Genomic DNA, 57,199 nt, shown 5'->3' on the forward strand with positions numbered 1-57,199 from the left:
GCGTTTCATGCGGCGCGTTTGCATCACCACGAGTGCCTGATAGGCGGCCGGCAGCGTGCGCGCCAGCCAGTCGGCGGCTCGCGCGTCGCGTCCGATCAGCACGCGCCGCCTGTTTCTGCGCACGCCGTCGAGAATCACGCGCGCGGCTTCGTCGGCGCTGGTGATGAAAAACTTTTCGAAGTCGTCCTTGCCTTGCTGTTCGGTTTCCAGCATGAAGCCGACCATGTTCGTTGCGATGCGGCTCGATTGCGCGATGCTCGTGCGGATGCCGCCCGGATGCACGCAGGTCGCCGAGACACCGCACTTCATCAGGTCGAGTTCCTGACGCAGCGCTTCGGTAAAGCCGCGCACGGCGAATTTGGTCGCGTTGTACCCGCTCATGCCGGGCTGCGAAAACAACCCGAACACGCTCGACGTATTGACAATATGGCCGTCACCGGAGGCCTTGATGTACGGCAGAAATGCTTTCGTGCCGTGCACCACGCCCCAGAAGTTGATACCGACGATCCACTCCAGATCCGCGTAATCCATCCCTTCGATCGTGCTCGACAGCGCGACGCCCGCGTTGTTGAACACGAGATTGACGCCCTGATGCTGCGCGGCCGTTTCGGCGGCCCAGTCGAACATCGCGGCGCGCTCGGCAACATCGAGCACGTGGGTGGTGATGCGCAACGGCGAACCGACGATCCGCGGTGCCGCGGCTTGCGCAAGCTGTGCGGTTTCGGCGAGGCTCGCCGCATTGCGGTCGGCGAGCGCGAGGTGGCAGCCTTCGCGCGCCAGTTGAATCGCGAGCGAGCGGCCCATGCCCGAGCCTGCGCCGGTGATCGCGGCGACTTTGTCGGTAAAGTTTTTCATTGGTTTATCTCCGGTTCTCCCTGAACGGTGCCTTTTTCGTTGTCGTTGTCTTTTATGTGCGGTCAGGCTGCTTCCACAGGTGCGGAAGCAGCGCCGCCATGAGCATGCGTGCCGTGCGCTGACCCCGGTGGCACGCTCGCCACATGCGGCGCGGGCGAATACGCGAGGTAATCGGCCATGCTGAAGGTGCTGGTGGCCTGGCGGAATTTGTAGGCAAATCCCGGCCACAGCGTCGTGTTCTTGCCGGTCGACGGATCGAGATACCAGCTCTTGCAGCCACCCGTGGACCAGATCGCGCGGCCGAGCTTCTGCTGGATCTGCTCGTTGTACGCGCGCTCCACTTGCGGACGCACTTCGATGGCGTCGGCGCGTTCAGCATGCATCGTCTTCAGCGCGCGCAGGATGTACTCGACCTGCGACTCGATCATGAACACCATCGAGTTGTGGCCGAGACCTGTGTTCGGTCCAACCACCATGAAGAAGTTTGGATAACCAGGCAATGTCGTACCAAGGTAAGCATGCGCGCCGTCGCGCCACGTATCGACAATATCGACGCCGCCGCGCCCGCGCACCACGCCGCGCGGAAACGGGTCGGCCACCTGGAAGCCGGTGCCGAAGATCAGGCAGTCGGCGCGATGACGCGCGCCGTCGCTGGTGACGACCGCGTCTTCCTCGATGCGCGCGATGCCGGCGGTCGTCACCGAAACGTTCTGGCGTGACAGCGCGGGGAAGTAATCGTTCGAAATCAGCACGCGCTTGCAGCCCATTGTGTAATTCGGCGTGAGCGCGGCGCGCAATTGCGGATCGCGCACCTGGCGGCGCAGATGCCGCTCGGCGGCTTTCTGCGCGGTCTTCATCAGCGACGGATGAGTCGCGAAACCCAGGGCGCGGGATTCGAGCATGCAGTAGAGTGCCGAGCGCATGATCTTCTGCGTGAACGGCAGGTGTTTGAACAGCCATCGCTCCAGCGGTCTGACGGCGCGGTCGGCCTTCGGCATGATCCACGGCGGCGTGCGCTGGAACAGGTCGAGATGCGCGACGCGCGGCGCGATCTGCGGAACGAACTGGATCGCGCTCGCCCCCGTGCCGATCACGGCGACGCGTTTGCCTTCGAGCGAATAGCTGTGATCCCACTGCTGCGAGTGGAAGGTCTTGCCCCTGAATTTTTCGAGGCCGAGAATATTCGGCACGGCCGCACGCGACAGGCCGCCCATAGCCGAAATCAGCACGCGTGCCGACCATTGCCGGCCGTTCGCAAAGGTCAGTTGCCAGCGGTGGCGCGCTTCGTCGTAGATCGCGCTGGCCAGCTCATGGCCGAAACGCAGATGCCGCTCGACGCCGAAGCGCTGCGTGCAGTCTTCGAGGTAAGCGCGGATTTCCGGCTGGCGCGCGAACATGCGGGTCCAGCGCGGATTCGGGGCAAAGGAGAACGAGTAGACGTGGGATTGGACGTCGCATGCGCAACCGGGGTAATGGTTGTCGCGCCACGTGCCGCCGACCGAATCGGCCTTTTCGGCAACCATGAAGTCCGTGACGCCGGACTGGCGCAGGCGGATCGCCATGCCGAGGCCCGCGAATCCGGTCCCGATGATGGCGATGTCGGTTTCGATAGGCGCTAACGCTTCGGGCGCCGCGGCGTCGTGGAGCATCGTGCGTGCGTTCATCCGATCCGTCTCCTTTTACCTTATAAACTGTTACATTGGTTGATGTAACAATAGAGGCTGGTAACGGATGACGCAAGTTGACGGTTAGACGCCCGCCTCTAGGCGCGGAGGCCCGCCGCCGGGCTACTTTGCGGCCAGTGCCGACGTGATTTCGCGGTTTTGCCAGACGCTGTCTTTGACGATGATCTTCGCCGGGATCAGATTGGCGCCGTAGAACGCATCGGCGACGTTCTGCTGCGAACGCACGATCTCGTCCGTGACGGCGGTCGTGCCATACGGATAGCGGCGCACCCATATTTCGACCAGCTTCTGATCGAGGCCGACCTTCGGCGCGATGAGCGCGGCGGTTTCCACCGGGTGCGCGTTGACCCACAGCCCGGCAGTGCGCAACTGTCCGAGAATCGCGCCGATCACGTCGGGATGCTGCTGCGCGAAGTCGCGCGTCGCTTCATAGAAGTTGTACGGGGCGTTGAGTTCGGTGTAGTCGGCCAGCGTGCGCGCTTTCAACGCCTGCTGCGCGGACGCGTAGTACGGATCCCAGATCACCCATGCATCGACGCTGCCGCTCTCGAAGGCGGCGCGCGCGTCGGCGGGCGGCAGGTACACCGGGCGAATATCCTCGTAGCGCAGGCCCGCTTTCTTGAGCGCTTCGAGTATCAGATAGTTGGAGCTGGAGCCTTTTTGCAGCGCGACGCGTTTGCCTTTCAGATCGGCCACGCTACGCAGCGGCGAGTCGCCTTTGACGAGGATCGCTTCGGCGTGGCGTCCCGAAGGCTCGGCGCCGACGTACACGAAGCGCACGCCGCCGGCTTGAGCAAACACCGGCGGCGGCGCGCCCGTGTAGCCGAAGTCGATGCTGTTCGCGTTCAACGCTTCGAGCAGTTGCGGTCCGGCGGGGAATTCGAACCACTTGATGCTGTAGCCGAGCGGTTTGAGTTTTTCGTCGAGCGAGCCTTGCGCCTTGAGAATCGCGAGCAGCCCCGATTTCTGATAGCCGATGCGCAGTACCTTGGCCGGCTCGCTGCCGTTGCCGCCGGTCTGCGCGGTGGCGTTCAAGGTGGTGAAGGCCGCGAGCAAGGCGGCGGCGAGTTGAAGCGAATAACGGGCGTGACGGACCATCCTGCGAATCTCCATAGCGTTCGATTGGTGTGGCCGCCGCGGGTTGTCTGCGGGCATCGTTCGGTCCGCTAAAAGCATGGCGCGGACTCGCGGATGCGGCAAAAAACGCGTTGCGGCGACGTTCGGGGATCGTCGCATGGAGCTCGCGCGGTTCAAACGAAGCAATGCAGATTTGAATATGACGCGGGCCGGAACATGCGCGGTCTCGGCGCGTCCAGCGAGCCCGCGCAAGCGGGCGTGCGTATAAGCACGAGTGAAGGCGAAGGGTAGTACGCGGGCGCAGGCGGACGCGAAGGCGAGAGCGAGACCGCGCGTGCAGACTACTTCTTTGTTTTGAGCTTCTTTGTCGTGCCCGCAGCGCTCGCAGCGCCTTCCGCAGGATGCCCCAGTTTCTTTTCCATGATGGCCGCGACACGGTCGCCGAGGTAGTCGCCCGAGGCTTCTTCCAGCGCCCGGTTCATTTCGCTTTCCACCAGCACCATCGCGAGCGGCCGCAGGCGCCAGATCGCGTCGACGAGAGCCGGCACGTCGGCGGGCGGCGGCAGCGCGTCGGCGTCGTAGCGGTCCAGTTGGCGGACCACCAGATCGACGAGCGCTTTAGCGACCGCGTTGAAATGCGGCCGCGCGATGCCTACCGCGTCGAGCAGATCGGCAAGCGGAATGCCTTCCTTCGCCATGGTCGCGCCGGCGGCCAGCGCCGTCGGGCTGCCCGACACGAACGAGAGGCCGTCGCGCTCCAGCAGACCGAGGTCGACCGCCTTGCCGAGCGCGCTCGGCGAAGCCTTGTCGCCGAACATGTGTAGCAGTTCGAGCAGCGAGTATTTTTTCGGCCGCTCGCGCGACCAGCGCCCGCCGATCGCCGTTTCCAGGCCGAGGATGGAGCGCAGATCGTGGCCTTCGTCGACGGCCATGATCAGGTCCTGGATGTTCGCGAGCGTATAGCCGCGCGCGAGCAGATGGTTGATCAGCCTCAGACGCGAAGCGTGCGTGTCGTCGTACACGCCGACGCGGCCGCGTTTTTCCGGCGGCGCGAGCAGGCCCCGATCCTGATAGGCGCGCACATTGCGCACGGTGGTGTCGGTGACGCGCGCGAGTTCGTCGACGGTGTATTCGTTGCGCGGCGTGGCGCCGGCCGCTTCGTGCGCGTCGGCGGACAACGGTGGGACAGGAGGCGGGGTGTTGGGCATGAGAGGGATTTTAGCGCGGCGCTTCAGTCGCGTCCTGCCGACACGTCGTCCGGCACGCTCGAATCACCCTTGCCCAGTGCGCGCTGCATCAGCGTCGTGTCGAGCCAGCGGCCGTGTTTGAAGCCCACCGCCTTCAGCGTGCCTGTCAATTCGAAACCCAACTGCGTATGCAGCGACAGCGAACCGCCGCTGCCGCCGTCCGCGATCACGGCGACCATCTGACGCCATGGTCCGGTTTCGCAGCGTTCGATCAGCGCCTGGAGCAGCATGCGCCCCAGACCGCGGCCTCGATAGGCGTCGTTCAGATAGATGGAATCTTCGATGGTGTTGCGATACGCGGCGCGCGGTCGATAAGGCGTCGCGTAGCAATAGCCGGCGACCTCGCCGTCGATCTCCGCCACCATGTACGGCAGCCCGTGGCTGCGTACCGACGCGAGCCGCGTGCGCAGGTCGTCGACGGAGGGCGGGGTTTCTTCGAACGAGGCGACGCCGGTCAGCACGTGGTGGGCGTAGATCGCCTGGATCGCCGGAAGATCGGCTTCGGTGGCGTCGCGGATCAGCGGGGCGGTTGCGGACGCTGATCCCGAAGTGGCGGGCGTGGTGCGGGTGATGCTCATACGTGGTCCTGTCGTGGCGATCAATCGGCGGATACGCTTGACTATGCCCGCCGCGCGCGCGAATTTGAAGCGAGTCAAAAATCGCCGCGACATATGGCGAAGGTGACACACACCCACGCCCACGCGCCTGGCACCGCTTAGCTATGCGAGTACGTATCGGGCTGCGTCACGTACCCACGATGATGCCGTTTATGCCTGACCTTATGTTTCGGTTTGGCCTCGGTTGTCGGCGCACGCTGTTCGGCGGATTGCTGCGGAGCCGGCGTCTGCTGGGCCTGTGCATGACCGGACGGCAGCGAGCTTTGGCCCTCGCCGAAGCGGAAGGTTTGCGTGGTCTGGGCATACGCGCCGACAGAAACCGTCAGGGCGGCAACCGCCAGGCAAATTGAAAACTTCATGGATCCTCCTTCTGAACGAGCCGGTGAGGATACCTGTTTTCCTGGCGATCGATCGTCACATCAGGCGAAGCGGCCCGCTCGCGCTGTTGTCGATCAGCGGCAATGCGCGAGAACCGGGCAACTCGTAATGCCACCATTCACTCTTGATGTGCGTGAAGCCCGCGCCATGCATCACACCCAGCAACAGCATGCGATTGCGCTGCACCTCTTCCGGCAAGCCGGGATGAAAGTGCTCCGATTCGATCGTCATGGCGTCGAAGCCGGTGCCCATGTCGAGTTCTTCGCCGTGCGCGTCGAGCAATGTCAGGTCGAGCGCCGTCCCGCGGCTATGGTTCGAGCCGCGCGTCAGGTCCGCCACGTAGGTCGGATCGGGCAGAAAATCCCACAGCACCTGCTGCGCTTGCGGCGGCCGGTATGCATCGAAAATGCGTAATGTCGTGCCGATCTGGCGGGCGAGTTCGACCGCACGGCGCAGTGCCGCTTCCGCTGGTTCGAGCAGAAGACAATGCGCCGCCCGGTAGATCGGTTTCCCGGTGAGGTTGCGCGCGGTGGCGTAGACGAGGTCGAGATCCACGCCATGCGTGGCGGGCGTGATTTCGATGAGTCGATGGTCGGTCATGAGGCGAAGGACGTGGCGTGCATCAGAGGTCGTCGAATTGATCGAATTCGCTTTGCAGTTCGCGGTTGCGCGCGACACGTTCGTCGATACGCGGCCCGAGTCTTTCGACGACCGCCGAGATCAGCAGATTGAAAAGGCAGGTGAGCGGCGCGAGTGAATCCCAGAACTGGCCGACGTCGGTTTTCACCTGCAGCAGGTCGCCGTTGAATTCGCGCGCCCACGGACAGTAAATGTCGGTAACGAGCGCGAAGGGCAAGCCGCGGCGCGTGGCGGCTTCGCAATAGCGTCGCGCGACCTTCGAGTAGGCGCGTGTGTCGGTGACGATCAGATACGGCGATTCGAAGCCGGCGTTCAGCGAATCGACGTACGAGCCCGACATGCCGTCTGAATAGAACACGCGCGGACGGATGTATTCGAGGTAGCTGTAGAACGCGTTGCTGATGCCGCGCGTGGACTGAATGCCGAGAATGTAGACGGCATCCGCGTTCGAGATGCGCTCGACCACTTGCGCGAACACTGGCGATTGCGCGAGCTGGTAAACGTGCTGGATCGCGCCGATTTCGAGTTCGAGCGAATGGGCGAGCGCGGGGTTGGGCTCGGCAGGCGAACTAGCGGCCGGCGTGGTGCCGTCGTGCTGACCGGCGGCGCGGCGGAACGCATCGAGCCGGTCCGTGATCAGCCACGGACGCTCCTGAGCGCCGCGCAGTTCGCGCTTCAGGTCGTCGAGATTCTGATAGCCGACGCTGCGCAGGAAACGGCCGACCGATATGCCGCTCGTGCCGGCTTGCTGGGCGATCTGGTCGGCGGTTTCGAGGCCGAGCCGGTCGAGATTGGCCAGCATGTAGCTGGCAACGCGCTTGGAAGTGGGCGTGAGTTCGGCAAAGCGGGCTTCGACGGTTTGAGCAAAAGCGGTCGGCATCGTGGTCGCGGCGCTGGGTGGTGGTTAGTCGAACGTGGAATGATGACATACTCGCCCGCCCGCCCGCCCGCCCGCGCCGCGCGGGTTCTCGAAAGTCGATGCCGGGCACGCATCAGACAGCCGGCCGCGCCGGCGCCGCCCGCGAGAAGTGCCGCGCGCCCGCCACGCAGCCCACCACGACGACGGTAACCAGAATCATCGCGGGCGGCACCTGCTCGTGCAGCAGCAGTCCCGCGAGCAGCAAGCCGAAGAACGGCTGCAGCAACTGCAACTGCCCGACGCCCGCGATGCCGCCGAGCGCGAGGCCGCGATACCAGAACACGAAGCCGATCAGCATGCTGAAGAGCGACACATAGGCGAGACCCCAGAGCGACGCCTGACTGACGCCGTCGAGCGAGGCGGGCCGTGTCCACACCGCGAGCGGCAGCATGAGGGGCAACGACAGCACGAGCGCCCACGAGATCACCTGCCAGCCGCCGAGGTGGCGCGACAGGCGCGCGCCTTCGGCATAGCCGAGCCCGCATGCGACGATGGCGGCCAGCATCAGCGCGTCGCCGAGTGGCGATGCGTCAAGGCCGTGACGCAGGGCAAACGCCACCACCGCGCCGCTGCCGAGCGCCGAGAAGAGCCAGAACGCCGGCTGTGGACGCTCGCCACCGCGCAGCACGCCGAAGATCGCCGTGGCGAGCGGCAGGAGGCCGACGAACACGACGGCATGCGCCGCGCTCACGTGGCGCAGCGCCAGCGCCGTCAGTAACGGAAATCCGATTACCACGCCGAGCGCGACGATCACCAGCGGAATCAGGTCAGGGCGGGACGGCCGCGCCTGCCGGAATACGAGCAGGAGCAGCAGACCAAGGGTGCCGGCGATCGTCGCGCGGGCGACCGTCAGGAATAGCGGGTCGAGGCCTTGCACGGCGACGCGCGTGGCCGGCAGCGAGCCGCTGAAGATCAACACCCCTATGAAGCCGCTCAGCCAGCCATTCGTCGTTTTGTCCATCGGGAGAGTCCGTGCGCGGGAAAGAGGATTGATAGCATCCGCTATCCGGCTATGGACAGTAAGGTACGGATCGGTGCAAATCGTCCAAACTGTACCGAGGAATGGGGCGGTACAGCGGTGGGGCCGGCGTCACGCCGAACGCGGACGTTGGGGGGCGCGGCTGAACATTCGCTCGCCAATGGGCCCACCTCACTTGCACAGCAAAAGCAAGCGCTCCTGATCCGTACACGTCGGACGCGGTTTCGGTGTGCCCTGCTGGGCCGCCGTGGCGTTCATCGCGGCGTTCTTGTTCGTGAGGCACGCGCGCAGATGTTTCTCAACCGGCGAGTAGTATTTCCACCCGCGCACGAGCGGCGGCAACTCCAGCTTCACCTGCTTCCATTTCGGATGCCCGTGCTCCTGGAGATTGTCGAAGTTGGCGCAGAGCGAGTCGGCAAAGTGGTTGAGATTGCCGACGGTGTCGCGCAGGCCATAATCGTAGGTGACGAGAAACGCCTTGACGGTCAGCGCGGGGACATCTTCCTTGAGCCAGGTCGGATAGCTGGTCGCGCGGATCGTCGTGGGGAAATAGGTTTGTTTGGCGCGGCTGGTTTCGGGTGCGGCCGGATCGGCCTTCAGAAGACGGATCTGCTGCAACAGGTCGGGATTCATATCGTTGAACAGTTTGGCCGGCTGTCCGACCACGATGATCGCGACATCCACTTTCTTCACGATCAACGCGGCCAGCGCATCTTCATTGCTGAGATGCTGGATGTTCTGCTCGGGTATCGCCTGACCGAACATCAGGTGATACAGCGTCGTGGCCGATTGCGCGGTTCCGCTGCCAATCAGGCCGACGCTAATGCTTTTGTCCTTGATATCGGCGAGAGTTTTCAGGGGCGAGTCCGCGCGCACCACGACGTTAATTTCCTCGTCGTAAAGCGGCATGATGAGCCGCAGCGGCCGGATCGCCGTGCCGGCGTCGGCGTTGCCGGCATTGGCCATGTCGATGTAAGCCTGGTACACATCGGATTGCACGAGCGCCAGTTTCACGCCCGGCTCAAAGCGCATGCGTTGCACGTTTTCAGCTGAGCCCTTCGACGCCATCACTTCCAGGTCGATGCCCGCCGGCTGCGCAACCCATTTCGACAGATCCTGGCCGATCTGGATATACGTGCCCCGTTCCGGTCCGGTGACGATCTTGTAATGCGCCGGCTCCGCGCAGGCCAGCGAAGACACGACCATCAACGCCAGCCCCAGCCATCCCGTGAGAAGTCTCTTCAGCATGGTCTCTCTACCTATCGGTCAGGTTCGTATGACTTCGCGCGTCGACGCGCACGAAGCACCAGTGAGCCGGATTGCCATGTCATGTTCTATGTGCCGCGCCTGCCACGTCCGTCTGTTACCTCTCAAACCAAAGGCGCCGATACGTGCCATTCCCGGGCAGACTAGTTATACGATTCGGTATCCAAACTATATATCACTGGCCAGGTGAGCCACCCGCGGAGGGCTTCGCCGCATTCGTCGCCGGACGTTTCCAGCCGGAGTCCTTGATGGCGCGTTCCCGCGCCTCGACGCTATTGCCGTCGGGCGTCGCGGTGGTGGAGCGCGGGGCGGCCACTATCACTTCGCTTTTCGGCGGCAGACCTTTGGACAGCGGAGTTTGCGATTGAACTACCTGCTGTGACAACAGAGCGGCTTGCGCCGACGGCTTGCCTTGCGACGGCGCGCCGGCCGCGCCACGCGGATTGAGCGGCGCCCAGCCGGTCTCGCGAATCACGCGTTCAAGTATGGACTTCGCCGTGTCGCTGCCGGTGTCGATCGTGAGCGCCTCGTTGGCGTACTGGCGTGCGCAGGGCCACGACTGCTGCGCGGCGCAAGTTTGCGCGGCTTGCAAGGCGGCGTCGCGGCGGGCGGTCAGCGGCTTCAATTCTGTCGCGAGGTCTTCGGCGTCGGAATTGCCCGGTTGCATCGTTTGTGCGACGCCGAGTGCGGCTTGCGCCGAAGAGAGATCGTTGGCGCGGGAGGCGAGACGCGCCGCCTGCACAGCTTGCGCTGCATCGCGGAACTGCGGCGCGGGCTTCGCGGGCACAGCGGCCACCGTCGGTGCGACGGGCGTTGCCGGCATCGCCTGTATCGCTTGCACCGGCTTCGCGGGATTGACGGACGTGGCGGGTTTGCCCGCGGCGGCAGACGGGTTGGCCGACTGGGTCGGCGAATACAGTGCGATCGTGCCGGTCGTCGTTCTGGCATCCTGAGCAGTTTCGCTCTCGGCAGGCTGCTCGTTATTCCCGCTCGACCCATCGCGCCCACTGAATAGCGCATATCCGACATACGCCAGGCCAATTACGCCAACTGCCCCGATCGCGTAAAGCATCTTACGCAGCGAGATTGAACCGCGACCCTCCGCATAAGGCATGGCGGGAAGAGGCGCGATCGGCCTATCCGTTGAAACGAGTGCTGACGCAGGCATCACGGCTTCGGCACGGACCGGGTCGTCCATGAACGCGACGCGGGTCGTGGGGTCGGTTTCATCGGCTGCCGCCGGGTCGAGGCTGTTTTTTTGCGCTGCTTTGTTCATGGCGCTGGCGCGGCTGCCGGGAATTACGGTGCGCTTGTGCGGACCCGCATCGAGTGGATGCACCTCGCCGCAATAGGGGCAATAGTCGACTTGCCGGTACAGCGCGCCGCCACACCGCTTGCAAGGCGTCGGAAAACTGTGGCCGAGTAGTGTCTGGGTGGACATGCTGTGGACCCACCTTTGGAAAACGATGCCATTACGGCATGTTCCGGATCATGTTGAAGCGGCAGCCAGGTCCGCGGGAATCACGATCCACATGCGCCGGAGAGTCTTGGGCGGCCAGCCCACGCTTGCGCTGCCGCTGGTTGCAATATGTGGGGTTTCAATCGGAACGTCAATCGCCGTTGCTACCTATCTTATGTGCGCCAGCGAACATTGGTAGGTAGGACGAAATAGCCGCTATATCGGCAGGACGAACGGACGCGGGGGTTTTTTCACACGAATCGACGGAGCGCGAAAACAGAACGAGGCCGGCGCGCATGGCGTCCGGCCTCGTCATTAAGCGCACGCATCAAGCGCCCGAAGCAAGCGGGAAAACAGTCAATGTTTGCGCAGTGGATGATCCTTCAGCAGCCATGCGAGCGCAAAGGCCAGCAGCACCACGCACGCAGCCGAAAGGTACACCGTGTGCAACGCGCCCGCGAATGCGTGCAGATAATCGTCGCGCAACGCTTGTGGCAATGAATGGATCGCGGCGGGGCCGAGCGCATGCGGCAGCTCGGTGTCGGGTGGGATCAGCTTTTCGAGGCGCGCGGCGAGGCCGTTGGAAAACACCGCGCCGAAGCCGGCGACCCCGATCGATCCACCGATCGAGCGGAACAGTGTCGCGCCGGAAGTCGCCACGCCCATATGCTTGAACTCGACGGTATTCTGCACCGCGAGAATCAGCACCTGCATCACCATGCCGAGCCCGCAGCCGAGAATGCCCATGTCGATATACATCACATGAATCGGCGTGCTGATCTGCAGGCGGGCGAGCAGCAACATCGCGACCGCCACGAGCAACGTGCCGGTGATCGGGAACATGCGGTACTTGCCGATCTTGCTGATCACCCGGCCGGTCACCATCGACATCAGGAACAGGCCGCCCATCATCGGCAGCATCTGCATGCCGGCTTCCGTTGGCGTCGAGCCTTTGACCACCTGCAAATACAACGGCAGGAACGTCACCGAGCCGAACAGCGATACGCCGATGATGAAACCAATCAGGCTGCTCAGCAAAAACGTGCGTTGCCTGAAGAGTTCGAGCGGCATGATCGGTTCGACCGCGCTGCGTTCTTCGTGGATGAAACCCCAGATCGCTACCAGCCCCATGCCCAGCGTGAACCAGAGTTGCGGCGACGACCACGGCAGGATCGTGCCGCCCTGGCTCGTGAACAGGATGATGCAGGTGAGGGCGCCGGCGAGAAACGCGGCGCCCATGTAGTCGATGGTGTGCTTCACATGGCGGACGTGCGGCCTGAAGACCGCGCCGATCACGACGAGCGAGATGATGCCGAGCGGCAAATTGATGTAGAAGATCCAGCGCCACGAGAGATGCTCGACAAGAAAGCCGCCGAGCAGCGGTCCGATCACGGTTGCAAGGCCGAACACGCCGCCGAACACGCCCTGATAGCGGCCGCGTTCGGCCGGCGGAATCACGTCGGCGATGGCGGCCATCGTTACCACTAGCAAGCCGCCGCCGCCGAGACCTTGCAGCGCGCGGAGCACGATGAGCTGCGTCATGTCCTGCGCGACGCCGCACAACGCGGAGCCGACCAGGAACACGACGATCGCCGTCTGCAAGACGATCTTGCGGCCGAACAGATCGCCGAATTTGCCATACAGCGGCACGACGATGGTCGAGCTGAGCAGGTAGGCAGTCACCACCCATGCGAGATTGTTGAGGCCGCCCAGGTCGCCGACGATAGTAGGCAGCGCCGTCGAAACGATTGTCTGATCGAGCGCGGCGAGCAGCATGACCAGCAGCAGCGCCGGAAAAAGCAGGCGAATCGGCGGATGATCAGCTGCGGGCGCGGTTGCCTGCGCATAGGGCTGCGTCAATTCAGCGGGTTGTGTCGTGGTGGATTGGTCCATGGCATCGCGGGTTGAAATTAATTAACTCAGAGATTAATATATGCGACATCGCGTCGCCAGTCAAATTGAAAGCAATGGCAAGGATTCCGTCCGACGATCGAAGCGTGAAAAGCGCGCCGCCTGATACGGCCGCCGTGAAGGTTCGCAAGGGGCGTTCCGCGCCCGGTCGGGGTGTCGAAACCCGGGCGAGCGGTTCGTCGGTGCAAGCAGAGGCGGCGGTCGCGCCGGCACGGCGGCCGGGCAGGCCTCCCGGCGCGGCGCGCGGACCGGAGCAGCGCAGCCGCCTGCTCGACGCCGCGCTCGTGCTGTTCGCGCGGCAGGGCATCGTCGACACCACGCTTGGGGAAATTGCCCGCGAGGCCGGTTTCACGCCGGCCATGATGCATTACTACTTCAAGACGCGCGAGCAGCTGCTCGACGTGTTGATCGACGAACGTTTCGCGCCGCTGCGCGCGGGGCTCGGCGTGCCGTTCCAGGAAAACCCCGACGATCCGGTCGCGGCCATCACGCAACTCGCGCAGCGGCTGGTACAGGTGGCGGACGAGCATCCGTGGTTTCCATCGCTGTGGGTGCGCGAGGTAATCAGCGACGGCGGCCTGTTGCGCCAGCGCATGCACGAGCGCTTCGGCAACGCGCACCAGAAGGCGTCGCTGTCGGCTATTGCCCGGTGGCAGAAGGAAGGGCGGCTGAACGCGGGGCTGGAACCCGCGCTCGTCTTTGTCACGTTATTGGGACTGACGATTTTGCCGCTTGCCACGTCGAAGCTATGGTGCAACGACCCGCTGCGCCGCAATATCGGTGGAGCGGAAATCGCGCGGCATGCGGTGGCTTTGCTGGTGCAAGGTATCGGTCCGGCGAAGGCCGGTTGACGTCCGGCGACGCTTTCTGAACCCTGCCTGCGCGATAGACCATCCACCATCACCCATCACCCATCGCCGCGCCACGTCGTCTCATGCTTGCCGTTTCCGCTTCCACGCTTCATAAGCGGCTTTGGTCGCTTCGTTCGGCGGGTAAGTGCCGGGCAACGCGGCGCCGTCACGAATCCGCTCGGTTAGAAACGCTTCAAGTTGCTCCTGTTCGGCGGCGGCTTGCGCGACCTCTGCCGCCATCTTCAGCGGGATCACCACCACACCATCCGCATCGCCGACGATCACGTCGCCCGGAAACACCGCAACACCGCCGCAGCCGATCGGCACATTGATATCCACCGCGTGATGGCGAATCAGGTTGGGCGGCGCGCTCGCCCCCGCGCAGAACACCGGTATGCCGAGCGCCGCGATCGTCGTGCTGTCCCGTACCGGGCCGTCGGACACCATGCCCGCCACGCCGCGAACCTGCAAGCGTTGCGTCAGGATTGAACCGAACGACGCACTGCCGCGTTCGCCGCGACAATCCTGCACCAACACATGGCCGGCCGGAATCGTTTCGACACACTTGCGCTGCGCGTACTCGGGATCGGCAAACAGCTCGAGCACGTCGATGTCTTCACGCGACGGAATGTTGCGCAGCGTGAACGCCGGCCCGACCAGATTCGCGCCGCCATGCGCGGCGAGCGGCGCGACGCCGCGCATGAATGTATTGCGCAGGCCGCGTTTGAATAATTGAGTCGTCAGCGTGGCAGTGCTGACCTGGCGGAGTGCTTCGAGCGTGGCGGAGTCGAGATCGGACATGGTGTCGGGCGGCCTCAAGGTTGGAAGCGCAAACGGGGTATGGCGACCGGATGCCGCGCGGCGCCGTGGCGGCGCAAAGTTCGGCGCGGTCTCGTCGACACGATGATAGCGCCCCAGACAGCCGGCAAGCCAATCTGCGCGTCGTGAGACTTTCGTCGGCCGCCGGGGCCGGCGAGGCACGCAACGTGCTGTAGCTGGTGTGGATGTGCATGCAGGCGGCATCAACCAGGTTGCCGGCATCGCACAAGAAAAGGAAAGGGAAAAGAAACGTCGGGCGGGAGAGGCCGTGCGAATGGGGTTTGCGCGGGCCGCCACGGCAAATCGGGTCGGCATCGGAGAGCCGTGACTGTGGCACCTAGGGCCGGTTTTTCATCGGCGTGCAATTTTGGCGCGTTACTGTGCGCGCGCGTTGGCGCCCCGGCCATGCTTTACAATCTTCGGCCTGGTTGCAACTCCGCGCATGAAATCGAGTCGGAACCATGAATAGCAATAGCGCAGCCGCGCACATCGGCGGCAAGCAGCAGGGCGAAACGTTGGCCAAGTCGGACGGCCTAACCGGTTTTTTTGAGCAACAACGGAAAATGAACGGAGCATTGAGACTCGATCAGGCCACGATCGTGCTCGTAGAAGACGACCCGGACAGCCGGGAATCGTTGACCTTATTACTCGAAGCAGAAGGCGCGCATGTCGTCGCTGTGGCGGATGCGGAAGAGGGCGTGGAGGCGGCGCTGCGATTGTTGCCCGACGCCGTGGTATGCGATCTGGAACTGCCCGCCATGGACGGTTTCTATCTGATCCAGCGCTTGCGCGACCACGAGATACGCGGCGACCATCCGCCTTCGGTTGCGGTGGCGCTTACCGGCCACACCGACGACGCTTACCGCTTGCGCAGCATTGGCGAAGGCTTCCAGCATTTCATGACCAAGCCGGCTTTGCCCGAAGATCTCGTGACGCTGCTGCACGATGCAATTGACGCTCGCGCAGCGGGCTGAATCAGGCTTCGATCGAGCGAATGAATTCGCGGCGCGGCTCAACAGCCGTGTCGCGAGACGTCGTATCTTCAGATTCTTCAGACGACTGGCTTGACGGCAAAGCGGGGCGAAGTGCGGCTCGCGAACGTCGCCAGACGTTGACGCCGTTACTTGACGGCCACAGGCGTTGCCGAATCCTTGCTCGACGCCGCGGCTTCCAACGCCTGGCACGCAGAACACAACCCCTTCAATTCGATTTCATCGCTCGCGAGACGGTAGCCCGAGTCTTCGATTTGCGCGACTAGCGCCTGGCGCAGTTTCGGCTGATGCAATTCGGTGACGTTACCGCACTGCTGGCACACCACCAGGATGCCGTGCTGGCATTGCGTCAGATCGTGGCAGACGGTGAAGGCATTGATCGATTCGATTCGATGCACGAGCCCTGCCGAGAGCAGAAAGTCCAACGCCCGGTACACCGTGGGCGGAGCCGAGCCCGGATGGATCTGGCGCATCTCGTCGAGCAGCGAATACGCCTTGGTGGCGCGCCCGGAATTCAGCAGCAATTCGAGCACTTTACGGCGGATCGGCGTGAGTTTTTCGCCGCGTTCGCGGCAATATTCTTCCGCGAGTGTCAGCGCGGCTTCCTGCGAAACACCCTGTGTGTGCCCCGGCTCATCCGAGTGAGCGGAGGCGGTTTTGTCGGCGGTCGCGGCGGGCTTGGCGGTCTTCATGCGTCGATTATAAAGGCCATCGCGTCTCGCTGTAGCGGCGCGCTATTCGACCGGCCGCCCGTCCTGGCCATGCGCGGCATGATCGGACAGTCGGGCGCGTGGCCAGAGCACGGACCACGCGCGACCTGATGGTTCAGGTCAAAGCGAAGTCGACGTACTTCTTGAACCCCGTACGCGTCGCAATACGCGAATACCAGCGTTCCAGATTCGGCCGCGGCGGACGCGCCACGCCGTCGAGTCCGAACCAGCGCTTGGCGTAGGCGCCGATCACAATGTCGGCCAGCGTGAACTTCTCCCCTTCGAGAAAGAAGCGCCCTTGCAGATGCGTGTCCAGCATGCGCCATAGCACGGTGACGGCGTCGAAATCGGTGGCAAGTTTGGCGGCGTCGCGCGCGGCGGCGGGCGTGCGCACGAGCGCCCAGAACACCGGGCGTTCGGCGGGCTGCAGCGTGGACAACGACCAGTCCAGCCAGCGGTCGATGCTGGCGCGCGCTTTCGGCTCCGACGGATACAGCAGGCTGCCTTCGCCATATTGCAGCACCAGATAGCGCAGGATCGAGTTCGATTCCCACAGCACGAAGTCGTCGTCGACCAGCGTCGGGATCTTGCCGGTCGGGTTCATCGCGAGATAGTCGGCTTCGTTGTTACGGCCGAATTGCAGGCCGGCGTCGATACGGTTGTACGGCAGCACCAGTTCATCGCAGCACCACAACACTTTCTGGACGTTGACCGAATTGGCGCGTCCCCAGATCGTAATCATCCGGTAAATCCTTATTTTTACGTTGGCAAGCCGCGCCCATCGCGCGGCGTTCAACCGGTAACGATACACGATGAGCGCGATCCTGCTCGCCGCGGCGCCGCAAAGGGGCGCATAAACACGGCGGCAGGCACGTCCGAAAACGACGCCCCGGCGGCCATTCGGGAATGCATGCGCGTTGCGTACAATGAGCCCACCCGAATCCGACGAGGCACGCATGGCCCGCATTGTTCCCGACGACTGGAAGAGCCTCGCCGCGACCGGCGCGGCGGCTCGCGAACGCGAAACGCTGGCCTTGCTGGAAGAGGCGCTGCCCGATGGCTACACCGTCTATCACGGCGTGCACTGGACGCGCCTGAACCAGAACTTCTCGGTGTTCGGCGAAGCCGACTTCGTGATCGTCAGTCCGGCCGGACGCGTGATGATCGTCGAACAGAAAACCGGCTTTCTGCGCGAAACGCCGAAAGGGCTCGTCAAGGTCTATCTGCAAACCGAGCGCAACGTGGCGATCGCGCTCGCGCACACCATCGAAAGTCTGCATCGGCGCTTTACCGCCGCGTTTGGCGCGGGCACGTATTTCGTCGAGGAACTGCTGTACTGTCCGGACCACATCGTCAAGGACGCGGCGATCGCCGGCGTGAACCCCGCGCGGATCGTCGATGCAACGCGTAAAGACCGGCTCGCGGCGATCATCCGTGAAGCCTTGCCGGCGGATGAGCCGCGTCTTGCCTGCGCGCCGAAAATCCATCACTTCCTCGCCGACGAACTGGCGCTCAGCCCCGACGCCAGTGCGCTGGTCGGCCAGGCGGGCACGCTCGTCACGCGGCTCGCGGGCGGTCTGGCGACCTGGGCGCGGCGGCTCGAGTTCTCGCCGTTCCGGCTGCGCGTAATCGGCACGGCCGGCTCGGGCAAGACGCAACTTGCGGTGCAGGTCATGAAGGACGCGGTGGCGCGCGGCCAGACGCCGCTATACGTGTGCTTCAACCGGCCGCTGGCGGATCACATCGCGCGAGTCGCGCCGTCCGAAGCGAAGGTGGCGAACTATCACCAGCTCTGCGACTGGATCGCGCGCGACGCGGGCCGCGCACCGGATTTTCAGGCGGGCGACGTATTCGATCAGCTCGAAACCACGTTCGCCGAAACGCCGATCGATCCGCGCTGGCAATTCGACGTGCTGATCGTCGACGAGGGGCAGGACTTCCAGCAGCCGTGGGTGGCGGCACTCGAGCGTCTATTGCGCCCCAACGCGGCGTGGTGGTGGCTCGAAGACCCGCTGCAGAATCTGTATATGCGCGAGCCCGTCGCGCTGCCCGGCTGGACCACGCTGAAGGAAACCACCAACTATCGCAGTCCGCGCGACATTCTCGATTACGTGCGCGACGTGGTCGGTGCTTCGGTTCCGGTCGCCGCGGCGCTCGCGTCCGGCAGTCCGTTTGACGGCTCGGACATTTCGCTTTCCGTCTACGACGAAGCGAATGCCGCCGAGGGCAGCATCGAGGCCACCAAACGCGCGATCACGCAGGCGCTTTCCCTCGGCTTTCGCAAGCAGGACATCGTGGTGCTGTCGTTTCGCGGACGCGAGGGCTCGGCAATGAGCGCGCTCGATCAACTCGGGCCGCATCGGCTGCGCAGTTTCACCGGCACGTACGATCTGTTCGGCAACCCGGAGTACCGTGAAGGCGACGTGCTGTTCGAGTCGATCTACCGCTTCAAGGGGCAGGCGGCGCCATGCGTGATTTTTACGGAGGTCGACTTCGAGGCTTTCGACGAACGCATCGCGCGCAAGCTGTTCGTCGGCGCCACGCGCGCCACGATGAAGCTGATCGTGGTTGCGTCGCAGCGCGCCGCGCGGCATCTGCATGTGCGTGACGGCAAGGACAGCCGCGAAGTGAAGGAAGCGAAAGAGGTCTAGCGCCCGGACGCTCGGGTCATGTCCACGCACGCGCGCCGACCAGCATGCCGGTTTGCGTGTGGGCGTCCCACCAGATCACCCGCAAGAGCGGCGCCTGCTGCGCGATCAGCAGCGCCTGCACCGGATCGCTCTCGATGAAATGCGTGACGCCGCCGCGCAATGCGGCGGCGGCTTTGTGCGCGGCGCTGCCGGCGGGGCTTTCATCGTGCGTGTCGGGCGTGCGCATCACCAGTTGCAGATGACCGAAGCCGTGCCGCGTCAACCATGCTTCGGTGCGCGCGCGATCCGCCTCGGGCCGGCCGGTGATGATCGTGCGAACCTGCTGCAAGTCGATCTCCGGCAGCTCCTCGAACGGCAGCAGCGCGTCGCGCTCGGCGAGCGCGGCGGCGAGATCTTCGTCGTAACGCGCGAGGGGCACGTCGGGTAGCAGAATGCCGTCGAGGTCGATCGCGTAGGTGGCGTATTCGTGATCGTCGGCCATCGCGGGCGCGGCGCCTGATTCGACGCGCGCCCAGTCGTCGCGATATCGCTCGGTGTACGCCTGGCGCTCCCACGGAAACAACGCGAAGTAGCCGCGCGCGTCGATCGCATAGTCGGGTTGCGTGCGGCTCAACTCGTCGACGGCGCCGGTCAACGTCCTGACCACGAGACCCTGCTGCTGAAGAAACGCAATGCAATCGGTCAGCGTAAAACCGCGCCCGGCGATGTCCTCGCATAGCAGCACTGTCGAGCCCGCGGGCGGGATCGGCAGCGTCGAATCCCAGGCGACTGTGCGCGTCAGGCGGTCGTAGCGCAGAAAGGCGACCGGCGTGCCGACGGCGTGCGAAACCATCAGCGCGAGCGGCGCGCCGCCGCGCAGAATGCCGATCGCCATCGCGAAGCGCTCGGCCAGCAAGGCAGGCTGCAGCGACTCGATCCAATGATCGAGTTGTTCGTACGTCAGGGGCAAAACCGGCTTGTTCATGACTCGTAGGGCGTGGCGCGTGTAGGGCGAGCGTCTCTGGCACGGGAGCGGCCGGTGGTGCTCAAGCGGCCGGGAGCCCTCGTTTTTGAGACAAAGAATTTTGGCGATATTATGCATGCGGTTCAAAGATCGCGCGTCGGGGTGACGCGCGGTAACCCGACGCGCGACGCGAAACCGCGGCCGGCGCAAGGGACAAGAAACAAGGCCAAAGGGGCGGCGGGCCGGCGACTTTCAAGCCGCCCGCTAGAAGAATAGATAACGGAAAAAATCACATGACCAAGTCGACCGCCAGCGTATATGACCGACAACGCGCCGTTACGGGCGTGCACTGGGCCGCGGGCCTCGTGCTCGCACTGGCCGCCTGGAGCGCGCAGGCGCAGCCGGAGCCCACGCCTTTATCGCTCGACGTGCAAGGCAAGATCGGCAAGACTACCGACGCCGCGCACAAAACTTACCAGTTCACCGAGGCGCAACTGCTCGCGCTGCCGGTCCACTCGATCACGACCTCGACCACGTGGACGCCGCGTGCCACCTTCACAGGACCGTTGCTGGCGGATATTCTGAAGACAGTCGGCGCCAATGGCACCCAGGTCGAGATCCATACGCTCGACGACTATACCTACACCATTCCGGTGTCGGACTGCGATCGCTATGGCGTGGTCGTTGCGTACAGCATGAACGGCCGGCGCCTGAAGATCAGCGACTTCGGGCCGCTGTTCCTTATCTATCCGCGCGATGCGTTCCCGGATGAACTCACGGGCGCCTCGGGCGATTCGAAATTCGTATGGCAGATCAAGGCCCTCATCGTCAAATAATGCGCCATCCGTGGCGCCGTGCGTTCTACGTCCTGATCTGGCTGACCGCGCTCGCGGCGCCGGTCGGCGCGATCGGCTATCTGCTGTACGCGAATCTGCTCAACCCGCGCGCCACCGAGCAGTTGACCGGTTCGTACGACGGCTTCTACTGGGACGCCGCACAACTGCAAATCGCCTACGCGCGCTTCGAGAATCAGCTACTGCTGTATCAGTCGGGCGTCGACGACGACTATCAGCGGCTGATGCTGCGTTATCAGTTGCTGCAATCCAAGCTGCACGTGATGGCGGGTTCCACGCGCCGGCTCACCACCCAGCTCTCGCTGCTGCAAAGGCAACTGGATGAAATCCATTCGCTCGATCAGTTGCTGGGCGGTATCGGACCCGAAGTCGACGCGCTGCCGAAAGACCGCAGCCAGGCCAACCGGATCGTCGCGCAACTGCGTCAGCATTGGAACGAGGTCAACGATCTCGCGCTGAGCCGCCGCTTTGCCGATGTCACCGATCGCGAGGCGATGAACCGCGACTTCATCAACAAGCGCCGTATGCTGTTCGCCGGCGGCCTGTTGCTGCTGTTGCTGTCGGCGGCGGCGACGCTGTTGCTCGTGCTGAACGGACGGCGTCGTACACGGCTGATGCATCAGCAGCACGCGGCGCTCGAGGCCGAGCACCAGGCGAGCCGCGCCGCGCGCGAGGCGAGTCACGCCAAGGACGCGTTTCTCGGCATGATCAGCCACGAACTGCGCACGCCATTGCATGCGATCGTGTCGTCGATCGAATTGCTGGGCTTCAACTATCACTCCGAGGCGGACCGCAAGGTGATCCAGCGGCTCGAAACCGCGGGCCGGCATCTGGAGGCGCAGATGAAGGATCTGACCGACTACGCGCGGCTCGGTGCCGGCAAGCTCGAGTTGCGTCACGAGCATTTCGAGCCGCGCGAACTGCTGGCGTCGATCGTCGACGAACACGCGATGTCGGCGGCCGCGCGCGGTTTGCAACTGGAGAGCGAGGCGGGCGGCATGAGCGGTCTGGTCGATTCCGATCCGCACCGCATTCGCCAGATCGTCAACAACCTCGTCACCAACGCGATCCGCTACACCGAAACCGGCACCGTGCGCGTGCAGTTGCGGCAACGGCCGGCGCTGCTGGTCTTCGTTGTCAGCGATACGGGGCCGGGCGTGCCGCATGCGCAGATTCCACTCATCTTTCAGGAGTTCACCCAGCTGGACGCGTCGCGCACGCGCCGTTTCGAGGGCGCGGGCATGGGACTGACCATCGTGCAGGGGCTGGTCAAGCTGTTCGGCGGCACCGTCGAGGTGGCGAGCAAGGTCGGCGAGGGCACCACCTTCACCGTGACGATTCCGGTCACGCCGGTCGCCGCCGCGCAACCGCAAGATGTGGCGACGCGCGCCGAGCCTGGCGGCGCGCGTCCGTGCGTATTGATCGTCGACGACAACAGCCTGATCCGCGAGTCGCTCAGCGAAATGGTCGCGCACATGAATTTCGACGCGCACGCCGTCGCCAATGCCGACGATGCGCTCGCCTGGCTCGACACTCGCCGTTGCGACGTGGTGTTGCTGGATCTGCATATGCCCGAGCGCGACGGCTATACGTTTCTCGCGGACTTTGCCAAGCGGGGCGGACCGTCCGCGGGCGTGCCGGTGATCGTGGTCAGCGCGTATGCGCCGGAGGCAGAAGTGACTGGGAAGGCGGAAGAGGAAGGCGGCTCGCAGCCGTTCTTCGATGCGTTATTAAAGCCGGTACATTACGAGGAACTCCGCAGCGCGTTGCAGCGGGCGCTGACTTCGCGGCATACGGCGTGAGGCGAAGCGCGGGCGGCCGGGCGAAGGTGGGCATCAACCTGAGCACACGCCTTCAGCCGTTTGTCGGCGCGGGTGGATCCGCTAAGGCCGGTTCAGCCGCTTCGACAGATCGGCAACCAGGATCGCCATGCGCGCGGGCTTTTCATAGCACGCGACGTCGTAATTGCGGATCACCTGGCTGATCTCCGATTCGCTGGCCTTGCCGGTCAGCAATTCACCGGTCAGCACGAAGATCGGCGCGTCCGGATTTTCCGAGGCGCGCACCGCGCGAATCGCAGCCGCCGAGGTCTGCGCGCCGAACAGCCAGTCGATCACGATGCCGTCGAACACCTGGGTTTGCAACTGGTCGGCAAACGCCGCGAGTCCGTAGATCGCCACCGCGGCGAAGCCGCTGCGCTCCAGATAGTCGCGCAGGTTGTCGGCGCTCGCCTGGTCGTCGTCGACTACCGCGATGGTGGGCTTGTCGGTTTCGGCGCGGCGCGGATAGATCTCGATCTTGTGGACCTCGTACGCGCTCTGGTAAAGCGTGCCGTCGTGGCGTGCCACGCGCCATTGACCGAGCCGGGAGTACGCGACAAATTCCGGGCGGCTGCCGGCCTCGAGCGCGGCGCCGACCCAGGCCGTGCAGGCCAGTTCGATCGCGCCGATGCTGAACACGGCTTCCTGGGCGATCGCGCCGACCATGCCGGGATCGAGTGATTGCGCGCCGAATAGCTGGGCGGCCGGTTCGCCGAACACCTCGGCGACCTTCTTGATTTGCGAGAGCGTCCACGGGCTGTTGCCGCGCAACTTGCGGTGTCCCTGCGAAAAACTCAGATCGAGGATGCGGCACAGCTCCGTGGTCTGCTGGCGTTTGCCGATTCCGTGCCTGCTCATCAACTCGCGCACGCGCTCGGCGACTGCGATGGAGTCAGGTGAGTGTGTTTCGTTGGCCATGCTGCGTGAGAATCCGCCGTCTTAAAGGGTACTGGGGGAGTGCGATACGACAGGCATAGCGCGACCATGCACATGCAATGCGCAAAGACGCGGCGTCGCAGGGGACAGCAAATGTACCGTAAAAAGTATCGCAGTCTGTCGTTTTGTACGACCGCCGTCGGGCCCGTCGATGCGAGAGTCGAAACGGACCGTTTGGCGATCTTTTTATGCATTGAGCATCAATGTATTTTACCGATGAAACCTCGCTGCATCTAAAGAGAAATATGTCAGGCGATGCCGGCCGTACGAAATGTCTAGCCAGCAGACATCGTGCCGAGCTTCGCTGCCGAGTTTTTCAGGCCTTTGAAAATCCGTTCGGCGACCCTGGCCGGAAAACGTTCGGGCAATTCTGCGGAGACCCGCTCGATCACGCCGGGCGTCTGTTCGATCAACCGTTGAATCAGCGGTTCCGCGTCCGCGCCGTACGAGCACTTCAGCGCCATGGTGTTGAAGTGGCGCCGCTGCACGTCGCGAAACGCGTCGTGCTTGCTGCGCGACCACATGCCCATGGCGAGTCGCGCCTTGAACCACGACCACTGATTCGGGCCGCTGCCTTCCACCGGCCAGATCGACATCACGTCGTAGAGCGGCGTGAGGCGATAGTGGCCACCCGCGAGCAGGCGAATGCTGAAGTTCTTGGCGTGGCCGTCCGGCGCCGCCAGCATCCAGAACAGAATCTGGCTTGCCAGCAGCGTCTCGATGTCCTGCCGCGCCTCGACCGACTGCTGCAGAACTCGCGCGAGGTCGAGCACGCCCGGGCCGCCTTCGTTTTCATATTTGCGATGCGACGGCACGCCGTACACCTGGCAGAAGTCTTCCTGCGGCAGGCGCAGCAGCCACTGCCCGCTCGAATGCATTTGGCGGTCGAAGCGCTCGACACTCAACACCCGCTGCTTGCCGAACGTCATGATCTCCGTGTTGGCGACGGGCAGGCCGTAAGCCTGCAGAATCCGCAGACAGAGCCATTCGTTTTCAACCGAAGTACTGAGATCGGCGAGCTTGTTGCCGACCAGGCCGAGCGGCAGCTTGAAAATGTGCGTGGTGGGCGTGGCGCCGTGCGGCCGCTGCCATTTGCCGTCATGCCACAGCAGCGCGGTTTTTTCCTGCGCGCCGGCGAGCGAGATGCGGAACTCGTCCGCCTCTTCGGGCGCGCCGAAAGCCGGGTTGCTGACCGTGCGCGCGAGCAAGGCCTCGATCTCGGCCTCCGTGAGCGGCGTGCCCTCGATCCGTTCGACGCCTTGCGGCACATCGTCTTCCGCAAGCAGCTGGACGGCGCCCACGCAGTCGCGGCCGATGGCTTGCAGCAGATCGAACGCGTCGAGCGTCTCGGTCTGGTAGCGCTGGGCGATGCGCTTTCTGATCGCCTCGCTGTCGGGCAGCAGATTGTCGAAATAATTGAGCACGCGCGGACCTTTGTGCGCCAGATCGCCCGGTGTGAACGGCAGCGACAGCGACAGCGGCCGTCCCGCGGGCGATGCGACCCAGGCGGGCTCGTAGGCGAATTCCATGGGCCCGCGAGCGGGCAGGCGCCAGACGCCGACGCGCTCGCCATTCGCCCAGACCGAGAGTGCGCGCGAGTGAGTTTGCCGTCCCATGCTCACCACTCGATCAATGGCGTGGGGTCGGGCAGCGTCTGGCTCTTGTCGCGCAGTTGCAGCTGCAGACCGTAGGCGCCGCACAAGGCCAGCAGTTGTGCGAGGGTGAGAGCGGCAGCGTCGCTTTCGAAGGCAGAGATGCGGCTCTGGCTGACGCCGATCCGCGCCGCCGCCTCGGCCTGCGTGAGGCCGGCTTGCCGCCGGCTGGCGGCAAGCAGCCGGGCGACCTGGTCCGGTGTGGCGATGAGATTCAGCATGGCAAATTATCTGTGAAACGAATAAATGCACTTTATGCGTGACAGGCATATTTGTCAAATATTCGTGTCACGCATATTTTGCGAATATCTGTTTCGCGAATAAAATGCAAATATGCGTCTGGCGAATAAATGGCGTGAAGCCAGCGCGTACGCCACCGCCGCGCGCCTTTGTCCGCCTGCGCCGCTGGTCATCGGCCATCGCGGCATTGCGGACAAGCAGGCCGCCTGCGAAGATTATGCCCACACTTAAAACCTGCCCGCCTTGATGACCCCGGCATGCACGCGCCGGCGCTCGGCGGCCTCTACACGCCTAGCGACGGCCAGGCGGAACCGCGCCGCGCCGCGGCGGCCTTTGCGGCGCGCGCGAGGGAAGCCGGTGCGCTGTTTTTCGAGGGCTGCGGCGTGATCGGCGTCGAACGCGCGGGCGGCGCGATTGCCGGCGTGATCACCGAGCGCGGCCCGCTGCGCACTTCGCGCTTCATCTGCGCGGCGGGCGCGAGCAGCTGGCGTCTGCTCAAAACGCTCGGGCTCGAACTGCCGCAGCAGGCGGTGCGCGGCACCTGCATGCGCACCAATCCGCTGCCGCGCATCACCGCGTCGACGTTCTGGGGCCACGGCCTCGGCGTGCGGCAGCGCGCGAACGGCGCGATCAATCTCGCCGACGACATGCAGGTCGATGTCGACATGACGCTTGGCCATTTCCGCGCGCTCAAGTGGTTCTTGCCGGAGCTGTGGGCGCAGCGCGAGAAGTTCAGCTTCCATCTGAACGGCGCAAGCCTGCGTGATCTGCGCGAGCGTTTGCCGGGCGGCGTGCCGAAACACGAGCGTGTGCTGCATCCGCGTGACCCGCATCCGCAGCCGGATGTGGGCCACGCGCCGCGGGCGTTGAAAAAACTGCGCGCTTTGTTTCCCGCGTTGAAAGACGCGCAGGTGGTCGAATCGTGGGCCGGCCTGATCGACGTGTTGCCCGACGGCATTCCGGTGATCGACGCGCCGCCGCAGGTCAGTGGCTTGACCATCGCCACCGGCTTTTGCGGCCACGGTTTCGCGATGGGGCCGATCGTCGGCAAACTGCTCGCGGAATTGAACGACGGCGGCCAGGCGTCGCTCGATCTGTCGGCGTTCCGTTTGCAGCGTTTCTTCGACGGCACGATGCAACGGCCTCGCAGCATGCTGTAAAAAGCTTCTGTCGCAATCCCTTTTTCGCACCACCCATGAACGAAGCGACTTTGCGCCACGTCGGCGTGCCGTACTACACGCAATGGGGCAGCCCCGAATGGGTCGGCCGGATCGTCGAGCAGCACGGCGACCCGTGTGCCGATCCCGGCTGGCAGCGCAGCGGCTTCTCCGATCCGAAGCGTTATCGCTTCTGGGCCAAGCGGCTGTGCGGCCTGACGTGCCTCGAGTCCGCCCTCGACTATTGGCGCATCGATCACGCGCCGCGCGCCGCGCTGCTCGACGAAGCGTTGCGGCATGGCGTGTACCGCATGCGCGAGGATGGCGGCGTCGATGGTTTGATTTACCGGCCGTTTGCCGAATGGGTGGCCGGCGCGTTCAGCGTTCGGGTCGACGTGCTGCCGCAAGCGCCGCTCGAAGACATGGCCGCGCGGCTGAACGCCGAGACGCTGGCAATTGTCTCCGTGAGCCCGGAGATCCGTTATCCCCAGCGGCCCAATCAGCGCCAGGGCGGTCATCTGATCCTGCTGCACGGACGCGGCCGCGACGGCGTGTGGTTCCACAATCCCTCGGGTATCGCGCCGCATCAGGCCGATGTGTATCTGCCATTCGACACCATGACGCGTTTCTACGCGGGACGCGGCATGACGCTCAGCCGGATCGCACGCTAGCCGCGGCGGGCGGCGTTTTTTTGTCGCACGTCAGGGCGTTGATCGGGCCCGTTTTCTGCTGATAGGCGGTATCGACCCTAGTGCTACCGGAACCGCCATGAAACGAACCTACGCCCTCCTTGCTGCCAGCTTGATTGCTCTTGGCTCCGCTGCCACGGCGACTGCGGCCAGCCGCGACGAACAGACCAAGGCCTGCCGAGGCGACGCCATGCATTTTTGCGCCGCCGACATTCCCAACGAAGACAAGATCACCGCCTGCATGAAGCAGCACGTCGATGAACTGAGCCCGGCATGCCGCGCCATGTTCAAGGGCGGCAAGAAGGGCGCCGATAAAAATACATCGCAGTGACGGCGGGGCGGTTAGCGTCCCGCTTTCGCGATCCGGCCCCGCGGCGCGTCCGGCGTCGTAGAATCGCTTGTCATCGACTGCGGGAGCCGCCGCGTGCCTGATTCACCCAAGCCGGAGCCACGTCTGCCGCGCTTCCGTTTGCCGCGCCGCGCCCGCACGCCCTGGCAGGCGCCGCGCCCACGCACGCTGTTCACGCGGCCGGCGGCTTCCCCGCAACGCATGCTGTTGCAGCGCGTGTATCTGGTGGTCGGCCTGTGCGTGCTCGCCTTCGCCGTGCTCTATCTCGATCGGGACGGCTTGCGCGATGCCAACCGCAAAGTCCTCGGCATCGTCGATCTGATGTACTTCACGATGGTGACGGTAGCCACCGTCGGTTACGGCGACATCGTGCCAGTGACGGCCCGCGCGCGGCTCATCGACGCCTTTTTCATCGTGCCGATCCGCATCGTCATCTGGTTCGTGTTTCTCGGCACCGCCTACCAGTTCGTCATTCAACGCGTCATCGAGGAATTCCGCATGAAACGCCTGCAAAAGCAGTTGCGCGATCACGTCGTGATTTGCGGCTATGGATTGAGCGGTTCGGTCGCGGTGCGCGAGTTGCTGGAAAGCGGTTTCACCGCGGAATCGATCGTCGTGATCGATCCGCAGCAGGCGGCGCTCGAAGCGGCCACGGCCCTCGGTGTCGCCGGCCTGCTCGGCGATCCGTCGCGCGAGGATCTGTTGCAGCAGGCGCAGGCGCAGATCGCCCGCGCGGTGATCATCGCCGTCACCGACGACGCCACCGCGATCCTGCTTACGCTGACCGTGCGCAGCGTCGCGCCGCAGACCAAGATCGTGGTGCGGATTCAGGAGCAGACCTACCAGCGGCAATTGCGCCAGGCCGGGGCGAACGTGATCGTCTCGTCGACCAAGATCGGCGGCTTACTGCTTGCCGACGCGGTGGACAGCGAATACATCGTGCCCTTCGTGAACGACCTGTTGTCGGCACGCGGCCGTGTCAACCTGGTCGAACGTCGGGCGACGGCGCAGGAGATCGGCCGCTGGAGCAATGCGCTGCCGGGCGCGGTGGTGGTGGGGCTCGTGCGCGCGGGGCGCGTGCTGTCGTTTTACGAAGACGAGCCGTGTCCGATCGAGGCGGGCGATCTGTTGATGCTGATCCAGTCGTCGCGGCAGCCGAATGAGACGCCCGCCGCCTGCTAGCCCATTCGAACTCAAACTTTTGCCAAACACCGGAACAACCTGCCCATGACCCAGCCGACCACGCAGACTTTCGACGCCGCCGCGACCACGCGGCTGATTCCCTATGCCGCGCTCGTCGATGCACTCAAGCGCGCGACCATCGACTATGCGCAGCGGCGCATTGCGAGTCCCGAGCGGCTGGTCGTGCCGCTCAACGAAGACGGCATCATGCTGTCGATGCCGGCCACCGCGCCCGATCTCGCGATCCACAAGCTGGTGAACGTATGCCCGGGCAATCACGCGCGCGGCCTGCCGACCATCCACGGCAAGGTGATGGCGTTCGACGCCGACACCGGCGAGACGCTCTTCATCCTCGATGGCCCGACCGTGACGGGACGCCGCACGGCGGCAATCTCGATGCTCGGCGTCGACACTTTCGCCGCGGCAACGCCGCGCGAATTCCTGCTGATCGGCACCGGCACGCAGGCGCTCAACCATCTGGAGGCGATCGGCGAACTGTTTCCCGACGCGCGAGTGTGGGTGAAGGGCAGCGCGCCTGCGCGCGCCGAGGCGTTTTGCGCCGCGCATCAGGGCAAGGCGCGTGATCTTCAGCCGCTGATCCAACCCGGCGCCACGATCCCCGACTCGGTCGATGTAGTGATCGCGCTGACCACGAGCAGACAGCCGGTCTACGACGAGGCGGCGCGCGCGGAGCGCCTCGTGATCGGCGTCGGCGCATTCACGCCGGCGATGGTCGAGATCGGCGCGCGCACCCTCGGCGAAAGCGCGCTTTTCGTCGATGACGAAGCCGGCGCGCGTCACGAAGCCGGCGACTTCATTCAGGCGGGCGTCGACTGGGCTCAGGTCGGCGGCATCGCTTCGGTGCTCGACAATGCAGCGTCGTTGCCGCAAAAAAAACCGATCGTATTTAAAAGCGTCGGCTGTGCAGCGTGGGATCTGGCGGCGTGCCGCGTGGCGCGCGAGGCGTTGTCAGGAGGTTGAAGGCTTGGGGGAAAAACCCACGTGAGAGGGCCGCGCATGGCCTGCGGGGCATGCTTTGCGACAGGACAGGGCGTGCCTGCCAACACCGAAAAAGGTCCTGAAAACAGGCCTTTAGCGCGCCGAGTTGGCATATTGCGCGAACCTGAGGCACATGTTGCCGTGCAAACAATCTCAAAACGTTGCACCATAGGCGTTTGCCAGAAGAAGTGCCGGTGCGCCGGCACCGCGCCGCTGCTTTTTTCTGCCCGCTTTTTTCTGCCGTTCACCGACGCCTTATCCCTCACGACGCTGCGACCGCGCTATGACGACCCAACACGCTTCTGCCACTCCCGACCTGCCGCTCGACATGATCATCTTCGGCGGTACCGGCGATCTGTCGTTTCGCAAGCTGCTGCCTGCGCTCTACATGGCGCATCTGCACTGCAATCTGCCGCCGAACACCCGCATTCTCACGATCGGCCGCAAGCCCTGGTCGCGTGAGGAGTACATCAACGAATTCATGGAGCTGAAGGCGAAGCCCTTCATCGAAAAGAAAGCGTTCGATGCCGGCGCCTGGGACAAATTTCTCGCGCTGTTCGAATACGTGCGCATGGACGTCGACTCGGTCGAAGACTATCAGCGCCTGAAAGAAGTGTCGCGCGAAGGCGTGCGCCGCGTGTTCTATCTCGCGACGTCGCCGGATCTGTTCACGAACATCTGTGACAACCTCGCCGCCGCGGGCTTGATCGACGCCAACTCGCGCGTCGTGCTCGAGAAGCCGCTGGGTCACGATCTGGCCTCCGCGCAGGAAATCAACACGGCGGTCGGCAAGCATTTCAGCGAAGCGCAGATCTACCGGATCGACCACTACCTCGGCAAGGAAACCGTGCAGAACCTGATGGTACTGCGCTTCGGCAATCCGATTTTCGGCCCGCTGTGGCAGGCGCCGTATATCAAGAGCGTGCAGATCACCGTGGCGGAAACGGTCGGCGTGGGCAGCCGCGCGGGCTTTTACGATAAAACCGGCGCGCTGCGCGACATGGTGCAGAACCACTTGTTGCAACTGCTGTGCATCGTTGCGATGGAGCCGCCGGTGTCGCTCGACCCGGACGCGGTGCGCGACGAAAAGCTCAAGGTGCTGCGCTCGCTGCGCCCCATGACCCCCGAGGACATCGCGCGCGATACCGTGCGCGGCCAGTACACCGCGGGCGCCGTGGACGGCGAGGCCGTGAAGGGCTATCAGGAAGAAGACAACGTGCCGGCGGGCAGTCGCGCCGAAACCTTCGTCGCATTGCGCGCGCATATCAACAACTGGCGCTGGGCGCACGTGCCGTTTTTCCTGCGCACCGGCAAGCGGATGCAGAAGAAGGTGTCGGAGATCGTCATCGAATTCGCCGAACTGCCGTTCTCGATTTTTCCGAAGGGCGGGCGCAATTACGGCAATCGTCTGGTGATCCAGCTGCAGCCGGAAGAATCGATCCAGTTGCAGGTGCTGGCGAAGGAGCCAGGCAGCGGCATGCACATGCTGCCGGTGAATCTGAATCTGGATTTGCAGCAGGCCTTCACCGAGCGTCGCGCGGAAGCGTATGAGCGTTTGCTGATCGATGTGATTCGCGGACGCCTCACGCATTTCATGCGGCGCGATGAACTCGAAGCGGCATGGGCGTGGGCCGAACCGATTCTTGAAGGCTGGGGCAAATCGGGTGAGAAGCCGCGCGGTTATACGGCGGGCACGTTTGGACCGGCGGCTTCGACGGCGCTGATGGCGCGCGAAAACGCGGTGTGGGCGGAAGAGTCGCAATAAGCGGTTTTCAACGCTGGATGGCAATGCACGCAAGTGCTGGCGAGCCACAAAGTTGGCAGCCGAAGCCTATCGCCTGCTGGACAGACGCTTCGACGCGAATACGCTTATGAATCCGACAACGACGGCGGCGATGAGATAACCCGACACGATAAGGAGGGAGTTAGTCCACGCCTCGATATCGTAGGCATCTGGCGTCCAATCGGGATACAGGGAACGCAGCAGCCATCTCACGAAGTCCGCAAGCCATAGCGGTATTTCAAACGAAAGCTGTTGCGATCCCCAGGCGAAAGCTGTCCCCAGTGCAAACCAAACGGCCAGCGAGCCAATGCACCATTGAAGCAATCGCGCAGGTTTCATCGGACCTCGACCCGCCCGTATGCTTGCATGTCACCTCCGGGCACCTGCATGGTGGGTTTGAACGCGCGGATATAACGTTGGAGTCGCTCAAAATCAGCCGGACTCTTCACGGTGATGCAGCCTTCGCTGAGGCGCCTTTCACCCTCGGGGTGAAGGCGAAACTGGCCTCGCCGAATGCCGTGGGTCATTGTGATATCGCCGCCGTGTGGATTCCAGAGCATGAACCACGTGTGCCGGTCAGTACTACCCGCGTGTTCGGCGATAAAATCTCGTAGCCCGCCCAGGCGTCCGCCCGATTGCCGGTCGACTAGATAATACGTGCCGGGGGGAATGGGGCCCACATCCACATCGGCTACATCGTCAGGATTGTCCCGACCTATCTTCTGCCCTGAGTAAGCCTCGACCTCGCCGAAGCCCGAGCAAACCAACCGCGAAGTTTCTTTTCGATTGAGAGTGAAGCTACAGAACACGGGCATTGTTTTTTCCGTAGTCGGGAGAACCTCCTTGTAGCATTGCTCTTGCACGTCTGTACACAGAACGAGCGCATCCTTGACGTTGTTTTACACAGGCCGATTCGATACGCATATCAAGGCCGTCGAGGACGAAAGCGAGCCCGCGCGATGATGGGTCACAGAGTTCCTATAGTCCGCGTCGAGGGAGTGAGTTGCTGTCGGTACATGGATTTCTAGCCCGAGGAAGGGGCAGGCCCAACGGGGCTGGCGGCATGAAGAGGCAAGGGCCGCGTGCCGCGAGCGGTGCAAACGCCCATTCCGGCCACATTGTCCATTTTCAACCGATGAAGAAAAACCCGCGCGAGCGGGCTCTCTTATTCCATTGATCGACGCGTTGATGCTTAAGGCAACGAAATCGTCAACGTAGCCGATTGCGGTCCAAGCTTGACCACCTGCGAATACGGCGCGAGCGAACGCAAGGTCTGATCACGCAGATAAGTATTCAGGCCGAGATAAGCCAACAATCCCACCAGCGCGAACACCGCGCCGATCGACCACAACGGCACCTCGCGCTTCAGACGGTGCGCGACCTGATCGGGCAGCGGCCAATGCGGCGCGAACTGCGCGCGCTTGCCCTTCAGATGCGCGATTTCGTCGCCGATGCGCGCGGTCAGATACGCGAGCTTCTCCGGTCCTTCGAGCAGATACTTGCCCTGATAACCGAGCAGCAGGCACATGTGAAACACCTCCAGCGACTGCAAGCGTGCCGCGCCTTGTGCGCGGCACTCCTCGAGATACTGGAAAAATTTCTCGCCCGCCAGTTGCTCGCCGAACAGCACCAGTTGCAGCGGCCGGCGCTCCCATTCCGTGCGGATCCTGAAGGTGGACGACAACACCGATTCGTCGATGGCCGCGCAGAACGCAAACTTCGACGCGTAGACATCTTCGGCCGACGCATTGAGCTTCTTCGCCCCGCGCTCGAAGTCGCCGAGAAACTGCTGGATGCGCTGGCTGAACTCCTGCGCGTCGCCGGGCTCGCGGCCGTTCTTCAACAGGAACAACATGAAGAAACCGTCGTACAGCAGATCGAGCAGCGAGCGGACCTGATAGCTCGGCTCGGTGATCGGGGCGGGCGCGGCGGCAGGCGTGCTGCCGCCAAAGAGGGATGGCGCGTAGCTCATGATGTGACGGCGATCAGTTCGAGTTGAAGATCGTTGATGCCCGACGGCGCGTAGATCATTGCCGATTGAGCCTGCAACATACGGTCATACAGCGCGCCGCGCGATTCGAACGAGAAGTAGCACGCGCCCGGACGAACCGGAATGGCGGGCGGCACCTGCGGTGTGTAGACGAGCCGCACGCCCGGCATGGCCGAGAGCACCAGCTTGTCGACGTCGTCCGGCGCGCCGACCTTGAAGCGCGCGGGCACGGCTTCCACGAGTTCGGCGGTCGGCATATCCGCCGATACCGCGATGTAGAACATGGTCTTGTCGTCGATCTTGCCCGAGTCGAGCCGGCCCGCATGGAACGACGGACGCACTTCTTCGAGCGCGATCGCGAAGTAGCGCGTGGAGATCACGGTTTCGAGCAGATCGCGCAGGATCGTGTCGAGACGCGCGAAGCCGGGGCCCGGATCGTCGTGGCGATACGCCGGCAAATCGGAGAGCGCATAGCCCTTCGAAAACGTCATCAACTGGCCGGCGAGCCGCAGCAGTTCCTGAAACAGGCGTTCGGGATGCAGCGCCGAATGCTGGTACAGATGCGCGAGCGAAGCGAAGGCCGCGCTAGCGGTATGCAGCAGCCAGAACGACGCGATGTCGCCGGAACGGAACTCGATGATGTTCTTGGTCGGCTCGCGGTGAAAGCCGTATAGCGCATTGACCTTGGCCTGCAAGGCGTCGATCAGTTGACGCAGGCGCTGATGCAGGATCGGCGAGGCGTCGATAGCGAGGCAGGGCGGCACGAACGTGTCGTCGATTTCGAACCCGCTCGTAGCGGTGCGGCGTACCCGCACGAGCGGCACCGAGAGCAGTTCATCGCGTGGCTCGCTATGCGCGATCAGCTTGACGCTGGTCTTCAGGAAGGTGATGTCGGCTTCGGCGGCGTCGGTGAAATGATCGGCCACCGGCGTCTGTTCGCTGACGTAACGCGACACGAAACCGGCGTTGCTGTCCTGCGCATAGTTCGCACCGGTTTCGCGCAGCGGATGCAGCGCGAGATAAAACGTGAATTCGTTGATGCCGTCGGGAAGCGTATCCAGCGCGATGGGCGGTGGCAGGTCGTCGGCCTGCGGCGCGGAGTAGAGCGCGCCGTCGGGAAACACCAGCGAGAGTTCGCTCACGCGCAGCACGTTGCTGCCGAGCGCGTCGCGATCGAAGCGCGCCGAGCGCACGCCCCAGTTATACGGCTGGATCGCCTGGATCGACTCGAACAGGCGCGCCTCATGATAAGCGTCCTGACGCTGAAAATGCTGCGGCCTCAGAAACAGGCCTTCCCCCCATAGCACTTTTGCCGAATAACTCATCTCAAACCCGTTATATGCGTTCTGCGTGTGGCGCACCCGGAGATAACCGATTCGAGCGCCGCATTGTTAATTGGTTAAAAATGTTAAATCGCATTTGACCGGCATCTTTATCCGCAGCTTACCGACGAAAGCATATTTAGCGCTTGCGCGGGCAGTCCCTGGTCTGGCGGGATCACCGTGCCATTGGTCACCGTCATTGCACAGTTATGCAGGCCGATCATTATGCCGGATTTCTCCGACTTCGCCGGGTCGAAGGCGAATTTCCAGCGCTGCATCGCCGGATCACGGAATAGCGCGACGATACCGAATGCCTGCGCTTCACGCGAGACTTTTTCGGTAACAACGTAGCGCTGGCCCGGGATCAGCGTTACTTCACGCACGCCCAGCAAATCACCGCCCAATACGGTCTTTTCCTTTGCTGGATCGGTAAATGCGTCGAACGGCGCCTGCTGGAATGAAGTCGGGTCTTTCAGTACGTAAAGCCGCACCACCAGCGCCAATGGCCGTTTGTCATTCGCGGCATTCAGATTCGACGCTGCATATAAGGTGAGGCCGAGATTGCGCGGCGGTTTCTGGGCGTCCGGCAGATCCGGCTTGCCGAGGCCGCTTGCCTGCAAAGCCGCGTTGGCAGCGGCTCCGAGCACCGTCACGCCGGCCGCGCAGCCGCCCAGAAGCGCGCAGACCGCCGCATTGGCGATCAAAAGCGATGCATAGCGAATAACACGCGAATTCATATACATCGACCGGCTCGGCGCCGTCCCCCGTCAAAACATCAATAACGAACTCAATCCGGCAAATTTGTAGCCACGCTATGCCACTTAATGCCGCGATATGCAAAGCGCTTGTAACTGCCGGCGCTACCGGGCCGGCAGCCGGCGAGTGGAAATTTTTCCGGTATCCCCAATGCTGCTATTGCGCCAGGAAACAATTTCTGCATGTTTCGTTTAAATGATCCGCATGCATTTTTTTGTGCAATCCTTCTTCACACGAAAGTTGAATTATCGAAAATTGGCCTGTACTATACCCGCGCACTTCAAGCAAAGCAAAACTCCGGTTTCTCCTTGAATTAAAAAATTCGCACGTCGGTGAAAAACGATGAATGAGCGTCTGTTAGTAAAACTATCTGGGGTTGTGTTGGCATGCGGCGTGATGGCCGGATGCGCAACACAGGGCAACAACGCGGCGACCACACCGGAGGCTTTTAATAAGCAACTCGCGGATGCCGATACCGTCGCAAAGGGCGGCGATCAGGATCGCGCTATCGCGCTTTATCAGCAGCTTTCCAAATCCGATCCGACGCGTGAAGAACCGTGGTCGCGTATTGCGCAGATCCAGTTCACGCAAGGTCATTACGGCCAGGCAATCGTGGCCGCGCAAGAAGCATTGCAACGCGATCAGACCGATCGTCAGGCCAAGAGCGTGCTCGCGGTGGCCGGCTTGCGCGTCGCCACTCAATCGCTCGGCGAATTGCGTCAGGACGCGTCGCTCGCGGGCGATGCTAAGTCGGACGCGCAAGCGCTTGCCAAGCAGCTGCGCGACACGCTCGGCGAAGCCACGCTGTTCCCGCCCGACCCGAGCGACAAGCCGGTGGCGAAGAAGAAGCGCGTGGTTCGTCACGTCGCCAAGGGCAAGCCTGCAGCGGATACGCCTGACGCCACACCCGGCGCCACGACTCCCGTCGCCGCGCCGCCAGCGCCCGCTGCGCCGGCCGCGCCTGCGGCACCCGCCAAAGCCGCGCAGAGCAGTGGCGCGTCCGATCCGTTCAGCGCGCTGCGCTGATCCACACGCCTGATCCATCAGCACCGGGAGCCGACGATGGCGAAGAAAGAAAGCATTCAAAAACGCTTGCAAAAAGTGCGGCCGCCCCGCGTTCAGTTGACCTATGAGGTCGAGCGTGGCGATGCGATCGAGGTGAAGGAACTGCCGTTCGTCGTCGGCGTGGTCGCCGATCTGGCGGGGCAGTCCGAAGTCGAGCAGCCGAAGCTGCGCGATCGCAAGTTCGTCAATATCGACCGCGATAATTTCGACGACGTGATGAAAGCGATCGAACCGCGCGCCGCGTTTCAGGTGGAAAACCGCCTGAGCGAAGCCGGCGGCAAATTCGCGGTCGACCTGCGTTTCAAGTCGATGGCAGACTTCAATCCGGACGAAGTGGTCGCGCAAATCGAACCGCTGCGGCGCCTGCTCGAAGCCCGTTCGAAGCTCGCCGATCTGCGCAACAAGCTGGCCGGCAACGACAAACTCGAAGACCTGCTGAGCGAAGTGCTCAACAACACGCAGCAGTTGCAAACCCTGGCGAAAGACCAGAGCAACGCGGCGAACCAGCACGGCGGCGCGCCGGACCACGACAAGCAGGGCGAATAAGCACGGGGTGTGAGATGAATCAGCAAACGGCAGCAGCCCAACTGGCGACCGCGCAAAGCGGTACGGAATCCACGCTGCTCGACGAAATCGTCGAGAAAAGCCGCGTGGCGAAGTCCGATTCCGAGCACGCGCGCGCGAAAGACCTGATCGGTGAGCTCGTGCATCAGGTGCTCGACGGCACGGTGGTGGTGTCCGATAACCTGTCGGCCACCATCGACGCGCGCGTCGCCGAACTCGACCGCCTGATCTCCGCGCAGTTGAGCGCGGTGATGCACGCGCCGGAATTCCAGCGCATGGAAAGCACGTGGCGCGGCCTCGACTATCTGTGCAAGGAAAGCAACACGGGGGCAACGGTCAAGATCAAGGCGTTGCATGCGCCCAAGCGCGACCTGGTGCGCGACTTCAAGACCGCGATCGAATTCGATCAGAGCGCGTTGTTCAAGAAGATCTACGAAGAAGAATTCGGCACCTTCGGCGGCTCGCCGTTCGGCACGATCGTCGGCGACTTCGAAGTAACGCGTCAGCCGGAAGACATGTACTTCATCGAACAGATGTCGCACGTTGCCGCGGCCGCGCATGCGCCGTTCATCGCGTCGGCGTCGCCCGAACTGATGGGCCTCGATACCTTTGCCGACCTCGGCAAGCCGCGTGATCTCGGCAAGGTGTTCGACACGGTCGAATACGCGAAGTGGAAGTCGTTCCGCGACGCCGAAGATTCCCGCTACGTCGGTCTCACGCTGCCGCGTTTTCTCGGCCGCCTGCCGTTCAATCCGAAAGACGGCGCCACGGCGGAGGGTTTCAACTTCGTCGAAGACGTGGACGGCACCGATCACAGCAAATACCTGTGGTGTAACGCGGCGTGGGCATTCGCCGCGCGCCTGACGGCCGCATTCGACGACTTCGGCTGGTGCGCGGCGATTCGCGGCGTGGAAGGCGGCGGCCTGGTCGAAGACCTGCCCACCCACACCTTCAAGACCGACGACGGCGAAGTCGCGCTGAAATGCCCGACCGAAATTGCGATTACCGACCGCCGCGAAAAGGAACTGAGCGACCTCGGTTTCATTCCGCTCGTGCATTGCAAGAACTCTGATTACGCCGCGTTCTTCGCCGCGCAATCGGTGCAGAAACCCAAGAAATACAGCACCGACAGCGCGAATGCCAACGCGGTCCTGTCCGCGCAATTGCAGTACATCTTCTCGGTATCGCGCGTCGCGCACTACCTGAAGGCGATGATGCGCGACAAGATCGGCAGCTTTGCGTCGGCACAGAACGTCGAAGTATTCCTGAACCGTTGGATCTCGCAGTACGTGCTGCTGGACGACAACGCAACTCAGGAGCAGAAGGCGCAGTTCCCGCTGCGCGAGGCGTCGATTCAAGTCTCGGAGATTCCGGGCAAGCCTGGTGCGTATCGTTCGGTCGCATTCCTGCGTCCGCACTTTCAACTGGATGAGCTGTCGATCTCTTTGCGGCTTGTCGCTGACCTGCCGAAACCGGCTAATTCATAAAGCAAAGCAAGTCAGCTGGCCTGGGCTGGCCGCCCGGGTTAGCTTAAAACCACCTCTTTGGGGAGTCGATGAGTTATGAAGGATATCTATTTAAAATTCGGCAATCCGGCGATCAAAGGCGAGTCTGCCGATAAGGATCACGCTGGCTGGATCGAAATTGATTCGTGGAGCCACTCGATCACGCAACCGCGTTCGGCAACGGCTTCCACGGCAGGTGGTCACACCTCCGAGCGCTGCGAACACGCCGATATGCAGTTCACGAAAGACATCGACGTGGTCAGTCCGCTGATCTATCAACACGCGTCGGGCGGCACGACGTTCGACGAAGTCACGATCGACTTCATGCGTTCGGACGGCGAAGGCAATCGCATCAAGTACCTGGAAGTGAAGCTCAAGTACGTGATCATTTCGAGCGTGACGCCGAGTGTGGTGGGTGAAGGCCTGCCGACCGAACAGTTCTCGCTGAAGTACGCTGCCGTGCAGTGGAAGTACACGCAGCAGAAGATCGGCGGCAACCAAGGCGGCAACGCGCAAGGCGCGTGGAGCCTGACGAAGAACGACAAGACGTACGCGGTCTGATGCACGGGCGCACGCGGCGCGCGCGGCTCGAAAGAGTCGCCGCGCGCCGGGTGCGCCGCGCATCGATCCGCTTCTTCGGACGCTGATGAAACGCTTCGAACCCAGCTTTCTCGACAAGCTGTTCGACGACGAACCGCATCTGCCGGCTTCCCCGGCGATGCGGCAATTGTCGTTGGATGAATTGAAGAGCACCGTCGCGCGCGACGTCGAGGCGATCCTGAATACGCGCATCGCGCTGACCGAACACGAACTGGCGGCGCTGCCGGAGTGTCAGCGCTCGGTGCTCACATACGGCCTGAACGACTTCGCGGGCTTGAGCCTTGCAAGCCATTACGACCGCACGTTCATCTGCAAATCGATTCAACAGGCGATTGCGCGGCACGAGCCGCGCTTGCAGCAGGTGGCGGTCACGCTCGAACTGAACGAACAATCCACCAATGCGCTGAACTTTGCGATTCAGGCGCTGCTGGTGGTTCATCCGGCGGAAGAACCGGTGAGTTTCGATGCGATGTTGCAGCCGTCCACGTTGCAGTATTCAGTAACGCGCGCACGCGCGAAGTTGTAGTGGGTAATTTTCTGTCGGTGTTTTTCTGAGTAGTTGTGTTGAGAGTACCGCTTTACCGCAACCGTTACGCGCAACGGCTGCGATGAACCAGGCGGAGAAGTGTCAGGTCCGGGGATAAATCGATGGAAGAATTGCTGCCGTATTACGAGCGCGAGTTGTCATTTCTGCGGCGCTATTCGCGCGACTTCGCCGAGCGCTATCCGAAGATCGCGGCGCGTCTCGCCATGTCCGGCGAACACTGCGAAGACCCGCACGTCGAGCGGATGATCGAGTCGTTCGCGCTGCTCGGCGCGCGCATCAACAAGAAACTCGACGACGATTACCCCGAATTCACCGAAGCGCTGCTGGAGGTGCTCTATCCGCACTACCTGCGGCCGTTCCCGTCGTGCTCGATCGCGCAACTGGGCACGTCCGCCGCGCTGAGTCATCTGACCGAACCGGTTGTTATGGAGCGCGGCACCGAACTCAAGTCACGGCCCATTCGCGGCATGCAATGCCGTTTTCGCACGGCTTACGATGTGACGCTGGCGCCGATTCGTATTTCCGAAGCGAAGTACACGTCCGTGGCGATGGCGCCGAGCGCGACCGTATTGCCCGGCAATGCCACGGCGATCGTATCGATCACCTTCGAATCGACAGCGGCGCAACTCGACCTCACGGCGCTGAAAGTCGGCAAGCTGCGCACGCATTTGCACGGCGAACAGTCGTTTATTGCAGCACTGGCGGACTGTCTGTTCGTCAACGGCATGGCCACCTACGTGGAGGCCGACCGTCGCGGCGTGTGGAAACAACTGCGCGAATCTCCGGTCGTGCAAGCCGGTTTCGACGAAGACGACGCGCTGATCGACTATCCGGCCAAATCGCATCCGGCATACCGGTTGCTGACCGAATACTTCGCGTTCCCCGAAAAATTCAATTTCGCCGACTTCGACCTGGCGGCGATGACACGCGCGAGCGGCCGCTGCCAGCGTTTGACGCTGCATGTCGTGTTGAAGGAAGTGCGCAGCGATTCGCACATGGCGCGTCTGCTGGATTCATTGGCCGCGCATCATTTCCGCCTGTTCTGCACACCGGTGGTGAATCTGTTCGAACAGCACGGCGAGCCGATCCGTGTCAGCCATCAGGCGATTTCTTATCCGGTGATCGCCGAAGCACGCCGCGCGTTCGCCTATGAGGTCTATTCGATCGATTCGGTGAAACTCGTCAGGCAGCAGGCGCACGAAGAATCGGTGATCGAATTCCGGCCGTTCTATTCATTGCATCACGGCGAAGCGGCGCGCGCGGGACACTACTGGTTCGCGCGGCGCAACGACTGGGTCGCGCAGAAAAGCCCCGGCTACGAGACTGAAATCTCGATCGTCGATATCGACTTCGAACCGGCCGCGCCGCAAACGGATACCTTGAGTCTCGATCTGACGTGTACCAATCGCGATTTGCCTGCTGGTCTCGCAGTGGGGCTGGACGGCGGCGATCTGTTTCTCGAAGGCGGCTCGCTGACCGGCAGCATCTCGATGCTGCGCCGGCCTACGCCAAGCGTGCGTTTCGAACGCGGACGCGCCGCGCATTGGCGATTGATTTCACATCTGGCGTTAAACCACGTCTCGCTCGCCAGTAGCGGTCTGTCCGCGCTCAAGGAAATGCTCGTGCTCTACGACTTGCGGCGCACGGCGGTGTCCGCGCGGCATATCGACGGACTGGTCGGCATCGAGCAGCACGCGGCCGTGCAATGGCTGCCAGGCAAGCCGTTCGCCACTTTCGTGCGCGGTATAGAGATCCGTTTGACGATCGACGAAGAACATTTCGTCGGCACGAGTCTCGCGTCGTTCGTGCGGGTAATCGACACGTTTTTTGGGCTGTACGTGCATCTGAACAGCTTTGTGCAACTGGTCGTCGTGTCGAAGCGCACCGGCGAGGAGATCCTGCGATGCAAACCGCGCAGCGGCGAATCGATCCTGGCGTAGTCGAGCAACTTCTCGACGAGCCGCATCGCTTCGAATTTTTTCAGGCGGTGCGGATTCTCGAGAAGTGGTTCGCGCAGCAATCGCCATCTCACGCGGGACGTCCCGGCGAAGTCGTCGCGCAGCGGATTGCTTTTCGCAATTCTCTGTCGATGTCGTTCCCGCCGAGTGAGATTCACGGCGCGCAGTCTTTTGACAATGCGGGTGCAGCGCTGAAAGAAAAGTCGCAGCGCACGGCAGCGCTCGAGGACGGCTCGCTCGATAAGGTGGATATCACGCCGGCCTTTTTCGGCTTGCTCGGCGGGCAGGGCGCTCTGCCGCTGCATTACACCGAGCAGATCATCGCGCGTGAACAGATCAAGCGCGATCGCGCCGCGCGCGAGTTCTTCGATGTGTTCTCGAATCGCGCGACGGCGCTGTTCTACGCGGCGTGGAAGAAATACCGTCTGCCGTTCCACTATGAACTGGATCGCGACGAACGTTACCTGCCGCTTTTGCTCGCGCTCGCCGGTGTCGCCGGCGACGACACGCGCAACAGCCTGCAAAGCGGCAAGGGCGCGCTATTCGACGAAGCGATTGCCGGCTACGCATTGGCCGCGCGGCATCGGCCGGTATCGGCGGCGTATTTGCAGCGCACGCTCTCGGAGTACTTCAAGGTGCGGGTGCGCGTCGAGCAGTTCGTCGGCAAATGGTACGACGTGCCGCGCGATCAGTTGACCTTGCTCGGCAGCGTCAACGCGACGCTCGGCGCGACCGCGTTGGCGGGCGAGCGCGTCTGGCAGCGCGACATGCGCGCGCGGCTCGTGATCGGACCGCTCGACAGGGCCGATTACGAAGCGTTCTTACCCGGCGCCGAGCGGGCGGTGGCGCTCGAACGCATGCTCACGCTGCTGGCCGGCGTCACGCTCGAATACGAGGTGTCGCTGGTGCTGCGCCGCGAAGCCGTCGGGCCGAGCCTGTTGAGCAAGGGCGCGCGCCTCGGTTGGGACGCGTTCCTGTGCACGAAAGACGCCGACCGTGACCGCGCGGATGCCCGCTACGAATTGCACGCGATTCACTGACTATAACGACAGAACCCGGACCCGGATCGCACGACATGAGCACGTCCCTCAATACCCTGATCGCCAAACTGAATCCGACCTGCCGGCAGGCGGCTTTGCTGGCGGCGAACAATTGCCTCGCGCGCGGTCACTACGAGGTCGACCTCGAGCATCTGCTGCTGGCGCTGCTGGACGAGCCGGCCAGCGACGTCGCGCTGGTGCTGCGCGCGAGCAGGATCGACGCGCATGCGTTGCGCGCGGATCTCGAGCGCGAGTTGCAGCGTTTGAAAACCGGCAATACGCGCACGCCGGTGTTTTCGAAGCATCTGATCGAACTGCTCGAACAGGCTTGGCTGATTGCATCGCTCGATTCGCAGATCGGGCGGATCCGTTCAGGACACCTGTTGCTGGCGCTGCTGAGCGCGCCGGATCTCGCGCAATTCGCCGAGCGCATGTCGCCGTTGCTGCGCGATGTGCGCGTAACCGACCTGAAGCACAAGTTCGATGAGCTGACCGCGGGCTCGCGCGAAGTCGAGCGCAGCAACGAGACGCAGAGCGCGGGAGACAACGCGGGCGATCCAGTCGCGACCGCTACCGCACCGGGCACGCCGTCTAAAACGCCGGCGCTCGATACCTACACGAGCAACCTCACGCAGCGCGCGCGTGACGGCAAGATCGATCCGGTGATCGGCCGTGAAGGCGAGATTCGCCAGACCATCGACATTCTGATGCGCCGCCGCCAGAACAACCCGATCATGACGGGCGAGGCCGGCGTCGGCAAAACGGCGGTGGTCGAAGGTCTCGCCCTGCGCATCGCCGCCGACGACGTGCCCGCGCCGCTCAAAGGCGTGGCGCTGCACGTGCTCGACATGGGACTGCTGCAAGCCGGCGCGAGCGTGAAAGGCGAGTTTGAAAACCGTCTGAAAAACGTGATCGTTGAGGTCAAGAAGAGTCCGCATCCGATCATTCTCTTTATCGACGAAGCGCACACCATCATCGGCGCCGGTGGCCAGGCCGGGCAGAACGACGCGGCCAATCTGCTGAAACCGGCGTTGGCGCGCGGCGAATTGCGCACCGTCGCTGCCACGACGTGGAGCGAATACAAAAAGTACTTCGAGAAAGACGCGGCGCTCGCGCGGCGTTTTCAGGTCGTGAAGATCGAGGAGCCGAGCGAGTCGCTTGCCGCGGCCATGTTGCGCGGCATGGCCGCGTTGATGGAAAAGCACTTCAACGTGCGCGTGCTCGACGATGCGATTACCGAAGCGGTGCGGCTGTCGCATCGCTACATCAGCGGCCGGCAACTGCCGGATAAAGCGATCAGCGTGCTCGACACCGCTTGCGCGAAAGTCGCGCTTGCGCACAGTTCGACACCGGCAGCCATCGACGATACGAAAAAGCGCCTCGAACGTATCGACGCTGAAATCGCCGCGCTGGAACGCGAGGTAGCGAGCGGCGCGTTGCACGATGAACGGCTCACCGAATTGCGCGGCCTGCGTGAACAGGACCTCAAGGATCTCGCCGATGACGAAGCCCGCTACGACAAGGAACGCGCTTTGGTGACGGAGATTGTCGGCTTGCGCGCGGACATCGACGCGGCGCGTGTGAGCAGCGCGGACCCGGAGCAAGCGGATAAAGCGCAGCAGGCGCGCGAAACGCTGGCCACGCGCGTCGCCGAACTGCACGCGTTGCAAGGCGGCCAACCGATGGTGCCGTTGCAGGTCGACGCTCATGTGGTCGCCGAAATCGTCGCCGCGTGGACCGGCATTCCGCTCGGCCGCATGGTCAAGGACGAAATCCAGACCGTGCTGAACCTGCAGCCGTTGCTGGCCGCGCGTGTGATCGGCCAGGACCACGCGCTCGAAGCGATTGCGCAGCGCGTGCGCACCGCAAGCGCGAATCTCGAAGACCCGAACAAGCCGCGCGGCGTGTTCATGTTCGTGGGACCGTCGGGCGTCGGCAAGACCGAAACCGCGCTGGCGCTGGCCGACGTGCTGTACGGCGGCGAGCGCAAGATGGTCACGATCAACATGAGCGAGTATCAGGAAGCGCACAGCGTGTCCGGTCTGAAAGGTTCGCCGCCGGGCTATGTCGGTTATGGCGAGGGCGGTGTGCTGACCGAAGCGGTACGCCGCAATCCGTATTCCGTTGTGCTGCTCGACGAAGTCGAAAAGGCGCACCCCGACGTGCTCGAAATGTTCTTCCAGGTGTTCGACAAAGGCACGATGGATGATGCCGAAGGCCGCGAGATCGATTTCCGCAACACGTTGATCATTCTGACGTCGAACGTCGGCTCGCAGGCGGTGATGCAGGCCTGCCTGAACAAGAGCGTGGAAGAACTGCCCGACGCCGATGAACTTGCGGAAACCTTGCGTCCGCAGCTATACAAAGCATTCAAACCGGCATTTCTCGGACGCATGAAAGTGGTGCCGTACTATCCGATTTCCGACGACGTGCTCGCCGAAATCATCGAGTTGAAACTCGAGCGCATTCGCCGCCGCATCGAGTCGAATCACAAGGCGGTGTTCGAATGGGACGAGTCGCTGGTCGATGCGGTGCTTGCACGTTGCACCGAAGTGGATTCCGGCGCGCGCAATGTGGATCACATTCTGAACGGCACGTTGTTGCCCGAAGTGGCGCAGCAGGTGCTGGAACGTGTGGCGAACGGCGCGGCGATCGAACGCATTGCGGTGCGCGCGAGCGAGGCGGGTGAGTTCGATTACACGGTGGTGTGAGCGGACGCGCCAAATTGTTTTAATGCCGTACCCGATACTTATTGCTTCCTTTCATGCCGATTAATCTAGACACCTTGCTGGCTCCGCTCAGCGAAACCTCGCCCTGTGGCGAAGATCTGCTGTTTTCGGCGGATTTCGACGCGATCCAGCACGCGCGCCGTTTCGAAGACCCCTCGCTGGATCAGGGCGAATGGGTCACGGAGGTCAAGGAAGCCGATTGGGCTTTCGTGGTCGAGCGTTCGGCCAGTCTGCTGCAAACGCAGACCAAGGACTTGCGCCTCGCGGTGTGGCTTACCGAAGCACTTGCGATCGATGAGGGCGTCAACGGTCTTTCGCAGGGTTACGCGCTGCTGACGAAACTATGCGAGCGCTACTGGGACCACGTGCATCCGCTGCCGGACGGCGACGACACCGAGTATCGCCTCGGCAATGTCGCGTGGCTGGTCGGGCGTACGGGAGATCTGCTGCGCGCCATGCCGCTCACGTCGTCGCAGGGCAATGCGTACAGCACGATCGATTGGGATGTCGCCACGCACGTTGCACAAGCCGTCAAACGCGATCCGGATCACGCCGACGATATCGCGCGCGGCAAGCCGTCGATCGATCAGATCGAGGCGTCCAAACGCGCTACACCGCCGGCGTTCTATTCGACGCTGCTAGTCGATCTGAAGGCGTTCGAAGCGGCCATGCTCGCGCTCGAACAGGAACTGGACCGGCGCGCGCCCGATTCCGCGCCGAGTTTCCGTCAGGCGAAGGACGCTTACGAAAACGTCTACCGGCTGGCTGAGCGCTTTGCACGCGAAGTCGGTGTGAGCGGTGAAGCGCCGCCCCCTAAAGCACCCGCGGCGCACGAGCAGGACCGCGCCGAGCCCACCTTCAAGACCGCACCGCAACGCGAGGAACCTGTGTTGACGACCATGCCGACGAGTCCAGTTGCAGGAATCCAGAGCCGCGCGCAGGCCGTCGCGCAATTGCGTGCGGTGGCCAGGTTCTTTCGCGCGACCGAGCCGCATAATCCTGCCGCGTATTTCGCGGAAAAAGCCGCGGAGGCGGCGGATATGCCATTGCATCAATGGCTTTCGACGGTGGTCAAAGACGATGGATCGCTCGCGCATATTCGCGAGTTGCTGGGCGTGAAGCCGGAAGAAAACAGCTAAAAGGCGGTCCGAACGAAAAAAAGCCTGGCTTCTCATCGAGGCCAGGCTTTTTTCATGCACGCTGCTGCGCAAACAGCAACCGTTCAAGAGCCCGCACGAAATTCGATCCGCCGATTCCGTGCCCGCCCATCGGTCGTGTCGTTCGACGCGATAGGCTGATCGGGGCCGACGCCGGTCGTTGTCATCTGCTGCGGCGGAATGCCCTTCGCGACCAGATAACCCTTCACCGCATCCGCGCGCGCCTGGCTCAAGGCGATATTCGACGTGCGGTTACCCGAGTTGTCCGTGTGGCCGATGATTGCGACAGTCCTCGTCGTCATCTTCCCCATCGCGGCGGCCATCTGATCGAGAATCGCGCGGCCTTGCGGCGTGAGCGTCGCGCTGCCGGTTTCGAATTCGATCGTACGATTCGCGAGCGTCTGATCGAGCAGGCCTTGTTCGGACGCACTCACACGTAGTCCATTCTTGATCGTGTAAGTCGGGTTCAACGCATTCGCCATGTCGCTCGCGAGTTGCTGGCGCTGCGATTCGTTGTGTACTTCGCCCTTCACGTCGATCTGCGTGCCGTCGATTTTCAGCTGACCTTTGCTGATCTGCTTCAACTGCGGGCCGATCAGCTTCTGCACGTTGGCGGACCAGTTCGGCGGCGTCGCCACATCGGCGACTTCAATTTGATCGACCACGTTGGCCGCGCCGTATGTGTCGCGCAGGCGCGCGAGCACGGCCGCCTTGGTCGCTTCGTCCGGCACCTTGCCGCCGACCACGACCTGGCCAGGCGTCGCATTGGCGGGCGGCGGCGCCGCGGTGATCGCGCCGGTGCCGGCGCCGGTCGTACCGCTCGCGAGTCCGGCGGTGCTCACTGCAGGCCCCGCATTGCCGACTGAGGCCGAAGCGGCCGGCGGCAGCACCGTAGTGTGAATCGAAACGCCGCTATTGTCGACCGGCGTGACGCGAGCGGGGCCGTCGTTGTCGGCATACGCAAACGCGCTGAGCAGAAGACCCGTGAGCAGCACCGTCATGCGTGCGGTGGATGTGTTGTTCAGCATCGTGTCACGCTCCCGTGAATGCTTCGCGGAACGTGTCGATGCTGACGCGCAGCGACAGTTGCGGTTGGTCGAGATAACTGACGAGCTTGCTGATGCCATGATCGTTTTGTGCGTGTTCGTCGATCCATTCGGGATCGTCGATATCGATGTTGTGCGCCGCGTACGACTGCGGATCGACCACGCTATGCAGCGTTTTGGCCGAGGCGCCGTTAAAGCCGATGATGAGCCGCTCGCGCTCGGCAATCGTGCCGATAAAAATCGCCAGTTCGAAATCCGCCTGCGCGACGAACGGCGCAACCAGTTCGAGCCAGAACGCGGCAACGAGACTGCGATAGAACGGGTCGTTCGGCAGCGGCAAGGTCAGCCCGCGTTCGAGATGCGACGAACCGCTTTGCATCACTGGACGCAGCAGTGAGCCGAGCGCCAGCATCGCGCCGCGCAAGCGCACCGGATGGCCGCTCGCCAGCAGCATTTGTTCGAGCCCGGCGAGTGTCTGGTGTTCGACGAAGTCGTTGAAGGTGCCGTCGTGCGGATTGCCCGGACCGCCGCCGATCTCGATCGGCACTTGCGTTTCGCCGAGCGCCTGCAGCGCGCCCGGCGGCTCGCTGGCGCCGAGCAGCGGCTTCATTTGCGCCGCGACGCGCGACCACAAGCGCGCGAACGCGAGCGGACTGTGCGCGAGAAACGTCAGCGGCTTTTCGACTTCGAGCGCGGTCGCGGCAAGAAACGGAAAGCGCCGCGACGACTGGTCGTGGCTCGCCATCATATGCCCGGCAATCGCCAGCTTGCTGCGCGAACCGAGGAACGCGAAGTGCATCGGCTTGGCGTTTTCGTAGACGATCTTCCAGCGCGGATCGTCGGTGAGCAGTTCCATGGCTTCGGCGATCCAGCGGTCGAGCGTAGCCAGCAATTGCGGGTTATGCGCGCTTTTCACGAAGTCGCCGCGCGACGGGATCTTGCCGAAGTAGGCGATTTGCGCCTGCACGGTTTGCGTCATTGCGCACCCCCTGTATTCGAAACCGCGGTGGCGGCGGTGGCCGGGCGTGCCGCCGGGGCAGCCGGCGCGGGCGCGGCACCTGGCGCACCCGCAGCCGTCGCGTTGACCGAATTCGCCGCCGCGCTCACATCCGCCACCGAGGACGGCAGCCGCAAGCCGCGCAAGCTCTGCTGCTGCGGCGCGTCGCTGCTGCCGCTCGAAGCCTGCGACGTGCTGATGATGCGCATGCTGACCGCTACCGTCACGCTGCCTTGCGTCCACGACAGATCGAACGTGCCGTCCGGACGACGCTTGCGCTGTGCCGAGTTGATCAGCTTCTCCAGTCCGTAGCGGCCCGGTTCGTTGACCAGTTGCAGCGTGCGGCCGTCGAACGTCGTGGCGTTCAATGTCGCGCCTGGTGAGCCCGACGGATTCGGCCACACGAAGTTGGTCCACTGCGGCGGCGTGTTGCGGTAGCGCATCTGCTGGCCGTCGATTGCCAGCGTGTATTCCGTCGTGCCGCTGCTCGGCTGCGGCAGAATCTGGAACACGGTCTGCGGTTCGGCCGAACCCTGGCCCGCCGTCGCACCCGCCGCGCCGCCGGCAAGCGGCGCCACCCAGCGCGCAAAGCCGCTGGTGAAGTCGGGCGTGAGGGCGAGTCCCATGTCGCCCCATGTGCGGGCCGTCAGCGTGTCGCCACGACGCACCGCGAGCGGTCCGAGCGTGGTGCCGACGAACTTGGCGATCGCGCCGTCCGGGCCGAACACCTGAGCGATCTCGCCCGCGCCGGCTTCGACCTTCGCATCGCTCGCGAACGGATACTTGTTGGCGAGCGAACCCTGGAAGCTTTGATACACCTGCGCGTTCCACACCTTGTTGACTTCGACGCTGGCCGGCTGGATCACCACCGCGTACGCCGCCATCAACGGACGCACGAGCAGCGGACGCAGGGCTTTGCGCTGTGAGTCGGTGAGACCCGTGAGCATCTGTTCGTCGACGTACTTCAGCGAATCGGCAAGTTCGGAACCGCTGCCGTCGAGCGTCTGCTGCATCAGTTGACGCGCGCCCGGTCCCGGATCGCCCTGGTTCTTGATCACGTTAAAGCGCGTGCGGACTTTCGACAGCGTCTCCATATAGCCCTTGAGCATCGACCCGTTGTCGCCGCTCACGACGATACGGCCCAACGCCGAGAACTCCTGGCCGATCGGACCCATCGGCACTTCGACCGGATTGCCGTTGATGTCGATATTCGCGTTGATCTGGCCAGTCGGCGCTCGCGAGAACAGGTTCTTGACCCAACTCGTCACGCCGGTTTGCGCGCGCTTCAGATTCGCGTTGAAGAGCGACGGGTTGTCCCAGGAAGTCTGGTCGTACGCGGTTTCGAGCACCTTGCGGATTGGCGAGTCCTGCGGATCGCCGAGACGGTTCATCGCATCCACCGCCTGGCCGAAGCTGCCGAAGCTCTGCGCCGCAATGCCTTGCATGAACTTTTGCCAGTGCATCGCGTACTCGGTCTTGTACATCGTGACGAGCGCTTTCTGGATCTGTTCGGGGCTGCCTTCCAGCGTCAGATCGTCGTGCGCGGACGTGTTGAGTACCCAGTCCTTCGCCTGCAACTCTTTCGTGGCGGCGTCGCGGATCGCGGGCTGCACGTACTGGAACCACGCTTCGCGCGTGAAGGTGCCGGGGATCGCATAGCTGCCCGCCACCAGCGCCGTATTGTTTTCGCCGACGATGCGCGCGATCGTCATGGGCGCGAAACGGGTCGACGCGCGCGCCTTGATTTCCTCGTAGACGCGCTGACGGGCCGGCATGCCGCGCACCACGCGGCGCAAGTTCTCTCGCGTTTGATCGACGAGGCCGAGGTTCTGGTCGATCATCGGCCAGTCGTCGTCGGACACGCGCGCGAGATAGAACGTAATCATGCGCTCGGCGCTGCGGATCATCTCGTCGCGAGGCATGTTGCCGCGATTGGTTTCGAGCCAGCCGCGCCAGAAGCGCGCAACCTGATCGGTGAGGTGAGCGGTTTCCACATGACGCTTGTCGCTCAGCATCAGGTAGGTCTTGAGCGCGTTGTACGCATCTTCGACGTTGGTCGGCGAGGCGTCGCTATACAGGCCGCCCTGGCTGTTCGCGCTCATGGCCGAATGGGTGGAGACCGGAATCGTGGCAGCATCCGGCGCGCGATTCAACGGCGCGAGCTGGTCGGGATGCGCGTTGACGTCCTTCAGGAACGACGCGAGATTCTGCGAAACCGGATCGAGCAGGATCTGCCGCACGCCGTTGTAGTATTCGGTGAGCAGGCGCTGTTCGAGGCGATCGCCCTGATACAGACCGAGCGACACCGCGAGCGGCCTGTCGCGGCGGAACTGTTCGAGCTGGTCGATGCGGTCCTCGAGCACGTCCATGGCCTGCAGGCGCGATTGCAGATCGTTGCGGTTCTGCTGCAGGCGCACGACATTGTCGAGGTCGGCCTGCACGTTCGCCGTGAGCTGCTGGTTGTTGACCGTCGACCAGGTCCAGCCGCCGAGCGCCAGTGCGAGCACCGCGACGAAGCCGAAGAAGGTCGCATAGCGCATGCGCGTCTTGGCGGGGCTGGCGAATTGCCTGACCGTTTGCCGGTCGGCGAAGATCACCTTCGAGAACAGATCGCGCAGGAAGAAACCGTTCTTCGAGAACGCGCTATGCGGCTTGGGCAGGCTGTCCGAACTCAGGCCGAAACGGTTCGCAATGCGTGTGGCTGCGGCGCTATTGGTTTCGCCTTCCTGCAATGCGCTGGTGAAATAGAAGCCGCGGAAAATCGGCTTGTACTGGAACGGATTGGTCTCGAACAACGTGGCGAGGAACGCGCGCAGCGCGGGCTTGATCGTCGAGAATTCAAGCGGGAAACTCAGCTGGCCCGGCGAGAGCTTATTGCCGCGATTGATCGACATCTGCGCGACGCTGATCTCTTTCAGGCCGTCGTACAGCTCTTCGAAGTGTTCGTCGAAGAGGCCGACCACGTCGCGCTTCTCGTCCGGCTCGTAGGGCAGGGTGGCGCCCCACACGCGATCGTATTCGTGACGCTCGCTGCCGCTGAAGAATTCGGTGAAGCCGGTAATCAGGTCGGCCTTGGTGAACATCACATACACCGGCGCGAATACTTCGAGCTTCTCGGTCAACTCCTGCACGCGCTGGCGCAAGTTCTTCGCGAGATTGATCGCGAATTCGGGCTTGCTGCTGGTCAGTTCCGCAATGCTCGCGGTGACGATGATGCCGTTGATCGGCGCCTTCGGCCGGAAACGTTTGAGCAGTCCGAGAAAGCCGAGCCATTCGGTGCGGTCTTCCTCATGCACGGAATAGCGGCCGGCGGTGTCGAGCAGAATGCCTTCGGTGGTAAAGAACCAGTCGCAGTTGCGCGTGCCACCAATGCCGTGGATCACCGCGTTGTTCTTGTCGGCGAAGGGGAATTGCAAGCCCGAATTCAACACCGCGCTACTCTTGCCCGCGGCGGGGTTGCCGATCACGATGTACCAAGGCAACTCATAGAGCGCCGAACCGCCCGAAACCTGACCGATCTTCGAGGTCTTGATGGTCTTCACCGCGTCGACGAGACGCGTGCGCAGCACGTCGAGTTCGGCCTGGCGCGCGGGCGTGGGCGCGGGACCGGCCTCGGCCTGCTTCTCCGCCTGCTGCTCGAGCATTTCGCCGAGCTTGCGATTGGCGCGGCGCGCGCGCAGCCGGCGCACGATCCACACCAGCAGCCACAGCGCGATCACGGCGCCGAGCACGATGGCCGGCCACATCAGGTCGATCTGCAAGGTATCGGCGCCGATGAATAAAACAGCAGCGAGCGCGAGCAAGCCGATGATCGAGAGCGTGCGTGTGTGGGTCAACACGTTGAGAATGCGTCGCATAAGCCGTTCAGGTCTTGATGATGAGTGTTGTGGCGCGTGCTGTAGCAGACAGCATGGCGCGCGTACGGCGTTTGAAATAAAACGAAAGCATATTCAGGCGAAAGCGAATACGGCGGAATTGTTAAATCGACAGGTTTTGCCCGTGATTACGCTGATCGGAACAATGCCGTTATGCGTGCGGCATTGCCACTTTTCGCCAGAAAAATTGATTGAACGCCCCATGTCAACCTCTTTATTATCCGGTTTTGCCCATTGCGCCTTAATGACTGCGCCCGAGGACGAAGCCGGGTTTGTGATATTCGACGTGCCCGAGATCCATCATTTTCCAGCGACCGCCCCAGGTCAGACCGACCTGTTCGGCTGTCTGCCCGTATAACTGATAACCGCGCATGGCCCAGGGATCTTTTTCTGAAATGACGAGCTTGCCGTCGCGCAAAAACGCATTGTCCGAGGCAAGGCCGTATTGGTGATAGCTTTGAAACGCCGCGGCATTGGTGACGTTGCCCCCCATTTGCGCCAGCCGGTTTTGCCGCTCCGGACTGCGATATCCCTCCAGCAAAGCCATTTCATACCCGTATTGTTCGCGCATGATTTTGTACACGAGCAATAAACGCGTTCTGAAATCGGCGTCGAGCAAATTCCAGTCGCGGCTCGCGTCTTTAAGCGCGGGCCGGATCTGCTCGACTTCTCGCGTTGCGAATACCTCCGGCGGCAACGGCGGCGGGGGTACGAGCTGTTCGCCATTCAATAGCGCGGCAATTTTCTCGTCCGGAACCCGTGCGGTGTCATCGAATTGGAATAATTGCCGGCCGCGTAAAGCCAATGCCACCAATGGAGGCGTCGCAAGAATACCTGTCGTGGTAAAAATCAGCAAGCGCCGCTTCACCAGTAACTTTTGCATATCGGCTGCGGTCGATTGCGAAATTTTTGCCGAGCGTGCTAATTGACCGCGAGCGCGCGACGCACTGCGAGATGCTCCGCGCATAACGCGGCCGTGAATAGCGAGCGCCGCGCCTAATAAAGAGGCGCGTGCCGCCGGCAATAGCAGGATTGCGGCGATCACGACGGCGATGGCGAAATAGGCGAGAAGTACTACGGCAATCAAAGGCGACCCCGGAAATTGGAAACAATTGTATTTTGTAATGCTTGCTCTTAGAATCAGGCCTGCTCGGAGCGAGCCGGAACGTATTATCACGGCGAAATAATCCAGGATTCAATGAGACAGTGAATGAGTGCGCCGGAAAGTTCGAATTCCAAAGCCCCGCCTAGCCTGTTATCCGATAAGGCTAAAGGCGCTGACGGCAATGGTTCGCGAATTCTTGCGAACCTTGAAGGCCGCGTTGCGCCGCCTACGGAACAACCACGCCGGTCCAGGGCGCCATTGCTATTGGTCGCGTTGCTGGTGATCGCAGCCGGCGGCTGGGGTGCATGGCATATGCAGCAGCGCGTGCAGAGCGAGTCGCTGGCGGCGGCCACGCCTGAGAGCGTGCAGAAGAGTTCTGCGCCGGCGGCTGCCGCGAGCGCCGCGCCGCAAGTTGTCGCCAAAGCGGAGGCGCCGGCTCCGGCATCGTCGCAAGCGGCCACGATCGTTGCCGACGATAGCGACAGCAAAGCCGTTGCGGCGTCCGCTACAGCACCCGCCAGCGACGGTAGCCGTCTGTCGCGCGCGCTCGCCGACGGCGCGGAGCCGAGCAGCGCACCCGCACCGGTGGCATCCGCAACGGCCGCTTCCGCGGTCACGGCGCCGGCGGCGAAGCATGGCAAAAGCGCCACGGCGGTGGCCAGCAAGGAGAAGCACGAGAGCGCCGTGCACGGCAAGAAGGAAAGTGCGATTGCCGGCAACCGTCATGCGAGCGCGCCGACTGCGGTCGCTCAATCGAAGAAAACGCGCACGAGCGGTAGTGCATCGAAAGATGATTCGGATGCCGATCTATTGGCTGCGCTCGTTGCACGGACCAAGCCGGCGGATGCGAAAGCTGCGGACGGCAAGACCGCAACCAAGGTTAGCGCATCCGCAACACCTGGCAACGCCAAGCTCGCTGAGCGCGTGAAAGAGTGCGGACAGCGCGGCTTCTTCGAAGACCAGTTGTGCCGCTGGCGCGTATGTGACGGCCATTGGGGCAAAGATCCCGCGTGCCCGGGATCGGCGCAGCAGGCTCGTCAGCCTTAGTCGCGCTTCTTCATTCACTCTCGGCCTGCGGCGGTAGCGAAATCAATGCGCAGACCCCGCCGACCGTCATCACGCAATTGTTCAAGACGCTGAACTGCTGACGCGGCCGGTGCCGGTCAAGCTGCCGAACGGACGCGGTTTTCTACCGCGCTGCGCGCCTGCATTCAAGCCGCCTCAGGCGTGATGCAGGCCGCGCAGTAATTGACGGACACGCGAGAGATCCTGATCGACGTGCTCCGCTTTCTCGAACAACTCCGCCAGCCAGTCCACGAACGCGCGCACGCGCGGCGACACGCGGCGATTCTTCACATAGGCGACCGAGACCGGCATCGGCACGGGCTTCCATTGCGGCATGACTTCGCGTAATAGTCCCGAGTCGAGGTACGGTTGCGCGGCGATCCGCGCGGGCTGGATCAGACCGAGGCCTTGCAGGCCGCAGGTGAGATAGGCCTGTTCGTCGCTGACCTTGACGAAGCCTTTCACCTTCACGTTTTGCGCTTCGCCGTTCACTTCGAAATCGAAGTCCACTTCGCGGCCGTTATGCGGCGACATGCAATTGACGGCCGCATGTCCGCGCAAATCGTCGAGATCCGTCGGTGTGCCGTAGCGGGCCAGATAGGCCGGGCTCGCGCAGGTCACGTGTTCGAGCGTGCCGAGTTGGCGCGCGACCAGATTCGAGTCCGGCAATTCGCCGAGCTGGATGCTGCAGTCGATGGCTTCGGTGATCAGATCGACTGTGCGGTTGCTGATGCCGATCGCGAGATCGAGGTTGGGGTAACGCGTGTGGAAGTCTTCGAGCGCTGGCAGCACGATAGCGCTGGCTACGGCGCCGGGCATTTCGATACGCAGACGGCCGGTCAGGTTATCCGTCGCGTGACGGATGCTGGCTTCCATTTCGTCGATGTCGGCGAGGATTTGCGCACAGCGTTCGTGGTAGGCGGCGCCTTCGGGGGTGACGCTTAGGCGCCGCGTTGTGCGGGCTAGAAGGACTGTGCCTAGCAGGGCTTCCAGATTCTGGACGATCGTGGTCGCCGTGGCGCGCGGAATGTTTAGTGATTCCGCTGCGCGGGTGAAGCTGTTGGTGTCCACGATTCGGATGAAGGTGCGCATTGCAGTTATTCTGTCAATCACGGGTTCATGCTCCTGTCGAGGGTTGCTTTTGGTTTTTTTCTTGCCTGTTTTTTGGTAGGTTTTTTTTGTTTGGGATGCTTAGGGTTTTGGCCTTTCCTTGTGTTCTTAGTGGTCTATTAGTGTTGCCCCTGTGCGGGGCGGCACCTACTTCTCTTTGCCGCCGCAAAGAGAAGTAGGCAAGAGAAAGCGGCTCAAACCGCTAGCTCATAAGCGGGTCCCCCGCACAGTCGCGGCAGTGGCGCATCTGGAATCTGGGTTCTCGCGCATTCGGCGCTTGTGACAAGGCGCTCATTCTTCCCGCCTCGCGCTCCGCGCTCGCCGGAGCGGTCCACTTAGGAGTCGGTGGCTTCGTTTTGTGCGTTGTGGGGGCCGTCGGCTTCGCCTCGGCGATGCGCCGAAAGAAACGATTGGTTTAATTTGTACCGGGGGGCGCGCGTAGCGCCGCCGGAAGAATGACTGCTTTGTCACTCACGCCGAATGTGCGAGAGCACGGATTCCAGATGTGCCGCTACCGCGGCTGTGCGGGGGACCCGCTTAAGAATTAGCGGTTTGAGCCGCTTTCTCTTGCCTACTTCTCTTTGCCGCGGTGTAAAGAGAAGTAGGTGCCGCCCCGCACAGGGGCAACACTAATAGACCACTAAGAACACAAGGAAAGGCCAAAACCGAAAGAGCACACCCAAAAAAACAACCCTACAAAAAACCCACGCCACAGCCCCAAAAAAAACCGCGGCGCGAGCCAAAAAAACAATCACTTCCGCAAGGAATCCAGATCAATCACAAACCGATACTTAACATCACTCTTCAGCATCCGTTCAAAAGCCTCATTAATCCCCTGCATAGGAATAACTTCGATATCCGAAGTAATCCCATGTTCCCCGCAGAAGTCCAACATTTCCTGCGTCTCAGCAATCCCACCAATCAACGACCCAGCCAACCGGCGACGCTTGAAGATCAGATTAAACACCTGCGGCGACGGATGATCATGCTCCGGCGCGCCGACCAGCGTCATAGTCCCATCTCGCTTAAGCAGATTCAAAAACGGATTCAAATCATGCTGAGCAGCAACCGTATTCACAATCAGATCGAAGCTATTCAAATGCGCTTCC

Annotated in this window: 50 protein-coding genes (2 of these 50 running past the window's edge); 21 read left to right on the top strand and 29 right to left on the bottom strand. The window is 62.9% G+C overall.

Annotated elements, in window-relative coordinates:
- From B0G80_RS28245 to B0G80_RS28300, 12 genes are all read right to left on the bottom strand, one after another.
- A protein-coding gene (locus tag B0G80_RS28245) for an SDR family oxidoreductase (protein WP_116121310.1) crosses the window boundary here: on the bottom strand, positions 1–855 show its 5' portion. Its footprint begins 54 nt before the window's first position; 855 of the gene's 909 nt are visible here — the first part of the coding sequence; the start codon lies at positions 853–855; its stop codon lies off the left edge, out of view.
- 62 nt (positions 856–917) lie between these two features.
- The gene (locus B0G80_RS28250; protein WP_116121311.1) at positions 918–2,519 is read right to left on the bottom strand and encodes an NAD(P)/FAD-dependent oxidoreductase; all 1,602 of its coding nucleotides are present in this window, start codon (positions 2,517–2,519) and stop codon (positions 918–920) included.
- Positions 2,520–2,642: 123 nt separating this feature from the next.
- Complete coding sequence (locus B0G80_RS28255; RefSeq protein WP_116121312.1) at positions 2,643–3,638, bottom strand: sulfonate ABC transporter substrate-binding protein; 996 nt, start codon at positions 3,636–3,638, stop codon at positions 2,643–2,645.
- A 320-nt stretch (positions 3,639–3,958) separates the two neighbouring features.
- Positions 3,959–4,825: a MerR family transcriptional regulator gene (locus tag B0G80_RS28260; protein ID WP_116121313.1), complete on the bottom strand. Its 867-nt coding sequence runs from the start codon at positions 4,823–4,825 to the stop codon at positions 3,959–3,961.
- Positions 4,826–4,848: 23 nt separating this feature from the next.
- Positions 4,849–5,442, bottom strand: coding sequence for a GNAT family N-acetyltransferase (locus B0G80_RS28265; protein ID WP_116121314.1), 594 nt, complete (start codon positions 5,440–5,442; stop codon positions 4,849–4,851).
- A 137-nt stretch (positions 5,443–5,579) separates the two neighbouring features.
- Positions 5,580–5,840 (bottom strand): hypothetical protein, encoded by a 261-nt coding sequence (locus B0G80_RS28270; RefSeq protein ID WP_116121315.1) that lies wholly within the window; start codon positions 5,838–5,840, stop codon positions 5,580–5,582.
- A gap of 55 nt (positions 5,841–5,895) precedes the next feature.
- On the bottom strand, positions 5,896–6,459 hold the full coding sequence (gene ddpX / locus B0G80_RS28275) for a D-alanyl-D-alanine dipeptidase (RefSeq protein ID WP_116121316.1): 564 nt from the start codon (positions 6,457–6,459) through the stop codon (positions 5,896–5,898).
- 22 nt (positions 6,460–6,481) lie between these two features.
- Positions 6,482–7,378 (bottom strand): sap1 transcriptional regulator SapR, encoded by an 897-nt coding sequence (sapR, locus tag B0G80_RS28280; RefSeq protein ID WP_116121317.1) that lies wholly within the window; start codon positions 7,376–7,378, stop codon positions 6,482–6,484.
- Positions 7,379–7,490: 112 nt separating this feature from the next.
- Positions 7,491–8,378: a DMT family transporter gene (locus tag B0G80_RS28285; protein ID WP_116121318.1), complete on the bottom strand. Its 888-nt coding sequence runs from the start codon at positions 8,376–8,378 to the stop codon at positions 7,491–7,493.
- A gap of 189 nt (positions 8,379–8,567) precedes the next feature.
- Positions 8,568–9,644, bottom strand: a complete 1,077-nt coding sequence (locus tag B0G80_RS28290) for a TAXI family TRAP transporter solute-binding subunit (RefSeq protein ID WP_116121319.1) — start codon at positions 9,642–9,644, stop codon at positions 8,568–8,570.
- Positions 9,645–9,837: 193 nt separating this feature from the next.
- Positions 9,838–11,103: a hypothetical protein gene (locus B0G80_RS28295; RefSeq protein WP_116121320.1), complete on the bottom strand. Its 1,266-nt coding sequence runs from the start codon at positions 11,101–11,103 to the stop codon at positions 9,838–9,840.
- A gap of 375 nt (positions 11,104–11,478) precedes the next feature.
- On the bottom strand, positions 11,479–13,014 hold the full coding sequence (locus B0G80_RS28300) for an MDR family MFS transporter (RefSeq protein WP_116121321.1): 1,536 nt from the start codon (positions 13,012–13,014) through the stop codon (positions 11,479–11,481).
- Positions 13,015–13,088: 74 nt separating this feature from the next.
- Between B0G80_RS28300 and B0G80_RS28305 the strand changes: the two genes are divergently transcribed.
- Positions 13,089–13,883 carry a TetR/AcrR family transcriptional regulator gene (locus B0G80_RS28305; RefSeq protein ID WP_116121322.1) on the top strand — a complete coding sequence of 265 codons (795 nt, stop codon included), beginning with the start codon at positions 13,089–13,091 and terminating at the stop codon, positions 13,881–13,883.
- Positions 13,884–13,964: 81 nt separating this feature from the next.
- On the opposite strand, the gene B0G80_RS28310 is transcribed toward B0G80_RS28305, so the two are convergent.
- Positions 13,965–14,684: a ribonuclease activity regulator RraA gene (locus B0G80_RS28310; protein ID WP_116121323.1), complete on the bottom strand. Its 720-nt coding sequence runs from the start codon at positions 14,682–14,684 to the stop codon at positions 13,965–13,967.
- Between the two features lie 479 nt (positions 14,685–15,163).
- On the opposite strand from B0G80_RS28310, the gene B0G80_RS28315 reads away from it, so the two are divergent.
- Positions 15,164–15,676: a response regulator gene (locus B0G80_RS28315; protein WP_106280663.1), complete on the top strand. Its 513-nt coding sequence runs from the start codon at positions 15,164–15,166 to the stop codon at positions 15,674–15,676.
- Positions 15,677–15,822: 146 nt separating this feature from the next.
- Here B0G80_RS28315 and B0G80_RS28320 read toward each other — a convergent pair whose 3' ends face one another.
- Positions 15,823–16,386 (bottom strand): Fur family transcriptional regulator, encoded by a 564-nt coding sequence (locus tag B0G80_RS28320; protein WP_116121324.1) that lies wholly within the window; start codon positions 16,384–16,386, stop codon positions 15,823–15,825.
- A 133-nt stretch (positions 16,387–16,519) separates the two neighbouring features.
- Positions 16,520–17,146: a glutathione S-transferase family protein gene (locus B0G80_RS28325; RefSeq protein ID WP_116121325.1), complete on the bottom strand. Its 627-nt coding sequence runs from the start codon at positions 17,144–17,146 to the stop codon at positions 16,520–16,522.
- 214 nt (positions 17,147–17,360) lie between these two features.
- Between B0G80_RS28325 and B0G80_RS28330 the strand changes: the two genes are divergently transcribed.
- On the top strand, positions 17,361–19,055 hold the full coding sequence (locus tag B0G80_RS28330; RefSeq protein ID WP_116121326.1) for an ATP-binding domain-containing protein: 1,695 nt from the start codon (positions 17,361–17,363) through the stop codon (positions 19,053–19,055).
- A 16-nt stretch (positions 19,056–19,071) separates the two neighbouring features.
- On the opposite strand, the gene B0G80_RS28335 is transcribed toward B0G80_RS28330, so the two are convergent.
- Entirely contained in the window at positions 19,072–20,019 is a 948-nt protein-coding gene (locus tag B0G80_RS28335; protein WP_116121327.1) for a phosphoribosyltransferase, read from the bottom strand.
- 272 nt (positions 20,020–20,291) lie between these two features.
- On the opposite strand from B0G80_RS28335, the gene B0G80_RS28340 reads away from it, so the two are divergent.
- Both B0G80_RS28340 and B0G80_RS28345 read left to right on the top strand, forming a co-directional pair.
- The gene (locus B0G80_RS28340) at positions 20,292–20,834 is read left to right on the top strand and encodes a molybdopterin-dependent oxidoreductase (protein ID WP_116121328.1); all 543 of its coding nucleotides are present in this window, start codon (positions 20,292–20,294) and stop codon (positions 20,832–20,834) included.
- Positions 20,804–22,654: an ATP-binding protein gene (locus tag B0G80_RS28345; protein WP_116121329.1), complete on the top strand. Its 1,851-nt coding sequence runs from the start codon at positions 20,804–20,806 to the stop codon at positions 22,652–22,654. Before B0G80_RS28340 ends, B0G80_RS28345 begins: the two co-directional genes overlap by 31 nt.
- Before the next feature lie 81 nt (positions 22,655–22,735).
- Here the strand turns inward: B0G80_RS28345 and B0G80_RS28350 are convergent, their stop codons facing one another.
- The 3 genes from B0G80_RS28350 to B0G80_RS28360 all read right to left on the bottom strand — a co-directional run bounded on the left by B0G80_RS28350 (position 22,736) and on the right by B0G80_RS28360 (position 25,481).
- Positions 22,736–23,590: a helix-turn-helix domain-containing protein gene (locus B0G80_RS28350; protein ID WP_116121330.1), complete on the bottom strand. Its 855-nt coding sequence runs from the start codon at positions 23,588–23,590 to the stop codon at positions 22,736–22,738.
- A gap of 293 nt (positions 23,591–23,883) precedes the next feature.
- The gene (locus B0G80_RS28355; protein ID WP_116121331.1) at positions 23,884–25,224 is read right to left on the bottom strand and encodes a type II toxin-antitoxin system HipA family toxin; all 1,341 of its coding nucleotides are present in this window, start codon (positions 25,222–25,224) and stop codon (positions 23,884–23,886) included.
- A gap of 2 nt (positions 25,225–25,226) precedes the next feature.
- A complete protein-coding gene (locus B0G80_RS28360; RefSeq protein ID WP_116121332.1) occupies positions 25,227–25,481 on the bottom strand; it encodes a helix-turn-helix domain-containing protein in 255 nt (84 codons plus the stop codon).
- 225 nt (positions 25,482–25,706) lie between these two features.
- On the opposite strand from B0G80_RS28360, the gene B0G80_RS28365 reads away from it, so the two are divergent.
- The 6 genes from B0G80_RS28365 to zwf all read left to right on the top strand — a co-directional run bounded on the left by B0G80_RS28365 (position 25,707) and on the right by zwf (position 31,641).
- Positions 25,707–26,660 carry an NAD(P)/FAD-dependent oxidoreductase gene (locus tag B0G80_RS28365; RefSeq protein ID WP_408969441.1) on the top strand — a complete coding sequence of 318 codons (954 nt, stop codon included), beginning with the start codon at positions 25,707–25,709 and terminating at the stop codon, positions 26,658–26,660.
- Between the two features lie 35 nt (positions 26,661–26,695).
- Positions 26,696–27,328 (top strand): C39 family peptidase, encoded by a 633-nt coding sequence (locus tag B0G80_RS28370; protein ID WP_116121333.1) that lies wholly within the window; start codon positions 26,696–26,698, stop codon positions 27,326–27,328.
- A gap of 97 nt (positions 27,329–27,425) precedes the next feature.
- Entirely contained in the window at positions 27,426–27,677 is a 252-nt protein-coding gene (locus B0G80_RS28375) for a hypothetical protein (protein ID WP_116121334.1), read from the top strand.
- Between the two features lie 93 nt (positions 27,678–27,770).
- Positions 27,771–28,877, top strand: a complete 1,107-nt coding sequence (locus tag B0G80_RS28380) for a TrkA family potassium uptake protein (protein ID WP_181920086.1) — start codon at positions 27,771–27,773, stop codon at positions 28,875–28,877.
- A 45-nt stretch (positions 28,878–28,922) separates the two neighbouring features.
- The gene (gene lhpI / locus B0G80_RS28385; RefSeq protein ID WP_116121335.1) at positions 28,923–29,858 is read left to right on the top strand and encodes a bifunctional Delta(1)-pyrroline-2-carboxylate/Delta(1)-piperideine-2-carboxylate reductase; all 936 of its coding nucleotides are present in this window, start codon (positions 28,923–28,925) and stop codon (positions 29,856–29,858) included.
- A 301-nt stretch (positions 29,859–30,159) separates the two neighbouring features.
- Entirely contained in the window at positions 30,160–31,641 is a 1,482-nt protein-coding gene (zwf, locus tag B0G80_RS28390; protein WP_116121336.1) for a glucose-6-phosphate dehydrogenase, read from the top strand.
- A 353-nt stretch (positions 31,642–31,994) separates the two neighbouring features.
- Here zwf and B0G80_RS28400 read toward each other — a convergent pair whose 3' ends face one another.
- From B0G80_RS28400 to tssJ, 4 genes are all read right to left on the bottom strand, one after another.
- A complete protein-coding gene (locus tag B0G80_RS28400; protein WP_116121338.1) occupies positions 31,995–32,474 on the bottom strand; it encodes a DUF2778 domain-containing protein in 480 nt (159 codons plus the stop codon).
- Positions 32,475–32,851: 377 nt separating this feature from the next.
- Positions 32,852–33,631, bottom strand: a complete 780-nt coding sequence (icmH, locus tag B0G80_RS28405; protein ID WP_106280691.1) for a type IVB secretion system protein IcmH/DotU — start codon at positions 33,629–33,631, stop codon at positions 32,852–32,854.
- A complete protein-coding gene (tssK, locus tag B0G80_RS28410) occupies positions 33,628–34,974 on the bottom strand; it encodes a type VI secretion system baseplate subunit TssK (RefSeq protein ID WP_116121339.1) in 1,347 nt (448 codons plus the stop codon). Before tssK ends, icmH begins: the two co-directional genes overlap by 4 nt.
- Positions 34,975–35,081: 107 nt before the next feature.
- Positions 35,082–35,708, bottom strand: coding sequence for a type VI secretion system lipoprotein TssJ (gene tssJ, locus B0G80_RS28415; protein WP_106280917.1), 627 nt, complete (start codon positions 35,706–35,708; stop codon positions 35,082–35,084).
- A gap of 361 nt (positions 35,709–36,069) precedes the next feature.
- On the opposite strand from tssJ, the gene B0G80_RS28420 reads away from it, so the two are divergent.
- The 9 genes from B0G80_RS28420 (at position 36,070) to tssA (ending at position 46,874) form a co-directional block, all read left to right on the top strand.
- Positions 36,070–36,753, top strand: a complete 684-nt coding sequence (locus B0G80_RS28420; protein WP_116121340.1) for a tetratricopeptide repeat protein — start codon at positions 36,070–36,072, stop codon at positions 36,751–36,753.
- Between the two features lie 36 nt (positions 36,754–36,789).
- A complete protein-coding gene (tssB, locus tag B0G80_RS28425) occupies positions 36,790–37,338 on the top strand; it encodes a type VI secretion system contractile sheath small subunit (protein WP_116121341.1) in 549 nt (182 codons plus the stop codon).
- 14 nt (positions 37,339–37,352) lie between these two features.
- Positions 37,353–38,843, top strand: a complete 1,491-nt coding sequence (tssC, locus tag B0G80_RS28430; protein ID WP_012426790.1) for a type VI secretion system contractile sheath large subunit — start codon at positions 37,353–37,355, stop codon at positions 38,841–38,843.
- Between the two features lie 75 nt (positions 38,844–38,918).
- On the top strand, positions 38,919–39,422 hold the full coding sequence (locus B0G80_RS28435; protein ID WP_020070381.1) for a type VI secretion system tube protein Hcp: 504 nt from the start codon (positions 38,919–38,921) through the stop codon (positions 39,420–39,422).
- Between the two features lie 85 nt (positions 39,423–39,507).
- On the top strand, positions 39,508–39,987 hold the full coding sequence (gene tssE, locus B0G80_RS28440; protein ID WP_007176945.1) for a type VI secretion system baseplate subunit TssE: 480 nt from the start codon (positions 39,508–39,510) through the stop codon (positions 39,985–39,987).
- Positions 39,988–40,109: 122 nt separating this feature from the next.
- Positions 40,110–41,948 carry a type VI secretion system baseplate subunit TssF gene (gene tssF, locus B0G80_RS28445; protein ID WP_116121342.1) on the top strand — a complete coding sequence of 613 codons (1,839 nt, stop codon included), beginning with the start codon at positions 40,110–40,112 and terminating at the stop codon, positions 41,946–41,948.
- A complete protein-coding gene (tssG, locus tag B0G80_RS28450) occupies positions 41,912–43,006 on the top strand; it encodes a type VI secretion system baseplate subunit TssG (RefSeq protein ID WP_116121343.1) in 1,095 nt (364 codons plus the stop codon). Before tssF ends, tssG begins: the two co-directional genes overlap by 37 nt.
- A 35-nt stretch (positions 43,007–43,041) precedes the next feature.
- Complete coding sequence (gene tssH, locus B0G80_RS28455; protein WP_116121344.1) at positions 43,042–45,717, top strand: type VI secretion system ATPase TssH; 2,676 nt, start codon at positions 43,042–43,044, stop codon at positions 45,715–45,717.
- A 53-nt stretch (positions 45,718–45,770) separates the two neighbouring features.
- Positions 45,771–46,874 carry a type VI secretion system protein TssA gene (tssA, locus tag B0G80_RS28460; RefSeq protein ID WP_116121345.1) on the top strand — a complete coding sequence of 368 codons (1,104 nt, stop codon included), beginning with the start codon at positions 45,771–45,773 and terminating at the stop codon, positions 46,872–46,874.
- A gap of 83 nt (positions 46,875–46,957) precedes the next feature.
- Here tssA and B0G80_RS28465 read toward each other — a convergent pair whose 3' ends face one another.
- The 4 genes from B0G80_RS28465 to B0G80_RS28480 all read right to left on the bottom strand — a co-directional run bounded on the left by B0G80_RS28465 (position 46,958) and on the right by B0G80_RS28480 (position 53,897).
- Positions 46,958–47,920, bottom strand: coding sequence for an OmpA family protein (locus B0G80_RS28465; RefSeq protein WP_116121346.1), 963 nt, complete (start codon positions 47,918–47,920; stop codon positions 46,958–46,960).
- 4 nt (positions 47,921–47,924) lie between these two features.
- Positions 47,925–48,917: a type VI secretion system-associated protein TagF gene (gene tagF, locus B0G80_RS28470; protein WP_106280708.1), complete on the bottom strand. Its 993-nt coding sequence runs from the start codon at positions 48,915–48,917 to the stop codon at positions 47,925–47,927.
- Positions 48,914–52,792, bottom strand: a complete 3,879-nt coding sequence (tssM, locus tag B0G80_RS28475) for a type VI secretion system membrane subunit TssM (protein ID WP_116121347.1) — start codon at positions 52,790–52,792, stop codon at positions 48,914–48,916. Before tssM ends, tagF begins: the two co-directional genes overlap by 4 nt.
- A 259-nt stretch (positions 52,793–53,051) precedes the next feature.
- Positions 53,052–53,897: a M15 family metallopeptidase gene (locus B0G80_RS28480; RefSeq protein WP_116121348.1), complete on the bottom strand. Its 846-nt coding sequence runs from the start codon at positions 53,895–53,897 to the stop codon at positions 53,052–53,054.
- 123 nt (positions 53,898–54,020) lie between these two features.
- Between B0G80_RS28480 and B0G80_RS28485 the strand changes: the two genes are divergently transcribed.
- Positions 54,021–54,962 (top strand): hypothetical protein, encoded by a 942-nt coding sequence (locus B0G80_RS28485; protein WP_116121349.1) that lies wholly within the window; start codon positions 54,021–54,023, stop codon positions 54,960–54,962.
- A 174-nt stretch (positions 54,963–55,136) separates the two neighbouring features.
- On the opposite strand, the gene B0G80_RS28490 is transcribed toward B0G80_RS28485, so the two are convergent.
- Together B0G80_RS28490 and B0G80_RS28495 are read right to left on the bottom strand one after the other, a co-directional pair.
- Entirely contained in the window at positions 55,137–56,093 is a 957-nt protein-coding gene (locus tag B0G80_RS28490; RefSeq protein ID WP_147309928.1) for a LysR family transcriptional regulator, read from the bottom strand.
- A 748-nt stretch (positions 56,094–56,841) separates the two neighbouring features.
- Positions 56,842–57,199: the 3' portion of an NAD(P)-dependent alcohol dehydrogenase gene (locus B0G80_RS28495; protein WP_106280718.1), read on the bottom strand. The gene runs 695 nt beyond the window's last position; the window shows 358 of its 1,053 coding nt (coding positions 696–1,053); its start codon lies beyond the right edge, outside the window; the stop codon is at positions 56,842–56,844.

Origin of the sequence: Paraburkholderia sp. BL6669N2 (genome assembly GCF_003387275.1) — a bacterium.
In the GTDB taxonomy this organism is placed as follows: domain Bacteria; phylum Pseudomonadota; class Gammaproteobacteria; order Burkholderiales; family Burkholderiaceae; genus Paraburkholderia.

Excerpts from the sequence above, each read along its gene's own strand:
- ddpX (WP_116121316.1), bottom strand. The coding sequence starts at position 6,459 with ATGACCGACCATCGACTCATCGAAATCACGCCCGCCACGCATGGCGTG.
- tssK (WP_116121339.1), bottom strand. The coding sequence starts at position 34,974 with ATGAGTTATTCGGCAAAAGTGCTATGGGGGGAAGGCCTGTTTCTGAGG.
- B0G80_RS28370 (WP_116121333.1), top strand. The coding sequence starts at position 26,696 with ATGAACGAAGCGACTTTGCGCCACGTCGGCGTGCCGTACTACACGCAA.
- B0G80_RS28355 (WP_116121331.1), bottom strand. The coding sequence starts at position 25,224 with ATGGGACGGCAAACTCACTCGCGCGCACTCTCGGTCTGGGCGAATGGC.
- B0G80_RS28265 (WP_116121314.1), bottom strand. The coding sequence starts at position 5,442 with ATGAGCATCACCCGCACCACGCCCGCCACTTCGGGATCAGCGTCCGCA.
- icmH (WP_106280691.1), bottom strand. The coding sequence starts at position 33,631 with ATGAGCTACGCGCCATCCCTCTTTGGCGGCAGCACGCCTGCCGCCGCG.
- tssE (WP_007176945.1), top strand. The coding sequence starts at position 39,508 with ATGAAACGCTTCGAACCCAGCTTTCTCGACAAGCTGTTCGACGACGAA.
- B0G80_RS28320 (WP_116121324.1), bottom strand. The coding sequence starts at position 16,386 with ATGAAGACCGCCAAGCCCGCCGCGACCGCCGACAAAACCGCCTCCGCT.
- B0G80_RS28335 (WP_116121327.1), bottom strand. The coding sequence starts at position 20,019 with ATGAACAAGCCGGTTTTGCCCCTGACGTACGAACAACTCGATCATTGG.
- tssG (WP_116121343.1), top strand. The coding sequence starts at position 41,912 with ATGCAAACCGCGCAGCGGCGAATCGATCCTGGCGTAGTCGAGCAACTT.
- B0G80_RS28305 (WP_116121322.1), top strand. The coding sequence starts at position 13,089 with ATGGCAAGGATTCCGTCCGACGATCGAAGCGTGAAAAGCGCGCCGCCT.
- B0G80_RS28485 (WP_116121349.1), top strand. The coding sequence starts at position 54,021 with ATGAGTGCGCCGGAAAGTTCGAATTCCAAAGCCCCGCCTAGCCTGTTA.
- lhpI (WP_116121335.1), top strand. The coding sequence starts at position 28,923 with ATGACCCAGCCGACCACGCAGACTTTCGACGCCGCCGCGACCACGCGG.
- B0G80_RS28250 (WP_116121311.1), bottom strand. The coding sequence starts at position 2,519 with ATGAACGCACGCACGATGCTCCACGACGCCGCGGCGCCCGAAGCGTTA.
- B0G80_RS28255 (WP_116121312.1), bottom strand. The coding sequence starts at position 3,638 with ATGGTCCGTCACGCCCGTTATTCGCTTCAACTCGCCGCCGCCTTGCTC.
- tssJ (WP_106280917.1), bottom strand. The coding sequence starts at position 35,708 with ATGAATTCGCGTGTTATTCGCTATGCATCGCTTTTGATCGCCAATGCG.
- B0G80_RS28375 (WP_116121334.1), top strand. The coding sequence starts at position 27,426 with ATGAAACGAACCTACGCCCTCCTTGCTGCCAGCTTGATTGCTCTTGGC.
- B0G80_RS28340 (WP_116121328.1), top strand. The coding sequence starts at position 20,292 with ATGACCAAGTCGACCGCCAGCGTATATGACCGACAACGCGCCGTTACG.
- sapR (WP_116121317.1), bottom strand. The coding sequence starts at position 7,378 with ATGCCGACCGCTTTTGCTCAAACCGTCGAAGCCCGCTTTGCCGAACTC.
- tssB (WP_116121341.1), top strand. The coding sequence starts at position 36,790 with ATGGCGAAGAAAGAAAGCATTCAAAAACGCTTGCAAAAAGTGCGGCCG.
- B0G80_RS28260 (WP_116121313.1), bottom strand. The coding sequence starts at position 4,825 with ATGCCCAACACCCCGCCTCCTGTCCCACCGTTGTCCGCCGACGCGCAC.
- B0G80_RS28345 (WP_116121329.1), top strand. The coding sequence starts at position 20,804 with ATGGCAGATCAAGGCCCTCATCGTCAAATAATGCGCCATCCGTGGCGC.
- B0G80_RS28325 (WP_116121325.1), bottom strand. The coding sequence starts at position 17,146 with ATGATTACGATCTGGGGACGCGCCAATTCGGTCAACGTCCAGAAAGTG.
- B0G80_RS28465 (WP_116121346.1), bottom strand. The coding sequence starts at position 47,920 with ATGCTGAACAACACATCCACCGCACGCATGACGGTGCTGCTCACGGGT.
- B0G80_RS28285 (WP_116121318.1), bottom strand. The coding sequence starts at position 8,378 with ATGGACAAAACGACGAATGGCTGGCTGAGCGGCTTCATAGGGGTGTTG.
- B0G80_RS28350 (WP_116121330.1), bottom strand. The coding sequence starts at position 23,590 with ATGGCCAACGAAACACACTCACCTGACTCCATCGCAGTCGCCGAGCGC.
- B0G80_RS28435 (WP_020070381.1), top strand. The coding sequence starts at position 38,919 with ATGAAGGATATCTATTTAAAATTCGGCAATCCGGCGATCAAAGGCGAG.
- B0G80_RS28420 (WP_116121340.1), top strand. The coding sequence starts at position 36,070 with ATGAATGAGCGTCTGTTAGTAAAACTATCTGGGGTTGTGTTGGCATGC.
- B0G80_RS28310 (WP_116121323.1), bottom strand. The coding sequence starts at position 14,684 with ATGTCCGATCTCGACTCCGCCACGCTCGAAGCACTCCGCCAGGTCAGC.
- B0G80_RS28295 (WP_116121320.1), bottom strand. The coding sequence starts at position 11,103 with ATGTCCACCCAGACACTACTCGGCCACAGTTTTCCGACGCCTTGCAAG.
- tssF (WP_116121342.1), top strand. The coding sequence starts at position 40,110 with ATGGAAGAATTGCTGCCGTATTACGAGCGCGAGTTGTCATTTCTGCGG.
- B0G80_RS28315 (WP_106280663.1), top strand. The coding sequence starts at position 15,164 with ATGAATAGCAATAGCGCAGCCGCGCACATCGGCGGCAAGCAGCAGGGC.
- tssC (WP_012426790.1), top strand. The coding sequence starts at position 37,353 with ATGAATCAGCAAACGGCAGCAGCCCAACTGGCGACCGCGCAAAGCGGT.
- tssM (WP_116121347.1), bottom strand. The coding sequence starts at position 52,792 with ATGCGACGCATTCTCAACGTGTTGACCCACACACGCACGCTCTCGATC.
- zwf (WP_116121336.1), top strand. The coding sequence starts at position 30,160 with ATGACGACCCAACACGCTTCTGCCACTCCCGACCTGCCGCTCGACATG.
- B0G80_RS28270 (WP_116121315.1), bottom strand. The coding sequence starts at position 5,840 with ATGAAGTTTTCAATTTGCCTGGCGGTTGCCGCCCTGACGGTTTCTGTC.
- B0G80_RS28400 (WP_116121338.1), bottom strand. The coding sequence starts at position 32,474 with ATGCCCGTGTTCTGTAGCTTCACTCTCAATCGAAAAGAAACTTCGCGG.
- B0G80_RS28330 (WP_116121326.1), top strand. The coding sequence starts at position 17,361 with ATGGCCCGCATTGTTCCCGACGACTGGAAGAGCCTCGCCGCGACCGGC.
- B0G80_RS28360 (WP_116121332.1), bottom strand. The coding sequence starts at position 25,481 with ATGCTGAATCTCATCGCCACACCGGACCAGGTCGCCCGGCTGCTTGCC.
- B0G80_RS28300 (WP_116121321.1), bottom strand. The coding sequence starts at position 13,014 with ATGGACCAATCCACCACGACACAACCCGCTGAATTGACGCAGCCCTAT.
- tssH (WP_116121344.1), top strand. The coding sequence starts at position 43,042 with ATGAGCACGTCCCTCAATACCCTGATCGCCAAACTGAATCCGACCTGC.
- B0G80_RS28290 (WP_116121319.1), bottom strand. The coding sequence starts at position 9,644 with ATGCTGAAGAGACTTCTCACGGGATGGCTGGGGCTGGCGTTGATGGTC.
- tssA (WP_116121345.1), top strand. The coding sequence starts at position 45,771 with ATGCCGATTAATCTAGACACCTTGCTGGCTCCGCTCAGCGAAACCTCG.
- tagF (WP_106280708.1), bottom strand. The coding sequence starts at position 48,917 with ATGACGCAAACCGTGCAGGCGCAAATCGCCTACTTCGGCAAGATCCCG.